Annotated in this window: 47 protein-coding genes; 19 read left to right on the top strand and 28 right to left on the bottom strand. The window is 69.6% G+C overall.

What is annotated here, in order from left to right; translation table 11 throughout:
• Positions 1-318 precede the first annotated feature (318 nt).
• The 3 genes from AC0699_RS16115 to thyX all read right to left on the bottom strand — a co-directional run bounded on the left by AC0699_RS16115 (position 319) and on the right by thyX (position 3,956).
• Positions 319-2,004: a ribonuclease J gene (locus AC0699_RS16115; protein WP_469770280.1), complete on the bottom strand. Its 1,686-nt coding sequence runs from the start codon at positions 2,002-2,004 to the stop codon at positions 319-321.
• Positions 2,005-2,129: 125 nt separating this feature from the next.
• A complete protein-coding gene (dapA, locus tag AC0699_RS16110; protein WP_478660295.1) occupies positions 2,130-3,029 on the bottom strand; it encodes a 4-hydroxy-tetrahydrodipicolinate synthase in 900 nt (299 codons plus the stop codon).
• Positions 3,030-3,218: 189 nt separating this feature from the next.
• Positions 3,219-3,956: an FAD-dependent thymidylate synthase gene (gene thyX, locus AC0699_RS16105; RefSeq protein ID WP_478660293.1), complete on the bottom strand. Its 738-nt coding sequence runs from the start codon at positions 3,954-3,956 to the stop codon at positions 3,219-3,221.
• Between the two features lie 186 nt (positions 3,957-4,142).
• Between thyX and AC0699_RS16100 the strand changes: the two genes are divergently transcribed.
• Both AC0699_RS16100 and AC0699_RS16095 read left to right on the top strand, forming a co-directional pair.
• A complete protein-coding gene (locus tag AC0699_RS16100) occupies positions 4,143-4,391 on the top strand; it encodes a hypothetical protein (RefSeq protein ID WP_478660291.1) in 249 nt (82 codons plus the stop codon).
• A 124-nt stretch (positions 4,392-4,515) separates the two neighbouring features.
• Complete coding sequence (locus AC0699_RS16095; protein WP_478660289.1) at positions 4,516-5,073, top strand: hypothetical protein; 558 nt, start codon at positions 4,516-4,518, stop codon at positions 5,071-5,073.
• Positions 5,074-5,135: 62 nt separating this feature from the next.
• Here AC0699_RS16095 and AC0699_RS16090 read toward each other — a convergent pair whose 3' ends face one another.
• The 6 genes from AC0699_RS16090 to eccD form a co-directional block, all read right to left on the bottom strand.
• The gene (locus tag AC0699_RS16090) at positions 5,136-5,588 is read right to left on the bottom strand and encodes a hypothetical protein (protein WP_478660287.1); all 453 of its coding nucleotides are present in this window, start codon (positions 5,586-5,588) and stop codon (positions 5,136-5,138) included.
• A gap of 8 nt (positions 5,589-5,596) precedes the next feature.
• Entirely contained in the window at positions 5,597-6,349 is a 753-nt protein-coding gene (dapB, locus tag AC0699_RS16085; RefSeq protein WP_478660285.1) for a 4-hydroxy-tetrahydrodipicolinate reductase, read from the bottom strand.
• A gap of 39 nt (positions 6,350-6,388) precedes the next feature.
• Positions 6,389-7,768: a M16 family metallopeptidase gene (locus AC0699_RS16080; RefSeq protein WP_478660283.1), complete on the bottom strand. Its 1,380-nt coding sequence runs from the start codon at positions 7,766-7,768 to the stop codon at positions 6,389-6,391.
• Entirely contained in the window at positions 7,765-9,993 is a 2,229-nt protein-coding gene (locus AC0699_RS16075; RefSeq protein ID WP_478660281.1) for a polyribonucleotide nucleotidyltransferase, read from the bottom strand. The genes AC0699_RS16080 and AC0699_RS16075 overlap by 4 nt, the downstream gene beginning before the upstream one ends.
• Positions 9,994-10,332: 339 nt before the next feature.
• Positions 10,333-10,620, bottom strand: coding sequence for a 30S ribosomal protein S15 (gene rpsO / locus AC0699_RS16070; protein ID WP_322725099.1), 288 nt, complete (start codon positions 10,618-10,620; stop codon positions 10,333-10,335).
• Positions 10,621-10,962: 342 nt separating this feature from the next.
• Entirely contained in the window at positions 10,963-12,462 is a 1,500-nt protein-coding gene (gene eccD, locus AC0699_RS16065) for a type VII secretion integral membrane protein EccD (protein ID WP_478660279.1), read from the bottom strand.
• A gap of 225 nt (positions 12,463-12,687) precedes the next feature.
• Between eccD and eccCa the strand changes: the two genes are divergently transcribed.
• From eccCa to AC0699_RS16040, 5 genes are all read left to right on the top strand, one after another.
• Complete coding sequence (gene eccCa / locus AC0699_RS16060) at positions 12,688-16,671, top strand: type VII secretion protein EccCa (protein ID WP_478660277.1); 3,984 nt, start codon at positions 12,688-12,690, stop codon at positions 16,669-16,671.
• A gap of 492 nt (positions 16,672-17,163) precedes the next feature.
• Complete coding sequence (locus tag AC0699_RS16055) at positions 17,164-17,748, top strand: hypothetical protein (protein WP_478660275.1); 585 nt, start codon at positions 17,164-17,166, stop codon at positions 17,746-17,748.
• Positions 17,749-17,810: 62 nt separating this feature from the next.
• A complete protein-coding gene (locus tag AC0699_RS16050) occupies positions 17,811-18,317 on the top strand; it encodes a hypothetical protein (RefSeq protein ID WP_478660273.1) in 507 nt (168 codons plus the stop codon).
• 2 nt (positions 18,318-18,319) lie between these two features.
• Complete coding sequence (locus AC0699_RS16045) at positions 18,320-20,608, top strand: hypothetical protein (RefSeq protein WP_478660271.1); 2,289 nt, start codon at positions 18,320-18,322, stop codon at positions 20,606-20,608.
• Entirely contained in the window at positions 20,605-21,219 is a 615-nt protein-coding gene (locus AC0699_RS16040) for a hypothetical protein (RefSeq protein ID WP_478660269.1), read from the top strand. Before AC0699_RS16045 ends, AC0699_RS16040 begins: the two co-directional genes overlap by 4 nt.
• 161 nt (positions 21,220-21,380) lie before the next feature.
• Here the strand turns inward: AC0699_RS16040 and AC0699_RS16035 are convergent, their stop codons facing one another.
• From AC0699_RS16035 to eccB, 7 genes are all read right to left on the bottom strand, one after another.
• A complete protein-coding gene (locus tag AC0699_RS16035; RefSeq protein WP_478660267.1) occupies positions 21,381-21,683 on the bottom strand; it encodes a WXG100 family type VII secretion target in 303 nt (100 codons plus the stop codon).
• Between the two features lie 67 nt (positions 21,684-21,750).
• Positions 21,751-22,104 (bottom strand): WXG100 family type VII secretion target, encoded by a 354-nt coding sequence (locus tag AC0699_RS16030; protein ID WP_478660265.1) that lies wholly within the window; start codon positions 22,102-22,104, stop codon positions 21,751-21,753.
• 119 nt (positions 22,105-22,223) lie between these two features.
• Positions 22,224-23,468: a S8 family serine peptidase gene (locus tag AC0699_RS16025; RefSeq protein ID WP_478660263.1), complete on the bottom strand. Its 1,245-nt coding sequence runs from the start codon at positions 23,466-23,468 to the stop codon at positions 22,224-22,226.
• Between the two features lie 24 nt (positions 23,469-23,492).
• Positions 23,493-25,211, bottom strand: coding sequence for a hypothetical protein (locus tag AC0699_RS16020; protein WP_478660260.1), 1,719 nt, complete (start codon positions 25,209-25,211; stop codon positions 23,493-23,495).
• A gap of 6 nt (positions 25,212-25,217) precedes the next feature.
• Positions 25,218-25,604 (bottom strand): hypothetical protein, encoded by a 387-nt coding sequence (locus tag AC0699_RS16015; protein WP_478660258.1) that lies wholly within the window; start codon positions 25,602-25,604, stop codon positions 25,218-25,220.
• Positions 25,605-25,951: 347 nt separating this feature from the next.
• Positions 25,952-27,172 carry a type VII secretion-associated serine protease mycosin gene (gene mycP / locus AC0699_RS16010; protein WP_478660256.1) on the bottom strand — a complete coding sequence of 407 codons (1,221 nt, stop codon included), beginning with the start codon at positions 27,170-27,172 and terminating at the stop codon, positions 25,952-25,954.
• Positions 27,173-27,186: 14 nt separating this feature from the next.
• On the bottom strand, positions 27,187-28,704 hold the full coding sequence (eccB, locus tag AC0699_RS16005) for a type VII secretion protein EccB (RefSeq protein WP_478660254.1): 1,518 nt from the start codon (positions 28,702-28,704) through the stop codon (positions 27,187-27,189).
• Positions 28,705-28,884: 180 nt separating this feature from the next.
• Between eccB and eccE the strand changes: the two genes are divergently transcribed.
• The 9 genes from eccE (at position 28,885) to AC0699_RS15960 (ending at position 41,078) form a co-directional block, all read left to right on the top strand.
• Positions 28,885-30,219 carry a type VII secretion protein EccE gene (eccE, locus tag AC0699_RS16000; RefSeq protein WP_478660252.1) on the top strand — a complete coding sequence of 445 codons (1,335 nt, stop codon included), beginning with the start codon at positions 28,885-28,887 and terminating at the stop codon, positions 30,217-30,219.
• Positions 30,216-30,938, top strand: a complete 723-nt coding sequence (locus tag AC0699_RS15995; protein ID WP_478660250.1) for a hypothetical protein — start codon at positions 30,216-30,218, stop codon at positions 30,936-30,938. Before eccE ends, AC0699_RS15995 begins: the two co-directional genes overlap by 4 nt.
• Before the next feature lie 372 nt (positions 30,939-31,310).
• A complete protein-coding gene (locus AC0699_RS15990; protein ID WP_478660248.1) occupies positions 31,311-31,544 on the top strand; it encodes a DUF397 domain-containing protein in 234 nt (77 codons plus the stop codon).
• 386 nt (positions 31,545-31,930) lie between these two features.
• Positions 31,931-35,080 (top strand): SCO5717 family growth-regulating ATPase, encoded by a 3,150-nt coding sequence (locus tag AC0699_RS15985; RefSeq protein WP_478660246.1) that lies wholly within the window; start codon positions 31,931-31,933, stop codon positions 35,078-35,080.
• A 208-nt stretch (positions 35,081-35,288) separates the two neighbouring features.
• Positions 35,289-37,151 carry an ABC transporter substrate-binding protein gene (locus tag AC0699_RS15980; RefSeq protein WP_478660244.1) on the top strand — a complete coding sequence of 621 codons (1,863 nt, stop codon included), beginning with the start codon at positions 35,289-35,291 and terminating at the stop codon, positions 37,149-37,151.
• Between the two features lie 3 nt (positions 37,152-37,154).
• A complete protein-coding gene (locus tag AC0699_RS15975; RefSeq protein ID WP_478660242.1) occupies positions 37,155-38,228 on the top strand; it encodes an ABC transporter permease in 1,074 nt (357 codons plus the stop codon).
• Positions 38,225-39,112, top strand: a complete 888-nt coding sequence (locus tag AC0699_RS15970; protein ID WP_478660240.1) for an ABC transporter permease — start codon at positions 38,225-38,227, stop codon at positions 39,110-39,112. The genes AC0699_RS15975 and AC0699_RS15970 overlap by 4 nt, the downstream gene beginning before the upstream one ends.
• Positions 39,109-40,080, top strand: a complete 972-nt coding sequence (locus AC0699_RS15965; RefSeq protein ID WP_478660238.1) for an ABC transporter ATP-binding protein — start codon at positions 39,109-39,111, stop codon at positions 40,078-40,080. Before AC0699_RS15970 ends, AC0699_RS15965 begins: the two co-directional genes overlap by 4 nt.
• Positions 40,081-40,100: 20 nt before the next feature.
• Positions 40,101-41,078 (top strand): oligopeptide/dipeptide ABC transporter ATP-binding protein, encoded by a 978-nt coding sequence (locus tag AC0699_RS15960; protein WP_478660236.1) that lies wholly within the window; start codon positions 40,101-40,103, stop codon positions 41,076-41,078.
• 44 nt (positions 41,079-41,122) lie between these two features.
• Here the strand turns inward: AC0699_RS15960 and AC0699_RS15955 are convergent, their stop codons facing one another.
• The 8 genes from AC0699_RS15955 to rimP all read right to left on the bottom strand — a co-directional run bounded on the left by AC0699_RS15955 (position 41,123) and on the right by rimP (position 49,574).
• On the bottom strand, positions 41,123-42,073 hold the full coding sequence (locus AC0699_RS15955) for a bifunctional riboflavin kinase/FAD synthetase (RefSeq protein ID WP_478660234.1): 951 nt from the start codon (positions 42,071-42,073) through the stop codon (positions 41,123-41,125).
• Positions 42,074-42,486: 413 nt separating this feature from the next.
• Positions 42,487-43,389, bottom strand: coding sequence for a tRNA pseudouridine(55) synthase TruB (truB, locus tag AC0699_RS15950; RefSeq protein ID WP_478660233.1), 903 nt, complete (start codon positions 43,387-43,389; stop codon positions 42,487-42,489).
• Positions 43,386-43,844: a 30S ribosome-binding factor RbfA gene (gene rbfA / locus AC0699_RS15945; RefSeq protein ID WP_478660231.1), complete on the bottom strand. Its 459-nt coding sequence runs from the start codon at positions 43,842-43,844 to the stop codon at positions 43,386-43,388. Before rbfA ends, truB begins: the two co-directional genes overlap by 4 nt.
• A gap of 102 nt (positions 43,845-43,946) precedes the next feature.
• Entirely contained in the window at positions 43,947-44,240 is a 294-nt protein-coding gene (locus AC0699_RS15940) for a DUF503 domain-containing protein (RefSeq protein WP_469770311.1), read from the bottom strand.
• 138 nt (positions 44,241-44,378) lie between these two features.
• A complete protein-coding gene (infB, locus tag AC0699_RS15935) occupies positions 44,379-47,456 on the bottom strand; it encodes a translation initiation factor IF-2 (protein WP_478660229.1) in 3,078 nt (1,025 codons plus the stop codon).
• A 149-nt stretch (positions 47,457-47,605) separates the two neighbouring features.
• Positions 47,606-47,896, bottom strand: a complete 291-nt coding sequence (locus AC0699_RS15930; RefSeq protein WP_469770313.1) for a YlxR family protein — start codon at positions 47,894-47,896, stop codon at positions 47,606-47,608.
• A 161-nt stretch (positions 47,897-48,057) separates the two neighbouring features.
• Positions 48,058-49,062 (bottom strand): transcription termination factor NusA, encoded by a 1,005-nt coding sequence (gene nusA, locus AC0699_RS15925; protein WP_453658884.1) that lies wholly within the window; start codon positions 49,060-49,062, stop codon positions 48,058-48,060.
• A 2-nt stretch (positions 49,063-49,064) separates the two neighbouring features.
• Complete coding sequence (gene rimP / locus AC0699_RS15920) at positions 49,065-49,574, bottom strand: ribosome maturation factor RimP (protein ID WP_478660226.1); 510 nt, start codon at positions 49,572-49,574, stop codon at positions 49,065-49,067.
• 164 nt (positions 49,575-49,738) lie between these two features.
• Between rimP and AC0699_RS15915 the strand changes: the two genes are divergently transcribed.
• The 3 genes from AC0699_RS15915 to AC0699_RS15905 are packed head-to-tail and all read left to right on the top strand — an operon-like array spanning position 49,739 to position 51,626.
• A complete protein-coding gene (locus AC0699_RS15915; protein ID WP_478660224.1) occupies positions 49,739-50,314 on the top strand; it encodes a hypothetical protein in 576 nt (191 codons plus the stop codon).
• On the top strand, positions 50,311-50,736 hold the full coding sequence (locus AC0699_RS15910) for a ferritin-like domain-containing protein (protein ID WP_478660222.1): 426 nt from the start codon (positions 50,311-50,313) through the stop codon (positions 50,734-50,736). Before AC0699_RS15915 ends, AC0699_RS15910 begins: the two co-directional genes overlap by 4 nt.
• 17 nt (positions 50,737-50,753) lie before the next feature.
• A complete protein-coding gene (locus AC0699_RS15905) occupies positions 50,754-51,626 on the top strand; it encodes an aminoglycoside phosphotransferase family protein (RefSeq protein WP_478660220.1) in 873 nt (290 codons plus the stop codon).
• A gap of 584 nt (positions 51,627-52,210) precedes the next feature.
• Here AC0699_RS15905 and AC0699_RS15900 read toward each other — a convergent pair.
• The 4 genes from AC0699_RS15900 to ispG all read right to left on the bottom strand — a co-directional run bounded on the left by AC0699_RS15900 (position 52,211) and on the right by ispG (position 56,908).
• The gene (locus tag AC0699_RS15900) at positions 52,211-53,905 is read right to left on the bottom strand and encodes a proline--tRNA ligase (RefSeq protein ID WP_478660218.1); all 1,695 of its coding nucleotides are present in this window, start codon (positions 53,903-53,905) and stop codon (positions 52,211-52,213) included.
• A gap of 243 nt (positions 53,906-54,148) precedes the next feature.
• Positions 54,149-54,688, bottom strand: coding sequence for a GNAT family N-acetyltransferase (locus tag AC0699_RS15895; protein WP_478660216.1), 540 nt, complete (start codon positions 54,686-54,688; stop codon positions 54,149-54,151).
• A 29-nt stretch (positions 54,689-54,717) separates the two neighbouring features.
• Positions 54,718-55,563, bottom strand: coding sequence for a GNAT family N-acetyltransferase (locus AC0699_RS15890; RefSeq protein WP_478660309.1), 846 nt, complete (start codon positions 55,561-55,563; stop codon positions 54,718-54,720).
• 190 nt (positions 55,564-55,753) lie between these two features.
• Entirely contained in the window at positions 55,754-56,908 is a 1,155-nt protein-coding gene (ispG, locus tag AC0699_RS15885) for a flavodoxin-dependent (E)-4-hydroxy-3-methylbut-2-enyl-diphosphate synthase (RefSeq protein WP_469770321.1), read from the bottom strand.
• Between the last annotated feature and the right edge of the window lie 175 nt (positions 56,909-57,083).

Genomic DNA, 57,083 nt, shown 5'->3' with positions numbered 1-57,083 from the left:
TTCCTCCGGGCGCTTCCCTTCGGTGTTTCCAACCTTACCAGATTCTTTTTCCGTTCCGTTTCCGGTTCGGATTTCGTTTCCGGTGGCCGTTGGAGGGCCTTTTGCCTTTCGGCTGATCCGACTTTATCAGAGATTCTGAGTCGGAATTTCCGCCCCGTTGAGCGAACGTTCCGAGCGCACACCAGTGCGCCGGGTTTCCCTCAGGCGGAGCCGTAAACGTACTGGAGCGGGGCGGCCGATGCAAATCGAGAGCGCCCCGCTCCAAGATCACTTCACCAGGCGTCAGTTCTGGTGTCAGTTCTGCCACCAGATCCGGTGTCAGACCTCCACGACGACCGGGAGGATCATCGGGCGCCGGCGGTAGGTGTCGGAGACCCACTTGCCGACCGACCGGCGGATGAGTTGCTGCAGCTGGTGAGGCTCGGAGACGCCATCGGCAGCGGACTTGTTGATGGCTTCGTCGATCTTCGGGATCACCGCGTCGAAGGCGGAGTCCTCGATGCCGGAGCCACGGGCGTGAATGTTCGGGCCGCCCACGATCTTGCCGGTCGTCGAGTCGACCACGACGAACACCGAGATGATGCCCTCGTCGCCGAGGATGCGGCGGTCCTTCAGGTGGACCTCGGTGACATCGCCGACCGAAAGGCCGTCGACGTACACATACCCCGCCTGGACCTTGCCGGTGATCTTGGCCTTGCCGTCGATCAGGTCGACGACCACGCCGTCCTCGGCGATGACGATGCGGTCCTTGGGGACGCCCGTCATGGCGCCGAGCTCGGCGTTGGCGCGCAGGTGTCGCCATTCGCCGTGGACCGGCATCAGGTTCTTCGGCTTGCAGATGTTGTAGAAGTACAGCAGCTCGCCGGCCGAGGCGTGGCCCGAGACATGAACCTTGGCGTTGCCCTTGTGGACGACGTTGGCACCCCAACGGGTGAGACCGTTGATCACCCGGTAGACGGCGTTCTCGTTACCCGGGATGAGGGACGAGGCCAGGATGACCGTGTCGCCCTGGACGATGCGGATCTGGTGGTCCCGGTTGGCCATACGGGAGAGGGCCGCCATCGGCTCGCCCTGGGAGCCCGTGCAGACCAGCACGACCTCGTCGTCCGGAAGATCGTCGAGGGTCTTCACGTCCACGACCAGACCCGCCGGGACCCTGAGGTAGCCCAGGTCACGGGCGATGCCCATGTTGCGGACCATGGAACGGCCGACGAAGGCGACCCTGCGACCGTATTCGTGGGCCGCGTCGAGGATCTGCTGGATGCGGTGGACGTGACTGGCGAAGCTGGCCACGATGATGCGCTTCTGGGCGCCCGCGAAGACCCCGCGCAGCACGTTCGAGATGTCGCGCTCGGCGGGGACGAAGCCGGGGACCTCGGCGTTGGTCGAGTCGACCAGCAGGAGGTCGATGCCTTCCTCACTCAGGCGCGCGAAGGCGTGCAGGTCCGTGAGGCGGCCGTCCATGGGGAGCTGGTCCATCTTGAAGTCGCCCGTGTGGACGGCCATGCCCGCAGGCGTGCGGATGGCGACGGCCAGGGCATCCGGGATGGAGTGGTTGACCGCGATGAACTCGCAGTCGAAGGGGCCGATGCGCTCGCGGTTTCCCTCGGCGACTTCGAGGGTGTACGGGCGGATGCGGTGCTCCTGGAGCTTGGCCTCGATCAGGGCGAGGGTCAGCTTGGAGCCGATCAGTGGGATGTCCGGCTTCAGCCGGAGCAGGTAGGGGACACCGCCGATGTGGTCCTCGTGGCCGTGCGTGAGCACGATGCCCTCGATGTCGTCGAGGCGGTCCCTGATCGTGGTGAAGTCCGGCAGGATCAGGTCGATGCCGGGCTGCTCCTCCTCGGGGAAGAGGACGCCGCAGTCGACGATCAGGAGTCGGCCGTCGTACTCGAAGACCGTCATGTTCCGGCCGATCTCGCCGAGACCGCCAAGTGGGGTGACACGCAGGCCGCCCTTGGGCAGCTTCGGCGGGGCGCCGAGTTCAGGATGCGGATGACTCAAAAGACTCTCCTCACCACACGCGCCACGTACCGCTTGGGCACGTGGCGCGCATGACATTCGTGCACTTGCTGTTGTCGTCTGTGCGGTTTCTTCGGTTGGTTCGTATTCAGTTGTGAAGTCTGTGGTTACAGCTGTACCCCGCCCGCGGCGAGGTCGATCTTGAGCTGGACGGTCTCGGCCTCGGTGAGCTCGACGAGCGGGAGGCGCAGCGGGCCGGCGGGCAGGCCCTGGAGGGCGAGTGCCGCCTTGGTGGTGATGACGCCCTGAGTCCGGAACATGCCGGTGAAGACCGGGAGCAGCTTCTGGTGGATCTCGGTGGCCTTCTGCACGTCGCCCGCGGTGTACGCATCGACAAGGGCGCGCAGCTCGGGGGTGACGACATGACCGACCACGGAGACGAAGCCGACGGCGCCGACCGAGAGGAGCGGAAGGTTGAGCATGTCGTCGCCCGAGTACCAGGCGAGGCCGCTCTGGGCGATGGCCCAGCTGGCGCGGCCGAGGTCGCCCTTGGCGTCCTTGTTGGCGACGATGCGCGGGTGCTCCGCGAGGCGGACGATCGTCGCGGTGTCGATCGGGACGCCGCTGCGGCCCGGGATGTCGTACAGCATCACGGGGAGGCCGGTGCTGTCGGCGATGGCCGAGAAGTGCCGGTACAGGCCCTCCTGAGGGGGCTTGTTGTAGTACGGCGTGACAGCCAGCAGGCCGTGCGCGCCGGCGCGCTCGGCGGCGCGGGCGAGCTCGATGCTGTGGTGGGTGTCGTTGGTACCGATCCCGGCGACGACATGGGCGCGATCGCCCACGGCATCGAGGACGGCTCGTACGAGCTGGTCTTTCTCCGCGTCACTCGTGGTCGGCGACTCGCCGGTGGTGCCGTTGATGATCAGGCCGTCGTTGCCTGCGTCCACCAGGTGGGTGGCGAGCCGCTGCGCGCCGTCGAGGTCGAGTGCGCCGTCCGCCGTGAACGGCGTGACCATGGCGGTGAGGACCCGCCCGAAGGGGGTCTGCGGAGTGGAGATCGGAGCCATGGGTAACACGCTACTCGCTGCTCAGCGCGTGGGGTCCCCTTGGGGGACGTGACGTATGCCGTGGTCAGTGGAGCCCGGCACTGCCTGCTCGGGGGTTCAAGCAGTGCCGGGTCCGTTTGATCAGCCTAGATGAACTTCTCGAAACGCCGCAATACGGACACCGAGTAAGGCTGACCGTACATCTGTGCTCTACGGAGCGACGCGCCCGTTGGCATTGAAGGCGGCGTAGGTGAGCGGCATGAGCTTCGCCCAGTGGTCCTCCATCTTCTCGCCGACCATCTCGATCTCCCGCTGCGGGAAGGACGGCACCTTCGCCAGGTCGTGCTGGGTACGAAGGCCGAGGAAGTGCATGAGCGAGCGTGCGTTGCAGGTCGCGTACATGGACGAGTAGAGCCCGACGGGCAGGACCGCGCGGGCGACCTCGCGTGCGACACCGGCCGCGAGCATCTCCTGGTACGCCTCGTACGACTGGCGGTACGAGTCCTCCATCACCCGGCCGGTGAGCTCCTGCTGCGCCTGGGTGCCCTCGACGAAGACGTACTTTCCGGGGCGGCCCTCCTGGACGAGCTTGCGCGACTCGTCCGGGACGTAGAAGACGGGCTGAAGCTCCCGGTAGCGCCCGGACTCCTCGTTGTACGACCAGCCCACGCGGTGCCGCATGAACTCGCGGAAGACGAAGATCGGGGCGTTGATGAAGAAGGTCATCGAGTTGTGCTCGAAGGGGCTGCCGTGACGGTCCCGCATCAGGTAGTTGATGAGCCCCTTGGAGCGCTCCGGGTCCTTGGAGATCTCTTCCAGGGACTGCTCGCCCGCGGTGGAGACCCGGGCCGCCCACAGCACGTCGGAGTCGCCGGCGGTGTGCTTCACCAGCTCGACGGTGACATCGCTGCGGAAGCTGGGCTTGATGTCGGCGGGGATCTCGGTCACCGGCGGGGTCCTTCCAGTTGCATCGCTCGGGCGGCGCCCACTCTACGGCTCGCCACTGACAACGACGGCCGGGGCGGGCCGTCCGGATGTTCCTCGGTCAATTCACCGGAATCGGGCACCGAATGCCGGTTCTGCTCGTCTGTACCAGTAACCACGTTCCGCCACCAGATGAGGAGACCTGCGCCCATGTTCCGCCGGCGAGAGGCCGTTCCGTTCGCATTCGTCGCCGAGGCCGACCGCTTCCGCAGCAATGTCACTCCCCCGCCCAGGCAGCGGCCCAGCGGCTCCCAGCTCGTGGGCCGTACGCTGATCGGCCTGACCGTTGTGGCCGGGCTGGCCGGGTCGCTGCTCTTCGGTATGCCGGCGCTGAGCTCCCCGGCAGCTCCCAAGGCGCCTTCCCAAGCGCAGCAGCCCGAGTCCGCCGACGGCCGCTGACGCGCCACGCTGCCCTGACAGGCGTGGGAGGCACCCCCATGGACCCCCGGGGGTGGTCGGGGGTTGACCGCCTCGGTAGCCTCACCGGGCACAACCCCATCGTGGTGACGAGTGAGGATCAGCCGTGCCCCTGCCCTTCCTGACGGCGGACCGCGCCTTTGACGCTGCGGACGAAGGCGTCGCGCTGCCGTTCGACGACCATGATCAGTGGCGACGGCCGTACCGTCCGGGCCCGTGGCGGGTCGGAGCGGCGGCCCTGACCCTGCTGCTCGCGTCGTTCGTGCTGCTGGCCGCGATGGTCATCCTGTTCGCCGGTGCGCTGCCGGGTGCGGGAGTGTGCTTCGGTATCGCGACGCTGATGATCGGCGCGGCGCTTCGGCTGCTGCGCATCGGCACCTGGGTGAGCAGGCACGGACTGCGGCGGGTGGGCTTCTTCTCGACCACCACCGTGCCGTGGGTAAAGGTCACGGCGCTGCGTACGGTGCAGCAGCCGGTGCGCTGGCTGGGGCTGCCCCGCACGGTGCAGGGGCAGGCGCTCATGCTCGTACGCGAAGGCGGTGAGCAGCTTCCGCTGCTCACCGACCACAACGCCGACTTCCTGTCGCGTATCGAGGCGTTCGACCGGGCGGCCGACACGGTCGAGGCGTGGGGCGCGGAGTACCGGCCCACGCATTCCGCCTGATTCCGCTCGCCCCCCAGGCCCCCAGGCCCACGAGCCCCCGAACCACCTGAGCCACGCACCCGTCAGGGCATGACGGGCTTCCCCTCGTGAAGCGCGATCGCGCGCTGCATCGCCTTGCGGGCTCGCGGGGTGTCCCGGGCGTCGTGGTACGCGACGGCCAGCCGGAACCAGCAGCGCCAGTCGTCGGGCGAGTCCTCGGTCTCCGCGCGGCGCTTGGCGAAGACGGCGTCCGCCGAGTCGCGGTCGATACGGCCGCCGGGGGTACGGACCAGCTCGTCGACCGGCAGTCCGCCCTCGGCGTCCAGTTCGGCGGCGAGGGCGTTCGCCTTCTTGACGAACTGGGTGTTCTTCCAGAGGAACCAGACACCGATCACCGGCAGGATCAGCACCGCGGCACCGAAAGCGACGGTGAGCGCGGTGCCGTGCTGGATCAGCATCACGCCGCGGCTGCCGACCAGGACGAAGTAGACGACCAGGACGGCAGCCGTGACGAAGTACGAGAGTTTCGCGCGCATACGGGCACTCAGCCGAGGTCGAGGAAGTGTTCGAGGCCGAGAGTGAGCCCGGGGGTCGTCACCACGCGGCGCACGCCGAGCAGGATGCCCGGCATGAAGCTGCTGTGGTGCAGGGAGTCGTGGCGGATGGTGAGGGTCTCGCCCTCGCCGCCGAGCAGGACCTCCTGGTGGGCGAGGAGGCCCCGGAGCCGTACGGCGTGCACCGGCACCCCGTCGACGTCCGCGCCGCGCGCGCCGTCCAGGGCCGTGACGGTCGCGTCCGGCTGCGGGGCGCAGCCGGCCTCGGCGCGGGCCTCCGCGATCAGCTGGGCGGTGCGGGTGGCGGTGCCGGACGGGGCGTCCGCCTTGTTCGGGTGGTGCAGCTCGACGACCTCGACCGACTCGAAGTAGCGCGCGGCCTGGGCGGCGAACTTCATGGTGAGCACGGCGCCGATGGAGAAGTTGGGCGCGATCAGCACGCCCGTCTCCGGGGACGCGTCGAGCGAGGTACGCAGATGCGCGAGGCGCTCGTCGGTCCAGCCGGTGGTGCCGACGACGGCATGGATGCCGTGACGCACGCAGAAGTCGAGGTTGCCCATCACCGAGGCGGGGGTGGTCAGTTCGACCACGACCTGGACGCCGGTCTCGGCCAGGGTCTCCAGCTTGTCGCCCCGGCCCAGCGCGGCGACCAGTTCCATGTCGTCGGCGGCTTCGACGGCTCGTACCGCCTCGGAGCCGATACGGCCCTTGGCGCCGAGGACGGCCACGCGCAGCTTGCTCATTGCTCTGCTCTCCCTGGGAGACGGATCTACGAGACGGATCTACGAGACGGATTCGTGCAGGCGGTCCGCCTGCTTGTCCTTCAGCGGGCCGATCACCGACAGCGAGGGGCGCTGTCCCAGTACGTCACGGGCGACCGTGCGGACGTCGTCGGGAGTGACCGCGGCTATGTTCGCCAGCATGTCGTCGACCGACATCTGGGAGCCCCAGCACAGCTCGCTCTTGCCGATGCGGTTCATCAGCGCGCCGGTGTCCTCGAGCCCAAGGACGGTCGATCCGGCGAGCTGGCCGATGGCGCGGCCGATCTCGTCGTCCGACAGTCCCTCGTTCGCGACCCGGTCGAGCTCGCCGCGGCAGATCTTCAGCACGTCGTGGACCTGGCTGGGCCGGCAGCCCGCGTAGACGCCGAAGAGGCCGCAGTCGGCGAAGCCCGAGGTGTACGAGTACACGCTGTAGGCCAGGCCGCGCTTCTCGCGGACCTCCTGGAAGAGACGGGACGACATGCCGCCGCCGAGGGCCGTGTTCAGTACGCCGAGCGCCCACCGGCGGTCGTCGGTCCGGGCCAGGCCCGGCATGCCGAGGACGACATGGGCCTGCTCGGTCCTGCGGCCCATCACCTCGACCCGGCCCGCCGTCCTGACTGTTCGCCGGCCGTCGCGCGGGGCGACCGGTGCGGCGTCCGTACGGGACAGCGCACCGGCCTTGTCGAAGGCCTTGCGGACCTGGCGTACGACCGTGGCGTGGTCGATGTTGCCCGCGGCCGCGACGACCAGGTGCGTCGGGTCGTAGTGCTTCTTGTAGAAGCGGGCGATCTGCGAGCGGTTCAGCGCGTTGATGGTGTCGACGGTGCCGAGGACCGGGCGGCCGAGCGGAGTGTCGCCGAACATGGTGTGCGCGAAGAGGTCGTGGACGACATCGCCCGGGTCGTCCTCGGTCATCGCGATCTCTTCGAGGATGACGCCGCGCTCGGCGTCGACGTCCTCTTCGAGGATCAGCGAGCCGGTGAGCATGTCGCAGACGACGTCGATCGCGAGCGGCAGATCGGTGTCGAGGACGCGCGCGTAGTAGCAGGTGTACTCCTTCGCCGTGAAGGCGTTCATCTCGCCGCCGACCGCGTCGATCGCGGCGGAGATGTCGAGGGCGGAGCGCTTGTGCGTGCCCTTGAAGAGGAGGTGCTCCAGATAGTGCGTCGCGCCGTTCAGCGACGGGGTCTCGTCACGGGAGCCGACGTGCGCCCAGATGCCGAAGGTGGCGGAGCGTACGGACGGCAGGGTCTCGGTGACGATGCGCAGGCCCCCGGGGAGGACCGTGCGGCGGACCGTGCCGATGCCGTGCTCGCCCTGGAGAAGCGTTTGGGTACGGGCGACGGCCCGCGCCTCCGAGGAGGTGCGGGCCGTCGTCCTGGAACTACGGGACGTCACTTGTCGGTGTCGTCCTTCTTCTCGGCGTCGTCGCCGGCAGCGTCCTCGTCCGCGATCACGGGGATGAGGGAGAGCTTGCCGCGCTGGTCGATCTCGGCGATCTCGACCTGCACCTTGGAGCCGACCGCGAGCACGTCCTCGACGTTCTCCACGCGCTTGCCACCGGCGAGCTTGCGGATCTGCGAGATGTGCAGCAGGCCGTCCTTGCCCGGGAGCAGGGAGACGAACGCACCGAAGGTGGTGGTCTTGACGACCGTACCCAGGTAGCGCTCGCCGACCTCCGGCATGGTCGGGTTGGCGATGCCGTTGATCGTGGCGCGGGCGGCCTCGGCGGCCGGGCCGTCGGCGGCACCGATGTAGATGGTGCCGTCGTCCTCGATCGTGATCTCGGCGCCGGTGTCCTCCTGGATCTGGTTGATCATCTTGCCCTTGGGGCCGATGACCTCACCGATCTTGTCCACGGGGATCTTGACGGTGATGATCCGCGGGGCGTTCGGGGACATCTCGTCCGGGGTGTCGATCGCTTCCATCATCACGTCGAGGATGTGGAGGCGGGCGTCGCGGGCCTGCTTGAGGGCCGCGGCCAGGACGGAGGCCGGGATGCCGTCCAGCTTGGTGTCGAGCTGGAGGGCGGTGACGAACTCCTTGGTACCGGCGACCTTGAAGTCCATGTCACCGAAGGCGTCCTCCGCACCGAGGATGTCGGTGAGGGCGACGTAGTGCGTCTGGCCGTCGATCTCCTGGGAGATCAGACCCATGGCGATACCGGCGACGGGGGCCTTCAGCGGCACACCGGCGTTCAGCAGCGACATGGTGGAGGCGCAGACCGAGCCCATGGACGTCGAGCCGTTGGAGCCGAGGGCCTCGGACACCTGACGGATCGCGTACGGGAACTCCTCGCGCGTCGGCAGCACCGGCACGATGGCCCGCTCGGCGAGGGCGCCGTGGCCGATCTCGCGGCGCTTCGGCGAACCGACGCGGCCGGTCTCACCGACGGAGTACGGCGGGAAGTTGTAGTTGTGCATGTAGCGCTTGCGGGTCACCGGGGAAAGGGTGTCCAGCTGCTGCTCCATGCGGAGCATGTTGAGGGTGGTGACGCCCAGGATCTGGGTCTCGCCACGCTCGAACAGGGCCGAGCCGTGCACGCGCGGGATGGCCTCGACCTCGGCGGCGAGCGTACGGATGTCCGTGACGCCACGGCCGTCGATGCGCTTCTTCTCCTTGATGACGCGCTCACGGACCAGGGACTTGGTCAGCGAGCGGTACGCGGCGGAGATCTCCTTCTCGCGGCCCTCGAACTGCGGGAGCAGCTTCTCGGCGGCCAGACCCTTGACGCGGTCCAGCTCGGCCTCGCGCTCCTGCTTGCCCGCGATGGTCAGTGCCTGCGTGAGCTCGTCCTTGACCGAGGCGGTGAGAGCCTCCAGGACGTCGTCCTGGTACTCGAGGTAGACCGGGAACTCGCCGGTCGGCTTGGCGGCCTTCGCGGCGAGGTCGGCCTGGGCCTTGCACAGGACCTTGATGAAGGGCTTCGCGGCCTCGAGACCGGCGGCGACGACCTCCTCGGTCGGCGCCTCGGCGCCGCCCTTGACCAGCTCGATGGTCTTCTCGGTGGCCTCGGCCTCGACCATCATGATCGCGACGTCGCCGTCCTCCAGGACGCGGCCCGCGACCACCATGTCGAAGACGGCGTCCTCGAGCTCGGTGTGGGTCGGGAAGGCCACCCACTGGCCGTTGATCAGCGCGACACGGGTGCCGCCGATCGGGCCGGAGAAGGGCAGGCCGGCCAGCTGCGTGGAGCAGGAGGCGGCGTTGATCGCGACCACGTCGTACAGGTGGTCGGGGTTGAGCGCCATGATCGTCTCGACGATCTGGATCTCGTTGCGCAGACCCTTCTTGAAGGACGGGCGCAGCGGGCGGTCGATCAGGCGGCAGGTGAGGACCGCGTCCTCGGACGGGCGGCCCTCACGGCGGAAGAAGGAACCGGGGATCTTGCCCGCGGCGTACATCCGCTCCTCGACGTCGACCGTCAGAGGGAAGAAGTCCAGCTGGTCCTTGGGGTTCTTGGACGCGGTGGTGGCCGACAGCACCATGGTGTCGTCGTCCAGGTACGCCACGGCGGAACCGGCGGCCTGCTTGGCCAGGCGGCCCGTCTCGAAGCGGATGGTACGGGTGCCGAAGGAGCCGTTGTCGATGACGGCCTCGGCGTAGTGGGTCTCGTTCTCCACTAGCGATATCTCCTCGTCTGCGTCTCCCGGCCCGTGTGGCGGGGGGACGGTGGCGGAGAAGCGCGCCTTGTGTGCGGGCCGGTCTTCGATCGAAGCACCCGGGTGATGGGTTCCGGGGGCCACTACCGAGGACCGGCGGCGGAGGGGCGCTCCTCCTCGTTCGGTATTGCGTTCTCGGGTACTGCGTACTTCAGGGGTAATGCGTTACTTCGGGTACTGCGTACTTCAGGTACTGCGATATTGCGTTGTGCGACCAGATTACTGAGGTTTGCCGCAGGACCGCACGTACAGCAAAGGGAGCGGCCCCCTCAGAGTGGGAACCGCTCCCTTCACGGCGTCTTACTTCGCGCCCGCCGCACCGCGGCGGATACCGAGACGGTCGACCAGCGTACGGAAGCGCTGGATGTCCTTCTTGGCCAGGTACTGCAGCAGACGGCGACGCTGGCCGACCAGGATCAGCAGACCACGGCGGGAGTGGTGGTCGTGCTTGTGGGTCTTGAGGTGCTCGGTCAGGTCCGAGATGCGGCGGGAGAGCATCGCAACCTGGACCTCGGGGGAGCCGGTGTCGCCCTCCTTGGTGCCGAACTCGGCCATGATCTGCTTCTTCGTAGCGGCGTCGAGAGACACTCGGTACTCCTCTGGTGATTCGATGCGCCCACGAGTGCCCCTGGTCTTGGTCTCAGGGGAGCTTCCGTGACTCGGAGGCGAAGGCACGATGGGCGCTGCACTCCAGAATTTCGACGTTCCGGGGTACGCGTACACAAACGGCCGTCACACAGCGTACCAGTCCCGCCGCCCGGCCCGGGACAGGCCCCGGAGTGGCCGAAGGCCGGGGCCGGGGCCGGTCCGCCGGGCGCTCGTCCCACGCTGGCCCCGGGGGCCGCCGGGAGCCCGATCGCCCCCCTCGGGAGGCTTGGCCGCCCCCTCGGGAGGCCGGATCGGTGCGCTCGCGGAGCGCGCCGATCCGTTTCAGGAGGTCAGCGCCCGGATCGAGTGGTAGACGTCGAAGACCGCGAGACACAGGGGCACGAGTGTCAGCAGGACGAACGTCTCCGCGATCTCCAGGAACCGGCCCCAGAAGGGGGTGACGCCCTTGCGCGGAACGATCAGCCCGATGGCGATGATCAGCGCGGCGACGCCGGCGACAGCGGCGGACAGCCAGACCGTGCGGATGTCGAGTCCGGTGCCGTCTCCCTTCAGGGCGGCGCGCATCAGCTCGGTGGGCGGGTTCAGGCACAGCCCGAGGCCGAGCAGCACCAGGGCGCCGAGGCCCGCCGCGAGGGCGCAGCCGACCTGCGCCGTGTAGCGGAAGAGGTGGGCGCGCATCAGCATGGCGATGCCGGTGGCGAGAGCGAGCAGCTGGCCCCACACGTCGTCGGAGAACCCGAGCACCGCAGCCGACCCGACGGCCAGCAGGGCACAGCCGCCGACGAGGCCCACGAGCAGCTCATGGCCGCGGCGGGCCTGGGCAGCGATGCGCTCCGCGTCGACCGGGCCCTGCGGTGCGGGGTCGGCCCCGTAGCCGCCGACCGCGGTGCGCGGCGCCTCGAATCCGACGGGGAGGCGGGCGAACCGCGTGGAGAGGCCCGGCAGGAAGGCCAGGGCCCCGACAGCGAGCGGGGAGCACACCGCGGCAGTCTCGGACGGCTCCATCCCGGTCAGGATCGCGACGAAGGTGACGAGCAGGCCCATGGCGGCGGCGAAGGCGAACGCGACGAAGGGGCCGTCCCCGCCCGGGGCGACCATCATCAGGATCACCGAGACGATCAGTACGGCAGAGCAGGCCAGCAGGAACTGCAGTCGTCCGATGCCCTGTCCCGCCGCCACCGGGAGCAGTCCGGCTCCGGCGACGGCGGCGTTGGCCATCGCGCCGATACCCAGGGCGACGGCCGAGCCACGGTCGCCGTACACCCGTGCGCGTACACATGCGAGCGCCAGCAGCAGTACGCCGGTGACGGCGGCCAGGACGCCCGGCAGGCCGTGCATGTCGTGCCGCGGGTCCGCCGACCACAGGACGAACGCGAGCAGCACCAGCAGCACCGAGCCGCCGAAGAGCCCCGCGCCGCGCATCAGGCCGTCGGTCCACAGCGTGCGGTCGCGGGCGACCGCGGAGGCGACTGCGTCCGAGACGTCGTCGAACACGGCCGGGGGCAGCGACTCGGCGAACGGCCGCAGCGACAGCAGCTCGCCGTCGAGGATGCGCTGGGCGATGAGGGAACCCGCGCTGTCGAGCACGCTGCCGTCACGGCGGACGAGGTGGTATCCGACCGGCGCGCCTTCCGCGGGGCTCTGTCCGGACAGCCGGAGGATCTCCGGGTAGAGGTCGGCGACGGGGATGTCCTCGGGCAACGCCACGTCGACGCGACCGTCCGGCGCGACGACCGTGACCCGGCAGAAACCGGTTCCGCCGCCGGACGGGGTCACGGGACCCTGGTGACCGGTTCCGGTGGCCGCCGCTGGGGCCGTCATACTCACCTGCTGCATCCCCTCGTGAATCGCGTGGACCGTTGGGCCGGCACTGCGTTCCGAATGACCCATTTTTTTGCGGTAGTTCATGCGTGCGCAAACACGTCGCGCCACCCTACCGCCCACCCCGTGGCCCCTGCGCAAGTAGGATCCCTCCCCGCGGATGGAACCCGTCGCCACGGGGGCGCCGATAGGAACATTTCCGTCCGGCAAGGGAATTGGTGAGCTGTGAGTCAGATCGTCGTCAAGCGCCCACCACGGGCCCTGCCGTCCGAGGTACCCGGCGAGCAAGTGCAGCTGCAACCACCGCCCGAGCTGCCGAGGGGCCAGCAGGAGGGCGCCCTGATGCAGCTGCTGCCGATGCTCGGCATGGGCGGCTCCGTCGTCTTCTTCTTCATGACGCCGAATCCCATCATGCGGATCATGGGCATGGTGATGATCGCGTCGACGGTCGCCATGGCCATCGCCATGCTGGTTCGCTACCGGCGCGGCACCCAGGGACAGCTCGCCGATCTGCGCCGGGACTACCTCAAGTACCTGACGCAGACCAGGCGTACGGTCCTGAGCACCGCCCGGCTGCAGCGCGACGCACAGTTCTATCTGCATCCGTCCCCCGAGCAGCTGTGGGCGCTGGTCGCCGAGGGCAGCCGGGTGTGGGAGCGCCGCATCGGTGACGACGACTTCGCACAGGTGCGCATCGGTCTCGGCAGCCAGCAGCTGGCAACGCCACTCCTGGCGCCCGACACCGCACCCGTGGACGAGCTGGAGCCGCTCACCGCCGGCGCGATGCAGAAGTTCCTCTCCACCCACGGCACTCTCGACGGTCTGCCGATGGCCGTCTCCCTGCGCGCCTTCTATCACCTGACGGTGAGCGGAGAGCCTGAGTCCGTACGGTCCGCCGCGCGCGCGATGGTCGGCTCGCTGGCCTCCCTGCACTCCCCCGAGGACCTGGTCGTCGCGATCGCGGCCGGTTCCACGGCGGCCCCGCACTGGGAGTGGGCGAAGTGGCTCCCGCACGTCCAGGCGCCGGGTGCCGCTGACGGCGCGGGCAGCCGCCGCCTCATCACCTCCGACGCGCGGGAACTGCAGGACATGCTCGCGTCGCGGCTGGAGGGTCGTCCCCGGTTCCACGGCGGCGGCCAGCCGCTGCTGGACCAGCCGCACATCGTCGTCGTGCTCGACGGCCAGTCCGTACCCCCGATGTCGGCGTTCGCAGCCGCTGAGGGTCTGCAGGGTGTGACCATCATCGAGGTCGTGCCCGGTGACATGGCCGCCGCACGCGGCGGCCTCTCCGTCGTCGTGCACCCCGAGTCCCTGCAGTTGGAGTCGGGACACGGCCTGGTCTACGACGGCACGCCCGACCGGCTGAGCCTCGCGGCGGCCGAGGCGCTCGCCCGGCAGCTCGCCCCGCTACGCGTCGCCACCGGCGGGGACGACGACGAACCGCTGCTCGCGAACCTCGAGTTCACGGATCTCCTGAATCTCGGCGACGCCGCCTCCGTCGACGTCAGCCGCACCTGGCGGCCGCGCTCGCAGTCCGAGCGGCTGCGCGTCCCGATCGGTGTGGGCGAGGACGGCTCCCCCGTCATGCTGGACCTCAAGGAGGCGGCGCAGGAAGGCATGGGCCCGCACGGGCTGTGCGTGGGCGCGACCGGTTCCGGAAAGTCCGAGTTGCTCCGTACGCTCGTACTCGGCCTCGCCGTGACGCACTCGTCGGAAACGCTGAACTTCGTCCTCGCGGACTTCAAGGGTGGCGCCACCTTCGCCGGCATGTCGCAGATGCCGCACGTGGCCGCGGTGATCACCAACCTCGCGGACGACCTGACGCTGGTCGACCGCATGGGCGACTCGATCCGCGGTGAGCTGAACCGCCGGCAGGAGCTGCTGCGCGACGCGGGCAACTACGCCAACATCCACGACTACGAGAAGGCGCGCGCGGCCGGCGCCGCGCTGCAGCCCATTCCGTCGCTCGTGCTCGTCATCGACGAGTTCAGCGAACTCCTCACCGCCAAGCCGGACTTCATCGAGATGTTCGTGCAGATCGGCCGTATCGGCCGGTCGCTCGGTGTCCATCTGCTGCTGGCCTCACAGCGTCTGGAGGAGGGCCGGCTGCGCGGCCTGGAGACGTACCTGTCGTACCGGGTCGGTCTGCGTACGTTCTCCGCGGCGGAATCGCGTGCGGCGATCGGCGTTCCCGACGCCTACCATCTGCCGAACGTCCCCGGCTCCGGCTACCTGAAATACGGCACGGACGAGATGGTGCGGTTCAAGGCCGCGTACGTCTCCGGGGTGTACCGGTCGAATGCGCACCAGGCGGCGGTGCCCGGAGGCCCGCTGCCCGTGGACCGCCGGCCCGTGCCGTTCACGGCCGCGCCGGTACCCGTCCGGTACCTCCAGCCGACCGCCCAGGCCCCCGTACCGGAGGCACGGACGGCGGAGGACGACGCTCTCGCCGACTCCGTGCTCGACGTGATCGTGCGACGGCTCGAGGGCCGCGGCGCGGAGGCCCACCAGGTGTGGCTGCCGCCGCTGGACAACCCGCCGCCACTGGACGAACTGCTGCCCGGCCTTGCGGCCGTGCAGGGCCGCGGGCTGACGCAGCCCGGTTTCGAGGGCGCGGGGCAGCTCGTCGTACCGCTGGGCGTCGTCGACAAGCCGTACGAGCAGCGCCGTGACGTGCTCTACCGGGACTTCTCCGGTGCGGCAGGCCACATGCAGATCATCGGTGGCCCGCAGTCCGGCAAGTCGACGCTGCTGAGGACCCTCATCTCGGCCTTCGCGCTGACACACACCCCGCACGAGGTGCAGTTCTACGGGCTGGACTTCGGTGGTGGCGGCCTGTCGTCGGTCGCCGGTCTGCCGCACGTCGGCGGGGTCGCGTCGCGCTTGGACCCCGAGCGCGTCCGTCGCACCGTGGCCGAGGTCTACGGCATCCTCTCCCGGCGCGAGGAGTACTTCCGCAGCGCCGGGATCGACTCGATCGCCACGTACCGCAGGCTCCGCAGCCGCGGTGAGATCGCTGTGACGGACCAGCCGTGGGGCGACGTCTTCCTGGTCATCGACGGCTGGGGCAACTTCCGCACCGACTACGAGGGCCTGGAATCCGCGGTCGTCGACATGGCGGTTCGCGGGCTGGGCTACGGGATCCACGTGATCCTGACGGCGTCCCGGTCGATGGATGTGCGCTCCAACATCAAGGACCACCTGATGAACCGCCTGGAACTCCGTCTGGGCGACCCCATGGACTCCGAGGTGGACCGCAAGATCGCCATGAACGTGCCGCAGGGAGTACCCGGCCGCGGTCTGGTTCCCGAGAAGCTGCACTTCATGGCCGCGATGCCGCGCATCGACGGCATCAACTCCGACAGCGATCTGTCCGAGGCGACCACCGCGATGGTGCAGGAGGTCAGCCGCCACTGGCCTGGCTCCTCCGCCCCGAAGGTGCGTCTGCTCCCGCGCGAGCTGCCCGCGAACCAGCTTCCCGCAGGGTTCGCCGAGCCCCGGCGCGGAGTGTCGTTCGCGATCGACGAGAACAACCTGGAGCCCGTGTTCGCCGACTTCGGCCGTGATCCGTTCTTCCTGGTGTTCGGCGAGAGCGAGTCCGGCAAGTCGAACCTGCTGCGCCTGCTCATCAAGCAGTTGACGGAACGGTACGACGGCAACGCCGCCAAGTTCTTCGTGATCGACAACCGGCGCGCCCTGCTCGACGTCACCCCCGCCACGCACTTGGCCGAGTACGTGCCGATGTCCAACAACATGGACCACCACGTCGACGCGCTGGCGGACCTGATGCAGCGCCGTGCACCGTCCGCCGAGGTCACGGCACAGCAGCTCCGCGACCGGAGCTGGTGGCAGGGCCCGGACGTCTTCGTGGTCGTCGACGACTACGACCTCGTGTCCACGTCGAGCGGCAATCCGCTGGCCAAGCTCACTGAGCAGCTGCCCTTCGCGCGTGACGTCGGTGTCCGCTTCATCATCGCGCGCAATTCGGCGGGCGCGAGCCGCGCGGCGTACGAGCCGTTCCTGCAACGGATGATGGAACTCGGCGCACAGGGCCTCCTGCTCTCCGGCGACCCGCAGGAGGGCGAGGTGCTCGGCGTCCGCATGCGGCCGATGCCTGCGGGACGTGGCTTCTTCGTGTCCCGCCAGCGGGGAAAGCCGCTCGTGCAGACGGGGCTCCTGCCGGAGCTGCACGGAGAGTCGCAGCGGTGACAGTACTCGCGGTCGCCGCGGGGCTGTTCGCGGTGGCCTGCTTCGCCTTCGCATTCGTGGACCTCCGGAGGGTGGACCGGTTCCACCAGGCCAGGGGCAGCGGGAATCCGGAGGCGCGCGGGCCTTCGGCACAAACGTCCGTGAGGACGCGCGGGGGAAGGGATCCACGAGATGGCGTGGGACGAGTGGGAACAACTGAAGGCGTCGGCAGCAGAAAAGCGCTCGACGCACATGCAGATCAACCGACTGCCCCCGAGGACAGACCTGACGATGGGAGTCAGGCTTCACTGACGCCCAGGCCAACCTCGGCGTACCCACCCTGGGTGGCGCCGCTCAACTCCTAGTCGTAGTAGCCCGCGGCCTTCTTGTCGCCAGTCTCGTACGCCGGGGCCGCCTCGCGAACCCGCCAGCCCTGCGCATGCCCCTACAAGCCACTGAAGGCCATCGGCCGTCGTGCCGCGCTGGGGCCGCCCAAAGAGAAGGAACAGGAACATGACCGGCTTTGCGATCTTCATGGCGATCTTCGGCCTGGGGTTCATCGCGCTCGGTCTCGCCAATCACCGGGCGATCTGGTGGCGGTTCCAGGCGCACCGGCACACCGAACCTGCGTCTGCCGAGCCTTCCGATGCAGGGTTCTTCGTCCAGCGGCTGCTGTGTTTCGCCGTGGCCGGCCTCGCGTTCTGGGGTTCTTGGTCCAGCTTTCAGCTCAGCGCGTACGGCCGACCCGACCGTGCGGATCAGGCGGAAGTGCTGGAACGAACCCACGCCGTGGCCGAGTGGATGGACGGATCGACGAGGATCTCGGTGCTGACCTCGGATGACGGCTCCTGGATCGAGCTCATGGATCCACAGCTCAGGGGACCGGAGAGGGACGACCCGACGGCCCTGCTGGTGTGGCGTTCGGGCGAGCTGAATCCGAATGGCAACGTGGAGCACTACGAGGTGAGCAGTTCGGACGGCACCACGTGCCTGAAGGTGACGGCCAAGCCGTCGCCCGAGCAGCCCGGTCCGGAAGGCATGGATCCGAGCTACTTCGACCTGCGCGCCGACGCCTCGGAGGGCCCCTGCACGAAGTGAGCACAGGAACCGCAAACGCTTCCTCTTGAAGTGCCAGGTGAAGAACCGGAAAGGTGTGGCAGATGGCGTGGGACGAGTGGGAACAGCTCAAGACGCAGGCGGCCGGCCGTCAATCGGAGCAGATGCAGCTGAACCAGGTGCCCGCCGAGGGCGGGGGAGGCGGCGGCACCTACGGCGACCTCACGGCTTCCGAGACCGATCTCGCGAAGATCGGCAACAACGCGTTCAAGCTGTTCAACCGGTTGTGGGACGAGGCGCGTGTGGCCGGCCCCAGCAGCTCCAAGGCCGCTGAGGATCTCAAGACCCAGGGCTTCGAACTCGGGGCAGGGCTTGCCCACGTGGCCAAGCGCTGGGACGAGCAGCTCGGCTCCCTCCGGGACGCCTGCTCCCACATCTCGAACCACATGCGGGTGACCAAGAAGATCCACAAGGACGACGAGCACTACATCACCGGGCAGCTGAGCAGCATCGCCACGCTGGACAGCGGCTTCGACGAACGCGTCGGGGAGCCAGGCGCGAAGAACCCGATCTACGGCGAGAAGAAGAAGGACGAGAAGGACAAGGACTAGTCATGGATCTTGAAACCCTTCGCTTCGCGAAGTTCGGCCTTCTCGACGAAGCCATCACCGACTGGACGACCCTGATCAGCAAGCTGGCAAGCCTGAAGGAGGACGCCAACGACGGTCTCCGCGTACAGGCGAACAACGCGAACTGGAGCGGCGAGAACCAGAAGATCTCCAAGCAGTTCATCGGCAGAACGGCCGGTGAGTTCGCCGACGCGCACACCCAGGCCACGTCGATACGCAACATCCTGAGGGACACCTGCAGCGAGCTGAAGGACTACCAGACCAAGCTCATCGACGCGATCGAGCGCGGGCTCAAGAAGAACCTGACCGTCGTCTCCACGGCCGGCGGCGGCTTCACGGTCACCATGAACATCCATCCCGACCGCGCCGCGAAGGGAACGAGCGTCCCCAGTCACACGGAGACGGACGTGACGGCCCTGCGGGACGAGGTACAGAAGCTCCTGGACGGCGCGACCCAGAGCGACAGCTCCGCGACCAAGGTCCTCAAGGCGCTCGTCGACCAGAGCAAGCTCGGCTTCTCCGACGCCAACTACGCGAACCGCGACGCGGCCGCTGACGCGCTCAAGGAGGCCGACGACCTGGCGAAGCTCGCGAAGAAGAAGCCCGAGGACCTCACCGTCAAGGAATTCGACCGACTGAGCGCCGGTCTCAAGAAGTACGCCAACGACGACCTCTTCGCCGAGCGGTTCGCCACGAACCTGGGCGGCAAGGGAACGCTGGATTTCTGGGCCGACCTCAACAAGCCCATGGTCAATCCGGAGCTCATGCACGAACGGCGTGAGCAGATGGACGACCTCCAGAAGAGTCTGAGCCTGACACTGGCAACCGCCAGCCAGAGCGACACGGCCGCCATGGAGACGTGGAAGCGAGACGTCGTCGCGTTCGCCGACAAGCCGCTGGAGAAGAACGGCGGAATGCCTTTCGGCGGTCAGGTCATGAGCAACCTGATGCGGTGGGGCGACTACGACGACAAGTTCCTGAACGAGTACGGCAACAAGCTCGTCGCGGCGGAGAAGAAGCTCACCAACAACGGCGCCCATGTCGCCTGGCAGCCCCTCGGCATGGATCCGCAGCTGAACCACACGGGAACCGACTCCGGCTGGGACCCGATGACCGGCTACTTCAAGGCTCTCGCCAACAGCCCGGCCGCGGCCACCGAGTTCTTCGGCGACACGTTCGTCACGAAGGACGAGGACCACGACTTCAAGGTGGAAGACAAGGACGAGAAGCGGTCTCTCAGCAACTTCGAGTACTTCTTCGAAGAGCGTGACTGGCCCCAGGACTACGACAAGGACCGCGAGGAGAGCATCGCGGGGCGGAACAACTTGGCGATGGCGCTGGAGGCCGCGACCACCGGTCACCCAGCGGGCGAGATGCCGACGGACGACCTGCCGCCGCACTCGGAAGCGCAGGCCAAGCTGATGTCGGAGATCGTCAACTCGGTCGAGGACGACCCCAAGCGGCTCACTGACCACGCCCACATGTCCGACAGCATGGGGCAGATCGCCTCGGAGTACCTGCCCGACATCAACCGTGCGCTCGCGGACGACCCGCACGGGAATACCGACCTGCTCTTCCCTCTGGCGGGCGCCCAAGCCGAACTCGAACACAAGGACGTCTCGGCCTTCCTCGTCACCGTGGGGCAGAGTCCCGATGGATACGCGGCCATCGAAGTAGGTCAGAAGGCTTACATGGCCGATCTCATGGACTACCACCTCAACCCGGACCTGCCGACCGACCAGCGCTACCCACACTCAGCTCAGGAGACGATCGAGGCAATCACCCGCCGTTCCGGAGAGGTGAGCGGAACGCTGTCCATCGGCATGCAGGAAGCCGTCCTGGGTCCGGCCGCCAAGGAGGCGAAGGAGTTCTCCGACTCGGTCGCGCAGCAGAAGAACGCGTGGTCCGGGGCTATCGGAACCGGCATCGGCGTCGGCGTGAGCTACATCGCCACACCGATAGGCGGTGCTGTCGCCAGCGGTGTCGCAAGTACCGTCAGCGGCATGGTCCTCGAGCACATCTTCCAGCAGTCCGAGACCGATGTGCTGACCGAGGCCAGCAAGGAGGCAGGCGGTCTGTGGGAGAAGGGCAAGGAGCTGAGCGCGGATCACGGCCAGATGGCAGCCATCAACGCGGCCAAGGCCCATGGGCTTCCCGATCCGGACAAGGCGGCGGACTGGGCTCTGAAGGGGCGCGACGACGGTTTCTCGGACGCCGCCGCGAACGTCAGGCACATGGCAGACCACCTGACCACGGAGGTTCCCGCAGAATGACACCTGCCAGCACACCCAACGCCCCCGGCCAGGTGGCGGCATATGCGGACCCGGCTCCGAGGCGGAGATCAGCGCGGCGGCTCTCTGCACTCGTTGTGGCCGCCCAGCTCGCACTGGTTCTCACCGCCTGCTCGGAAACGGAGGAGAAGCGGTCCTTCGCCGTGCCGGCGGACCTCTGCGGAACACCGATGCCGACCGCCTCGCTGGACGCGGTACTGCCCAAGAGTGGCAAGACCCTGAAGGCGGACGCGCGAACGCGGGAGGTGGGCCGCACCCACTGCGAGGTTGTCATCGACGACAAGCTCGTTCTCAGTGCCTTCTCGGAGTGGAAGCGAGATGCCTCCGTGACGACGGTGGCCCGCAGCAACCCGTACATCGACCTCGACGAGCACACCAGCGAGGACGGGACGTACGCATGGAGCAACCAGGGCGGGGTCCGTCTCATCCAGTGCCCGGTAGCGGCCAAAGACCATCCCGACATGAACCAACTCTTCGTCAGAGTCCTCATCTACGACAAGAAGTTCTCGGACGCCGACGCGGCCAGGGAGCTGCTACTCGCCTACGCGAAGTCCGTCACCGACTCGACGGACTGCAAAGGGCCCGCGTCATGAGACTGGCCCGCGACCTTCGCAACTGAGTGAACAGCAGAGACCCCGGGAGCCGCCTGTGCGGCTCCCGGGGTCAGTCGCATCGGGACGGACGAAGGGTGGGCACCCCTCGCGCGTGCCCACCCCTGATCGGTGCCCCGAGTCGCCGCCCGCAGCCGGAAGGCTCAGGCGAAGTAGCTGGCGGCCTTCTTGTCGCCACCCATGTAGTCGCCGCCCGCGTTCGCAACGACCTGGCCGATCTGCATGAGGGCGCGGTGGATGTCCGCAGCTTCCTTGTCCCACTTCAGCTGCTCCTGGACGTAGGCGCTGTGCGCCTCGCCCTCCCAGCCGGCGGCAACAGTGGCCATGGCCGTCTTGATCTCCCGCAGGTCCTCCTCGAGCCTCTTGGCCTGGTTGCCGAGCGTGGTCGCCGCAATGTCAAGGCCGTCGTACTTGACGACGAGGTCGTCTCCCGAGTTCATGCCCATGATTCCCTCATCTCACCTGTAGTTGTCACTCGGCTTCCGCAGCCGAGATCGAGTGCGCCCAGTGGTTCTAGAGGCCGGCAATGCCCGACTTGGGAGCGGCGTTCGTGCCGACACCGAGGTCGACGTTGATGGCCTGCACGGCAGCGCGGACGTCGTCCTCCGTACCGTCCTTGATCTTCCTCGAGGCGCTCAGCGCTTCGAGGAACTTCGCAAGGATCGTACCGAGACCCCTCATGGAGGTGTTGATCTCCTGCTGCTTCGCGTTGAAGGCCCCGGCACCGATGCCCTTCCACTGGCCCTCGAGGCTGTCGATCGTGCCCTGAATCTGCTGGAGCTGACCCTTGATCGAGTTGAACTTCTCGAAGAGCTGCTTCTCGAGCTGGATGACTTGCTGGTCTGAAAGCCGCTGGCCCTGTGACACGGTTGCGTTTCCTTTCTGGACTACTGTTGTGACTGGATGCGTTGTGTCTCACCAGATAGCGAGGTGAAGCACAATGAGACGGGAAGGCCTGAACGTGCTTCTGCAGCCCGGCCGTTCGGTCAGGCGGTTCGCCGCCGACGGAGTACGGCGAAGGCCGCTCCGGCGAGTACCACGACGACTGCGGCTCCGCCGAGGATCAGGCCCAACTGGCTGTCGTCCTCGCTCTTCTTGCTGGAGCCTGCCACGACTGCGTCGGAGCCGGGCTTGCCCTTGGAGGGCTGTGACGAAGCTGGTGCAGACGGGGCGGGTGAGGCGGCGGAGCCGCCCCCTGTCTTCTCGTTGGTCAGGGGGCTGATGTCGGGAGCGCCCGGCTTGCCGAGGCCACGGGTTATGTGGGCGTTGGGACGGACGACTCCGTGGCCGTAGTACTCACTAAGAGTGGTCTTGTTGCCGTCCGTTCCGCGACCCGCGCTCTCGAACATGACACGGAGGACCTGGTTTGCGGTCCAGTCCGGGTGCGCGGACCAGATCAAGGCGGCGGAGGCGGAGGCGAGGGCGGTGGCTGCGCTGGTGCCATTGCCACCGTCGCAGTAGCGAGTGAAGTTGGAGTCGCACCAGTACGGGATATCGCTACCCGGAGCCGCAAGGTCCACGAAGTCTCCGTGCTGGGAGTAGTCAGCGACCTGTCCCTCACGGTCAGTGGCACCGACACCGACAACTTCGTTGTATTTGGCGGGATATGTAGGCACGTTGCCCTTCTTGGCAGTGTTACCTACAGACGCGAAGACCAGTTTTCCCTTGCTCTGCGCGTACTTCACGGCCTCCCGCAGCCGCGGATCCCCAAACTCGTTACCGATGGCAACGCTGATGATACGTGCGTCACTGTCCGCAGCGGCCCTCATTGCAACCGAATCATCCCACTCGTTCACCTTCAAATCTTTGGGGAACGACTTAGTCGCGACGCGCATAGGAATGATCTTGGCGCCGGGCGCCAACCCACGCAGGCCGCCGCCCTGCCCCGTACCAGCGATCAATTCGGCCATGGTCGTGCCATGACCCTCGTAGTCGTCAGTAGCCTCACCGGGTGCATCCGTGGCATCAAGTCCCTTGAGAACCTGACCCTTCAGGGACGGCGTGGATGGATTCACACCTGTGTCAATGACAGCGACCTTGATGCCCTCGCCGGTGGCCCTCTTCCAGGTGTCCTCGGCATGCATGGCGTCCAGGTACCACTGCTTCGACTGCACGTCTGCCGCAGTGGCGGTTGGCGCCGCGCCGATAGTCCACGCACCGACCAGGGCCAGCGCGCATGCGAGACCGCGCCAAGCGGGCCTCCTCCATGCACGGCTCGTTCCTGCTGTCATCCCGACTTCCGAACCTTCCCTGTGCTAGTCGATCACTGGCGGTACAGCACCGCGTCGTCGCGCGGTCCACGTCTCCTCGTCCTCGGTCAGGTAGTCGGGACGCGTAGAACCGTTGCGCTCCTCCTCCTGTTCACGGGACTGCTGCTTGCCGGCTCTGGAGCCGGGAGCACTTCCGGTGGTCAGCCGCGCAGTCTGAGCCCCGTTGCGAGGGGTGCCGACAACTCCGTTGACGCTCGGCGTGCCCCTCCCGGCGGGGCGTTGCGCCGCGTTGCCCGCGTTTGCCCCGATCACTCCAGACTGACTGGGTCTCGCTACAGAGGCGCGCCCCTGAGTGCCCCCTTCAGCGCCGATCACAGTTCCGCGAGGGATTCGCGACCCCGTGGAGCCCGTTGTGGAACGCTGCGGCGTGCCTCCGACGATGGGCTCCGTACGACCGGCACGCGGTCCACCTGTTGTACTCGGAGGCGTACGTCCGAATGCCTGCTGGCCCGGCGTGCCGGGCCGACCGACCATAGGGCTCTGACTGGTCGGACCTCCAGCTCGCCCTGTGGCAGGGCCGGACGTCATGGGTCCCGAGGGCCTGCCTACCGGGCTCTGCCTGCCGGACGCGGTGGAGTCGCCCCCGAAGCGTCCCGCCCCGGTGGTGCGTCCAGTTGCCGTCGGGTTATTGGGACCGCCGCCTCTGGGAACGCCCTTGGTGCCTATTGCCCGGGGCGATTCCCCGCGCACGCGGCTCGGCAGCCCCGGCATGGGCGGAACCAAGGGGTTCGTAGGGCCGGATGGGCCAGTGGTTGGCGGGGCCGTCGGTGCAGGGCCGGGCGCTGTGGGGGGAGCAGGCGGTGCCTTGACGCTGTCGATCTCCATCGACGTGTTGCGGTCCGGCACAAGCGGGTTGCCAAGGGATTCCGCCCCAGGAGTACCCTTCGCGGCAATCGCCTCTGCCTGCTGACGCCCCGCGGGACCGACAGCGACCCCTGCAGCATCAGACCTCGAAGCGCTTGTGCCGGACTCCCCGTCTCGTGTCGAGTCTCCCCTCGGCGGCGGCACCCCCGCTTCCAGCGCCTTGGGAAACTGCGGTGGCTCCTGCGCAGCCAGGGACTCCTGCGACACCGCGTAGAACGACGCCAGACGGTTCATCTGGTTGATCGCCTCTTGGCGGTGCTCCTCCGCTTTCACCGCTTGGGCGTACTCGGGATTGTCGTCCCGGCGCTCCGGCAGCGGGAAGTCCTCCACCTTCTTCTGGACCAGTCGGCCGTCCCGTGGAGGCTTCGAGTTACGCACAGAGGTAAGGCCCTCGCTGGCGACCTTCATCTGCTGACCGACGGCGTTTGCGAAGGTGCCGAGTCCGAAGGCGTAACTGACGAGTTCGCTGCCGTACCGCGAGAACTCGGTGGCCGATTCGCCCTTCCACTCGGTGTCTCGGATGTGCTGGGCGAGCTCCTCCGCTGCCTTGTTGAGAGAATCCTTCGCGCCGACGAGCGCAGTACCCGCGTTCTCCAGATCCGACGGGTTCGAGTTCTCCAGAAGGTCGAGCATGGCGTTGAGCTGAGCGCCCTCGAAGCTTGTCTTGCCGAAGAGGCTTCCCGAGCTGCCGAAACCGATGTCGTCCATCATCGCCGAGACGCGCTGGTAGGCGTCGGTGGCGCTGAACCTCGTCTCGATCAGCGCTGAATCAGCCGTTTGCCGCTTCGTTGCCTCGGCCGCCAACTGGTCCGGGGTCAGCGGCTTCTTCTCTTCACTCATCGACAATCACCCCATGTCCTGCGGAGTGGCAGTGTCCTGATCCTTGGGCTGACCATGCTTCTCGCCATGCCCCTTCTCGCGCTTCTCCCACGCCTCGCGCTCCTCGTCCAAACGAGACTGGATCTGGTGGAAGCGGGCCCGCTTGTCCTCTTCCAGGTTGTCGAAGCCGACATCCGCCGCGTGCACGCCAATGGTCAGCAGCTCGATTTGATCGCCCAGCGACTTCGAGAGATTGACGAGCGCCGTGTGGACCCGGTTGTACTGGCTGAAGAAGCCGTCCGCCTCCGCGAAGGGCATGTTGGCGCCGCTGAAGGAGCCGCGCGAAATCCTCTGCTCGGCGACCGTCTTACTGCCACCGGCTCCGCCCTCCAGCTCGCCCAGAAGTTCGTTCACACGCTTCTGGAAAGTCTTCAGTGCGCCTACGCCGCGAACGAGGTCACCAGAACCCCTCGCGCCGCCCCCGCCACCGTCCGCTGGCAGCATTACGACCGATCCTCCCCGTTTGCAGCCATCACAGAAAATTCACACACTGCGACCATGGGTCATGATGACTCATCATTTACTCATACCCACAGGCCACTGTAGCCACAGGGTCTGACAGGCCCAAGTGAGTTGCCTGTCACCCGACTTCCAGAAATGGACGACTGGTCCGACCACTCGTTCGACAACTGGTCGACGATCAGCTGAACCTATGCGGTTGCAATCACCGCCGCATCCGTACATCTACTCATCTCCCCCGCTCAGACCCTCCGCCCCCGCCGCCGCGCATCCCGTACCGTCACCGCGCCGCCGGCGATCGCGGCGACCAGGACCGCGCCGCCCACCACGACGTACGTCGCGAGGCGGGCGTTGCGTTCATCCGCGGTTTCGCCGAGGTGGAGCTTGGCCGGGGTCGGGGCCTCGGCGCGGGTGACGCCCTCGTGGGCGACGGGCTTCTCGAGCGGCTTGTCGTCCTCGGTCAGGGCACGGACCGGGTCGACGACTCCCCAGCCCACGAGCCGGTCGTGGCCCGCGATGGAGCGTTCCGCGGTCTGCTGGATCTGGGCGACGATCTGCTCCTGCGTCCAGTCCTTGTGCTTGCTCTTGATGAGCGCGGCGATGGCCGCGACGTACGGGGCCGAGAAGCTGGTGCCGTTGTCGGCGCAGTGGCCGCCGCCGGGGACCGTGGAGATCATGTCCACGCCCGGGGCCGCGATGCCGACGAAGTCGCCGGACTGGGAGAACGCCGCGCGTTCGTTGTTGCGGTCGGAGGAGGCAACGGCCAGGACGCCTTCGTACGAAGCCGGGTAGGTCTTCTTGACATTGCCGCCCAGGCCGTCGTTGCCCGCGGAGGCGACAACGACGATGTTTTGGTCCAGGGCCTTGTCGATGGCCTGCTTCAGCAGAGGAGTGGGCACCACGGCGTTGGCCGTGTCCTGGGAGATGTTGATGACACCGGCTTTCTCCGCCACCGCATGGTTGATGGCGTCGGCCAGGGTCTCCGCCGTGCCGTGGCCCTCGGCGTCGTTCTGTTTGACGGGGATGATCGTGGCATCGGGGGCGAGGCCGACGAACCCGGTGCCCTTGGCGGGGCGGGCGGCGATGATGCCGGCGACCTTGGTGCCGTGGCCCACGGTGTCCGTGGTGCCGCTCTCGTTGCCGCGCTCGATCTCCTGGCCCTTCTTGTCCTTCTTGGGCAGGAGGTTCTTGCCGCTCTTCACGTCCACGGCAGCAGTCAGCTGCGGATTCTTGACATCCACGCCCGTGTCGATGACGGCGACCCGCACCCCCTTGCCGGTGGACTGCTTCCACAACTCGTCCAGCAGCACGCGCTGCAGCGCCCAGGGGCGGCCCTCGTACTTCTTGCTGGGGAAGGTGCACTGCGTGGTCGTGTCCGCCACCGCAGGGGCGGCCGGCACGCCGAGGAAGGCGAGCGTGAGGGCCGCCATGGCGGCCGGCATGCGCCGGTGCGTGTAGGTCATGTCAGGCTCAGTCCTCACGAACCCTGCGGCAGGCTCGCGGCGCTGGTGGACAGGCGGGGGCCGGTGGGCAGGAGGGTGGACCAGGCGGCGGGCACCGGTACGGGTTCGACGTCCTTGTATCCGAGCCTGTTCTGGGCCTGCCGCGCCTCCTGCACCCGGGCCTCCTTCTCCTTCTTCGAGCCGGAGGAGCCGATGCCGGATTCGTCCGTCGCGCTGTCGCCGTTGGACTGCATGGCGTAGCGCAGTCCGGTGTCGGTGACCAGGAAGAGAAAGCCCGTGTCGGTCCGGGAGCCCTTGAACTGACGGAACAACTGTCCGGACCCCGGAGTGACGTAGGCACTGCTCGATCCGGTGGGCAGGGTCGCGGGGAAGTCGGTGCCCGCCCAGGTGCTGAGGGTGGTCGAGCCGTCCTCGTCCACCTCGCGCAGGACGTTGCACACGGTGTTGCGGCTTCCCTCCCCCGTGCCCGCCGAGTTGACGGGCGTCGGGGCGTGCACCGGCCACTTCTTGTCCTGGCCGAACGCCTCACCGGGCTGAAAGGTCGCGGCGCTGACGGCCTTCGCACGTCCGTCCTGGCCCAGGTCGATCAGGTCCCGGCTGTTGAGGAGGAGCTTCGCCGTGAAGTCGGTAATGGGGGCGACCCGGCCGCGCAGGACGACGTACTGCTGGTTCTTCATGCCGTCGGTGGCGGTGAGGACCATGCCCACCTTGTTCACGTCGTCCGGCAGCTTGCCGGGGACACCGGCGTCCTGGCCCGCGCCGGGAATCGTGGGGAACGCAATCTTGTCGCCCTTGTGGAGGGTGTCGAGCCACGCGGGGGACACGCGCTGGGCCGCCCGGCCGAGGCCCACGATCTGGCGCAGCAGCAGTTCGTCGTTCTCGACGGGGTATGCGGTGCCGTCGGCGTCGACGACGTAGCGGGTCTTGTCGGCCTCCACGTACATCAGCTCGCCGCCGCGCAGCCGGTTCGCTCCCTCGGTCTTCTTCTCCTCACGCTCGGCGAGGACGAAGGCGGCTTTCTGGATGGCCCTGCCGCCCTCACCCGGCCGTTCACAGACGGCCCAGCGCTTGGCGACTCCGGCGTCCTTGGCATCGGGCAGCCGGTCGGGGGCGTACGGGATGCCGAGGGTGGCACCGTGCGGGATCTTGCCGCTGTCGAGCACGGACTCGTCGACGTTGATGACCTTGCCCTTGTCGGCGTTGAGCAGGAGCTTCGCCGACGACATGTTGAGGACCGGGTGGAGCTGTGTCTTGTTGCCGGTCTTCAACACGACATAGCGAGTGGTCGACTTGCTGGCGATGATGACGTTCTCACCGGGCCTGTCCCAGTCCCGCGGAGCCACCGGTTTGAACATGCCCCACGCGCCGAAGACCGCGAGGACCACCACGGCGACGATGGCTCCGGGCACCACCGCACGCAGCGGACGAGGCGCCCCCTCCTCCGAGCCGGTCGTGTTCGGCTGTACGAACTGCGCGACCAGTCTCCGCTTCGCGAAGGTGTATGCGTTGAGTTCGTCCCGACGTGATGCCATCTGTCCGCTGTCCCTCTCCCCGCTGAGCGACCAGGTTGCCACACCCTCGTCATGGGACCCGTCGCCGTGCCGCCCCTACTATGCCTGGTGACGCCTGCTCCCCACTGCTCAGGTAGGGTGATCGCCCGGTCAACGCCCATGGGAATTCGGCAAATACGGACACGAGGGGGCAACGCGGCGATGGGTACGGCGACGCGCGCGCGCAATGGGCGGACTTCCGGACGCGCCCCTGACAGTTCCCGGCGGCAACGCAGCAACGCAGCGGCGAGCAGCGCGCCCCGGGCGGTCCCCGCCTCGACGACTCTGCGGCCCCTGTCGCGTACCAGCCGGATCGGTCCCTTCCAGCTGCGGCAGTTGGTGCTCGTCGAGCTGGCGCTCGCGCTGGTCGTGGTCGGTGCCGCGCTCGGCGGCCTCTGGCTGATACCCGCGATGGTCGTCGCCTCGGTCCTGGTACTCCTCGCGGTGGTGCGTCGGCGCGGTCATGCCGTACAGGACTGGCTGTCGACGGCGCTCGGCCTCCGTGCGCGCCGACGCGCTGCCATGCCCTCCTCCGCCGATCTCGATCCCTCACTGGCACCGGTCGCCGAAGCGATGCCGGGAGTCCGGCCGTTCACCTACGTGGACCGTGACCGGCGCACGGTGGGAATGCTCGGCGACGGCACTTTCCTCACGGCCGTCGTACGGGTCGAGGCGAGCGGTTCCGCGCTGCGTCCCGCCTTCGGCGCGCGGGCTCTGCCCCTGTCGCTGCTCGGCGGGGCGCTCAAGGTCGACGACATCACGCTGGAGTCGGTGCAGCTGGTGCAGCAGGTGCGGTCGGCGCCCGCGCCCCATCTGCCGCAGCAGTCGGTGGCGCGGCTCTCGTACGCACCGCTCCAGGAGCGCACCGGCGCACCGGCGCTGAGGATGACATGGGTGGCGGTGAAGCTGGACCCGGAGCTCTGCCGCGAGGCGGTCGAGGCCCGCGGCGGCGGGGTGGAAGGCGCTCAGCGCTGTCTCGTACGCGTCGCGGACCATGTGGCGAGCCGTCTCGCCGGAGCCGGGTTCCAGGCCCTGGTCCTGGACCAGGAGGAACTCAACTCGGCGATGGCGACTGCTGCCTGCTCGAGTCCGAAGGCCACGGCCCTCGCAGGCCAGCCCGGAGTCGCGCCCCAGCGCCGGACGGCCGAGACTTCGCGGGTCTGGCGCTGCGACGACCGCTGGCACACGACGTACGCCGTGGGCCGCTGGCCCGAGTTGGGACGCGGAGCACAGCCGCTGCCGAAGTTGGTGTCGACCCTCACCTCGACCCCGGCCTATGCGACCACCTTCAGCCTCACCCTGCGGCGGGGCGCGCACAAGGGAGCCATGACCGTGGGCGGCCATGTCCGGATCACCGGCGGCTCGGACACCGAACTGGTGGGAGTGCGAAGGGCGCTGGAGCGGGCCGCCCGGTCGGCGAAGGTCGGCCTGCAACGGCTGGACCGCGAGCAGCTGCCCGGCGCACTGGCGACGATGCCTCTGGGAGGTGCCCGATGACGGGTGTGACGACCGGATCAGTGCGTGGGCTGCGGGGGCTGTTCGGCCCGCGCCACGCGGGGCACACGGTGCCGGCGGACGATCTCGGGACGCTGTCCCTGCCGGTCGGGGACGACGGCGTCGTCATCGGTGACGACGCCGAAGGCCGCCCTCAGATGGTCGGCTTTCACCGCTCGACACCGTACGACGTACTGCTGATCGGCGGGCTCTGGACCGCCCAGATAATGGCGCTCCGCGCGGCCGGCACGGGTGCCCGGGTGGCGGTCGAAACCGGGCGCGCCCAGGCCTGGACCACGCTGGCGCAGGCGGCGGGCGCGGGCCTGGAGTGCATCACGCTCCACGATGTGGGGCGCGTGCCGCCCATGGGCGCCACGGTCGGCAGCCCCGTGGTCGTTGTCCGGGACTGCGGCATGCGGCCGCCCCGGGGGCGGGTGGTGTCGTCGCCCTGGCAGTCGGTGCTGACGCTGCTGCCGTATCTGAGCCCGGTCGCACCGCGGCTGCTGCGCGACTCGACGCTGGTGGGGGTGCAACGGGTCTCGCCGCAGGAGGCGGAGCAGATGGGCCGGATCCTCGGGCTGGCCCGGGCCGAGAGCGACGCGCTTCCGACGCTGGCGGACGGTGTCACGCTCTGGGTCTCGGGACGTGAGCGGCACTGGGTGATGACGACCGCGACGGACGCCGAGACCGGGCTGCTGGGCGTGGCCCGCCGGATGGACTGAGGAAGCGTCCTCGGCGTCGGCGTCGGCGTCGGCGTCGGTGGGGGCGTCGGCGTCGGCGTCGGTGGGGGCGTCGGCGTCGGCGTCGGTGGGGGCGTCGGCGTCGGCGTCGGTGGGGGCGTCGGCGTCGATGCTTGGCGCTGGGCGTCGAGCAGCAGCCGCGAGGGGCGTCGGAGGGGCGGGCGCACGACGCGACCGGCCGGGCTCAGCCCCGAACGTCCGCAGCCCGTCCGGGAACGGGAGTGGCCCCCCGCTGGATAGGATGCCGGTGTGACCCTGGCAACATCCAACTGTGCGCAATCTCCTGGGGAATGCGGCACGTCCGGTCGGTCCAGGGCACGTTCGACGCGGCACCACCGAAAGGAAGCGTGGCTCATGGGGAGCGCACAAGAGAAGGACGAGCTGTACGCACTCGACATCTCCGGCGTCGGGTGGCACGGCGCTCCCGGCACCAGCCCGGACGAGGAGCGGGTCGAGATCGCCTACCTGCCTGGCGGTGCCGTCGCAATGCGCTCGTCGACGGAACCGGACACTGTGCTGCGGTACACCGAGGCCGAGTGGCGGGCGTTCGTCCTCGGCGCGCGCGACGGGGAGTTCGACCTGCGCTGAGCTCCTGCGCCCGGGCAATCCCCGACATGTCGGGACCACATCCGGAAGTTGGCAGCCTGCCTTGCGGAGGGGTGCTGGGCAGCGCTGCCACTTGCCGGTTCCGTGATGCCTCGACCGGCCGCGGTCCGTACGGGTTTGACCGCTTCGACCCTCACGCTCCGGCGTACCCATGTCACTCGGGGGCAGGGGTGATGTACGGGACAGTCGATGGCGGGCGGTCCGCCCTGCCGTACTGACACCGTTGACGATTAGGGTGGGTCAGGGCGCGGCAAGAACCTGCCGGCAGGTGCGCGGCGTCCCAAAGGGGGAGAGCCGGGCGGACCGGACGACGGTAGCGGTCGCCCCCACCCACCACGGCACGAGGGTGCTCGACCACAGGAGGCAAAGTGAACGGCGATCGGGACGAGATCCGCGGGGGTTGGAACATGCCCGTCGATGATCAGTCCGACGCGGAGCCCGCAGAGATGACGGGTGAGTTCACCATCGACTACACCCCGCCGGCCTGGTACACGCAGAACGCGTCGGGGGAACCGGCGGCCGGCTCGGGTGCGCAGGGAGCGACGCCTCCGCCGCCGCCCGGGGCGCCGATAGCGATGCCGGGACTGCCCCAGGGCAGCGGCTTCGAGCCGAACTGGGCGCCCGCGCCGACGCCCGGGCCCGCCGCACCGGCGCCTGCGCCTGCTGCCCCCGCACCCGGGGCAACCCCCGTGTCCACGCCTGCGCCCGCGGCAACCCCTGTGCCCGAGCCTGTTGCCCCGGCCCCTGCGCCCGTTCCTCCGGCTCCTGCTGTTCCTGTGGCTCCCGCCCCGGTTGTCGCTTCTGCCGACTCGGGGCCCGGCGCGCCGCAGCCGTTCGGCGGTGGGGATGTGGAGAGCGGGGCGACGATGCGCTTCTCCCCCGCCGCGCTGAAGCGTGAGATCGCGGAGCGGGAGGCTGCTGCCGCGGCTGCGGCCGGGGGCACCGGCGGCGTCGGCGGCAACGACGTCGAGCCCGAGGCTCCCGCGAGCACGGGTCCGGGTACGGAAGGCACCGTGGACGGCGGGGCCGTTGACGGTCCCGAGACCGCGGCGGACGAGACACCGCGCACCGACACCAGCACCGATGCCGGCTCCGGAGCACCCGAAGACGCAGCCGAGGTTCAGGACGCGGGCACCGACGCGGACTCCGCCCCGGCTCATGGTTCTGCCGACGACTCGGCTCAGGACTCCGCCACCGAGGGGCCGGCCGACGCCGCGCCAGCTGACGCCGCACCCGCCGATTCCGTTCCTCAGGACTCCGCTCCACAGGGCTCCATCCCCCAGGGCTCCGCTCCGCAGGACGCTGCTCCCGTGGACGGCCCGCAGGGCGTCGCGCCCGGTCCGGCCGCCGCCCAGCCCTGGTCTCCCGCACCGGCCGCGCAGGGCGGGGCCCTGCCCCCGCTGCCGCCCGCGTTCCCGCCCGCCGCGCCGAGTGCCGCGCCCCAGTGGCCCGCACAGCAGCCTCCGGTGCAGCATCAGCCGACCCCTGCACCCGCACCCGCCGCGGACGCCGGTCCGCAGCAGGGCGGCTACGGCTTCCCGCAGCCGGGGACCGGAACCGGGACCCCGAACCTGCCCGCGCAGCAAGGCGGTTACGGGTTCCCTCTGCCGCCGCCGCAGCAGCAGCAGCAGCCCCAGGCCGACGCGCCCGCCCCGCAGGCACCCCACGCGCCCCACGCCCAGGCACCGGCCCCGCACGCACCGCAGGCACTGCAGGGGACAGCCCCCGTGCCGCCCGCTGTCCCCGGGCCGAACCCGCAGGTTCCGCAAGGCGGTTACGGCTTCCCCCAGGCCGCCCAGCCGCAGCCCGCCGCCCCCGGGCTGAACCCCCAGGTTCCGCAAGCTCCGCAGGTCCCACAGGTTCCGCAAGGCGGATACGGCTTCCCCCAGGCCGCCCAGCCGCAGCCCGGCGTGCCCGCCCAGCTGCCGCCTCAGGCACCGCACGCACCCCAGGCGCCGAACCTCCCCGCGCCCGCCACGCCCCACGCGCCCCACGCACCCGCGCAGCAGACACCGGGCCAGGGCCAGGGCCAGCCGCAGCCTCCCGCCGCGGCCCCCGTCGACCCGCGGTCCGGTGGCGCCTGGCCGACGCCCGTCACGCACGACCAGCGTGAGCGTTCCGTGCCGGGCGCACCGCTCGGCTACACGGCGGCGGTGGAGCTCTCCTCCGACCGCCTCATGCGCAACAACAAGCAGAAGGCCAAGTCGAGCCGTAACCCCTCCGGCGCCGCCGCCCGTTTCAAGCTCGGCGGCAAGAAGGAGGAGGCCGAGCGCCAGCGCAAGCTCGAACTGATCCGTACGCCGGTGCTGTCCTGCTACCGGATCGCGGTCATCAGCCTCAAGGGCGGCGTCGGCAAGACCACGACGACCACCGCGCTCGGTTCGACGCTCGCCACCGAGCGGCAGGACAAGATCCTGGCGATCGACGCCAACCCGGACGCCGGCACGCTGGGCCGCCGGGTGCGCCGCGAGACCGGGGCGACCATCCGCGACCTGGTCCAGGCGATCCCGTACCTGAACTCGTACATGGACATCCGCCGGTTCACCTCACAGGCGCCTTCCGGTCTGGAGATCATCGCCAACGACGTGGACCCGGCCGTCTCGACGACGTTCAACGACGAGGACTACCGGCGCGCGATCGAGGTGCTGGGCAAGCAGTACCCGATCATCCTCACGGACTCCGGCACCGGCCTGCTCTACAGCGCGATGCGCGGGGTGCTGGACCTCGCCGACCAGCTCATCATCATCTCCACGCCGTCGGTGGACGGCGCGAGCAGCGCGAGCACCACGCTCGACTGGCTGTCGGCGCACGGCTACGCGGACCTGGTGCAGCGCTCGATCACCGTGATCTCGGGTGTCCGCGAGACCGGCAAGATGATCAAGGTCGAGGACATCGTGCAGCACTTCGAGACCCGCTGCCGCGGGGTCGTGGTGGTGCCGTTCGACGAGCATCTGTCGGCGGGCGCCGAGGTCGACCTGGACATGATGCGTCCGAAGACCCGTGAGGCGTACTTCAATCTGTCCGCGATGGTCGCCGAGGACTTCGTACGGGCGCAGCAGGTACAGGGGCTGTGGACGTCGGAGGGCCAGGGCCACCAGCCGCCGCACATGGCGCCGCCGATGCCGAACCAGCCGTACGCGGGTCAGCAGCCGGCCCAGCCGTACGCACCGGACCCGCAGCAGCCGCCGTACGGGGGACAGCCTCCGTACGGGGGACAGCAGCCGTATCCGCCGCAGCCGAGTGTGCAGCAGCCGTGGCAGCAGTCGCAGCCGTCCCAGGCGCAGTCCGTGCCGAGCCCTGCCGGACAGCCTCCCGCGCAGCAGCAGCCTCCGCAGCCGCAGCACGGCCGGCCGGCGCTCCCGCCGCAGCCCTTCCCGGGCCAGCAGGGCCAGCACGGTCAGCCGGGCCAGGCACCCGCTCAGCCGGGCCAGCCCGAGCTCCAGGGCCCCGTCCCGCCTGCCGGTTACGGCTACCCGCATCAGCAGCCTCCGCAGGCGCCGCCGGCCCCTCAGCAGTAGGGCGTCAGCGGTTTAGACCTCTGAGGGCTCGCACCGTTCTCCACGGTGCGGGCCCTCTCGCATTCGCCCAGCACACAAGGGGTTTGACGCCATGTCGCCACATCGTTGACACGTCTAGACCACGCTGATAGACCTTCGCTTCACCAGTTGGCGCCCACAAGATCCACGTGCGTCCTCCAAGCGAGTTACGACGCGAGGTCAACGTCCTATGATCACAACGGCTCCGCCCCACACCTCACGCCGGCGTCCGTTCCTCCGGCTGATTCTCGCCACCGGCATCGCGGCCTCGGCGCTCGTGGCCGTGCCGTCGCACGCCGCGGCGACCGACGACAAGGACGGCCAGGACAGCAAGGACGGCAAGGGCCGGGTCCTCACGGTCGCCGTCTCGCAGAGCGTGGACTCCCTCAGCCCGTTCCTGGCGCAGCGGCTGATCTCCACCACCGTCCACCGGCTGATCTACGACTACCTGACGAACTACGACGTCAAGGACGCACATCCGGTCCCTGGCCTCGCCACCGAGTGGTCGTCGTCCCCGGACAAGCTGACGTGGACGTACACCATCCGCAAGGACTCCACCTGGTCCGACGGCGAGAAGGCCACGGCCGAGGACGCCGCCTGGACCTTCAACAGGATGATGACGGACGAGAACGCCGCCACCGCCAACGGCAGCTTCACGGCCAACTTCAGGAAGGTCACCGCCCCCGATCCCGGCACGCTCGTCATCGAACTGAAGAAGCCACAGGCGACGATGACCGCCCTGGACGTCCCGATCGTGCCCAAGCACGTCTGGGAGAAGGTCGGCGACTTCTCGAAGTTCAACAACGACAAGCAGTTCCCCGTCGTCGGCAACGGCCCGTTCGTCCTCACCGACTTCAAGGTCGATCAGTACATCAGGCTCAGGCCCAACAAGAACTTCTGGCGTGGCGCACCGAAGTTCGACGAGCTGGTGTTCAAGTACTACAAGGACGGTGACGCGGCGGTCGCGGCGCTTCGGAAGGGCGAGGTGTCCTTCGTCTCCAACCTCACCCCGGCCCAGGCGGCGTCACTCAGGAACGCCGAGAACATCAAGGTCAACGACGCTCCGGGCCGGCGCTTCTTCGCGCTCGCCACCAACCCCGGCGCCCGGGCCAGGGACGGCGGGACGTTCGGCAGCGGACACCCCGCGCTGCTCGACCCGACGGTGCGCAAGGCGCTGTTCCACGCGGTCGACCGCAGGACCATCGTCGACAAGGTGTTCCAGGGCCATGCGGTGGAGGGCGAGGGGTACATCCCGCCGCGCTTCGGCCCGTACTTCTGGAAGCCGGCCGCGGACCGGAGGATCGGGTACGACCCGGCCAAGGCGGCCGCACTCCTCGACCGGGCCGGATACCGCAAGACCGGCAGCGGCAAGCGCGTGGGCAAGGACGGCAGGGCGCTGGACCTGCGGATCCTCTGCCACGCCACCGATCCGAACGACAAGGCGATCGGCAAGTACCTCCAGGAGTGGTGGGGCGCGCTCGGCGTCGGGCTGAAGGTCGACTGTCTCGACAACGTCTCCGACCCGTGGCTCAAGGGCGACTACGACCTGGCGTTCGACGGCTGGTCCGTCAACCCCGACCCGGACTTCGTCCTCTCCATCCACACCTGCGCGGCCCTGCCCGCCACGCCCAAGGACACGGGCGCCACCGACAACTTCATCTGCGACAAGCAGTTCGACGACCTGTACGCACAACAGGCCGTGGAGTACGACGCGGCCAGGCGCAGCGCCCTGGTCAAGCAGATGCAGGCCCGGCTGTACGACACCGGGTACATGAATGTCATGGCGTACCCGAACGCGGTGGAGGCGTACCGTACGGACCAGATCAAGTCCATCACGACCATGCCGGAGGCCGCCGGCAACCTCTACGGCCAGGACGGCTACTGGAGCTGGTGGTCCGCCGAACCGGCTGCCGGGAGCGGCGCCGCGACGTCGGCCGGCGGGGGTTCCTCCACGGCCGTGGCCATCGGCATCGGGGTGTCCGTCGTCCTGGTCGTCACGATCGGTGTCATCGGCAGCCGGCGCCGCCGTGCCACCGCGGAAGACCGTGAGTAGCCGATGAGCAGCACCACGAGCACCACGACCGGCTCCGTCCCGGCCGAGGCGGCGCGGCCACCCGGATCCCCCGAGGCCCGCGCCGCACGCGGCCGCGGTGCGAGCGCGTATCCGGTATATGTGGCGGGCAAGCTGGGCGGCGCGGCCGTGTCGCTGTTCGCCGTCCTCGTCACCAGCTTCTTCCTCTTCAGGATCGTCCCCGGCGACCCGGTCAAGGCCATGACGCACGGTATGCCGACCAGCGAGGGGCAACTGGCCACGCTGCGCCGTCAGTTCGGTCTCGATCTGCCGCTGTGGCAGCAGTTCACGGAGTACTGCGCGGGCGCGCTCACGGGCGATCTGGGCACGTCGTACCAGTTCCACGCCCCGGTCGGCGAGCTCATCGGACAGAAGCTGCCGGCGACGCTGCTGCTCACCGGGGTCGCCGTGGTGATCTACTCGGCGCTCGGGCTGTGGCTCGGTACGCGCTCCGCGTGGCGGCACGGCGGGCTCGGCGACCGGCTCAGCACGGGGGTGGCACTGACCCTGTGGTCGGTGCCGTCCTTCTGGCTCGGCCTGCTCCTGATCATCACCTTCTCGGTGGGCGTCGGGCCGCTCCCGGGCCTGTTCCCGACCGGCGGCATGGAGTCCGGCGACGCCACGGGCTTCGCGTACGTCCTGGACGTCGCGCACCACATGGTGCTGCCGGTGCTGACGCTGGTCGCCGTCGGGTACGCGCAGACGCTGCTGGTGATGCGTTCCTCGCTGCTGGACGAGATGGGCAGCGACTATCTGACGACGGCCCGGGCGAAGGGGCTGCGGGACGATGCCGTACGGCGCCGGCATGCCGTTCCCAACGCGCTGCTGCCGACCGTCACGATGGTCTTCATCAACCTCGGTCATGTGGCCGCCGGGTCGATCCTCGTCGAGACGGTCTTCTCCTGGCCGGGGCTCGGCGGACTGTTCTACCAGGCGCTGAGCGTGCCCGATCTGCCGCTGGTGCAGGGGCTGTTCGTGGTCTTCGCCGGCGCGATGATCCTGATGAACCTCCTGGCCGATCTGCTGTATCCGCTGCTCGACCCGAGGGTGGGCCGATGACGAGGTCTCTGCTCTGGACACGCCGACGCGACTCGGTGGCCCGGTTCTGGCGCGCGTACCGTACCCACCGGGCGGGGGTCGTCGGCCTCGGCGGACTCGCGCTGCTCGCCCTGGTCGCGCTCGCCGCGCCGGTGCTCGTCGGGAGCGACGTGCAGAGCGTCACCAACGCGCCGGGGACTGCGCTGGAGTCCCCCAGCTCCGCATTCCCGCTCGGGACGGACCAGTTCGGGCGGTCGCTGCTGGGGCTGCTGATCTGGGGCGCGCGGATCTCGCTCACCGTGGGGCTGCTCGCCGCGGCGCTGTCGGTGGGCATCGGCACGCTCGTGGGCATCATCGCCGGGCACTACGGCGGCCGGCTCTCGACGGTCGTCATGCGGATCACCGACTGGTTCCTGGTGATGCCGACGCTGGTACTGGCGATCGTCCTGGCCACGGTGCTGTCGCGGAGTGTCTGGACGGTGATCCTTGCGATCGGCGTCACGACGTGGCCGACGACGGCGCGGCTGGTGCGCGCGCAGACGATCGCGGTCGAGTCGCGCCCGTACATCGAACGGGCGAGGGCGCTCGGCGGCGGGCACGGACACGTCATGGCCCGCCATGTGCTGCCCAATGTGATGCCGCTGGTCCTGGCCCAGACCACGCTCGGCATCTCCACCGCGATCCTGACGGAGGCGACGCTCGCGTTCCTCGGGCTCGGCGATCCGTCGGTGGTGTCGTGGGGCGGCATGCTCCAGGACGCGCGGGAGGCGGGCGCGGTGTCGTCGGGGCACTGGTGGTACCTGGCCCCGCCGGGGATCGCGGTGGCGCTGGTGGCGCTGGCGTTCACGCTGTGCGGGCGGGCGGTCGAGTCGGTGCTCAACCCGAAGCTGGGAGTGGGTCGTTGAGCCTCCTCGAGATCAAGGACCTGAGGGTCACGTACGGGACGGGGGCGGCAGCCGTGCCCGCCGTACGAGGTGTCGACCTGACCGTGGAGACGGGCCGGAAGCTGGGCCTCGCAGGCGAGTCGGGGTGCGGGAAGTCCACGCTGGCACTGGCGCTGCTGCGGCTGCTGCCCGCTTCGGCCCGGCTGACCGGGGAGATCCTGCTGGACGGCGAGGACGTCCTCACCATGAAGTGGGGGCGGCTGCGGGCCGTACGGTGGGCGGGCGCGTCGATCGTCTTCCAGGGCGCCATGCACTCGCTCAACGCCGTGCACCGGATCGGGGAGCAGATCGCCGAGCCCCTGCTCGTGCACCGGCAGTCGACACCGGGCGCGGCGCGCAGGCACGTGGGCGAGCTGCTGGAGCAGGTCGGGCTGCCGGCCGCGCGTGCGGAGGCGTATCCGCACGAGCTGTCCGGCGGGCAGCGGCAGCGCGTGATGATCGCGATGGCACTCGCCTGCGGCCCACGGCTGATCGTCGCGGACGAGCCGACGACCGCGCTGGATGTGATGATCCAGGCGCAGATCCTGCGGCTGATCGAGCAGCTCGTGGCCGAGCAGGACATCAGCCTGCTGATGATCAGCCACGATCTGGCGGTGCTCGCCGACACGTGCGACCGGCTCGCGGTGATGTACGCGGGGCGGGTGGTGGAGGAGGGCCCGGCGCGAGACGTGTACGACGCGGCTGCGCATCCGTACGGGCGGGCGTTGTCGGCGGCGTTCCCGCGCATCGGGGACCCGGCGTCGCGTCGGGCGCCGCGGGGGCTGCCCGGGGACCCGCCGGACCCTTCGGCGCTGCCGGACGGCTGTACGTTCCATCCGCGCTGCCCCGTGGCGCTGGACGCGTGCGCGCGGGACGAGCAGGAGCTGCGCGGGGCGGGGGCGGGACGGCGGGCCGCGTGTGTGCACGCGGGTGCACCGGAGGAAGCATGAGTGCTGTCGAGGAGTCCAGGATGACCGTCGCCCCCCTGCTGTCGGCCGCAGGTCTGCGTGTGGCCTTCCCCGGGCGCCGGGGCGCACCGGCGGCGCGCGCCGTCGACGGGGTCGATCTGGACATCGGCGCCGGGGAGATCGTCGCGCTCGTCGGCGAGTCCGGCTGCGGCAAGACGTCGCTGGCGCGGACGCTGCTCGGCCTCGTGGAGCCCACGGCGGGCCGTATCGCCTTCGGCGGTGCGCCGCTCTCGTACGGCTCCCGGGCGCTGAGGGCGTACCGCAAGCGGGTGCAGCTGGTGCTGCAGGATCCGAGCGGGTCGCTCAATCCGCGGCACACGGTGTACGACGCGGTGGCGGAGGGCCTGCGGATCCACGGGTACGAGGGGGACGAACGCGCCGCGGTCGCGGAGGCCCTCTCGCGCGCGGGTCTGCGGCCGCCCGAACGCTTCTTCCTCCGCTACCCGCACGAGCTGTCGGGCGGCCAGCGCCAGCGCGTGGTCATCGCGGGCGCGCTGGTCCTCCAGCCCGAACTCATCGTCGCCGACGAGCCGGTGGCCTCACTGGACGCCTCGGTGCGGGGCGAGATCCTCGCGCTGCTGCTGCGGCTGCGGGACGAGCTGGGCCTCTCCGCGCTGGTGGTGACCCACGATCTGGGCCTGGCGTGGAACATCGCGGACCGGGTCGCCGTCATGTACCTGGGCCGGATCGTGGAGACGGGCCCGGTGGAAGACGTCCTGACGAACCCTCGACACCCGTACACGCGGGCGCTGCTGTCGGTGCTGCCCGAGTCCACCGAACCGCCGGTGGTCCTCACCGGCGAACCCCCGGACCCCTCCCGCATCCCGGCCGGCTGCCGCTTCCACGCCCGCTGCCAGATCCTCGCCTCGGGCGAAGCGGACGCCGCGGGCATCGCCACCCGATGCCGCACGGACGACCTCCCGATCCTCCCGGGCTCGGGCCCGAAGGCCGTGGCCTGCCACTGGGCGACGGTGCGCTGAGTCAGCCCGAGTCACGTACCGGGCGAGGCCCGCCGCCGGAGGCGCTACGCGTCGTACTCCGTCGTCAGTTCGCGCGCACGCTTCACGTCGTTCGCGATCGCGTCCAGCAGGGCCTCGATGGACTCGAACTTCGCCATGCCGCGCACGTACGCGAGGAAGTCGACGGCCACGTGCAGCCCGTACAGGTCGAGGCCGACGCGGTCGATCGCGTACGCCTCGACCGTGCGGTCCGTGCCGTCGAACTGGGGGTTCGTGCCGACGGAGATCGCGGCCGGCATGCGTTCGCCGTCCGCGGTGAGCCAGCCGGCGTAGACACCGTCCGCGGGGATCGCGGTGTGCGGGAGGGTTTCGACGTTGGCCGTCGGGTAGCCCAGTTCGCGGCCGCGCTGGGCGCCGCGGACGACGACGCCCTCGACGCGGTGCGGGCGGCCGAGGATCTCCGCGGCGCCCTCGACGTCGCCTTCGGCGATCAGGCGGCGCGTCAGCGTGGAGGAGAAGGGCTCGCCGCCGCCCGCCTCACCGCGCACGTACAGGTCGACGACCTCGACCTCGTAGTCGTAGGTACGGCCCAGCTCGGCCAGGAAGTCCACGTTCCCCGCCGCCTTGTGGCCGAAGCGGAAGTTCGGGCCCTCTATCACCGCGCGCGCGTGGAGCTTGTCCACGAGGACCTTCACGATGAAGTCCGCGGGCGACAGCTTCGAGAACTCCGAGGTGAACGGGAGGATCAGCACGGCGTCCACCCCGAGCTCCGCCATCAGTTCCGCACGCCGGTGGTGCGCCGCGAGCAGCGGAGGGTGGCTGCCGGGGCGGACGACCTCACTGGGGTGCGGGTCGAAGGTCACCACGACCGACGGCACGCCCAACTCGCGGGCGCGTTCCACGGCCCGCCCGATGATCAGCTGGTGGCCCCGGTGCACACCGTCGTAGGAACCGATGGTGACGACGCTGCGCCCCCAGTCCTGGGGGATGTCCTCCAAGCCACGCCAGCGCTGCACTGTGACCGCTCCTCGCCCGAACCCGAATCGAACCTGTGTGCGTGAGGACGACCGCTCACGCAGGTCTAAGACTGCCATGCCCGCGGTGCTCCGTTCGCATCGGCACCGGGCTGCCCGGCGCCTCCGCCGGTCGCAGCGGTTTCGCGCCCTCGGGAACGCACATGAGCAGCGGCTCGAGGACGGCGAGCGTGGGAGCGACAGTAGGTCCACGGTGATCGCCGGAAGAAGGTGGCGGGACGAAAGCGCCCCCAGTGCCCCCTCGGATCACTCCGAGCGCCTGCTCGATGGTGTGAATCCGTGCGACGGGGCGGACAGACACCCTCCGAGGGGGATCGTGGAGCGGGCAGCGGCCGTGCCCGCTCCACGATGGGAACCCCTCGGTGTAAAGAGGGAAGGCCTGGGTGAAAGAGGCCTCAGCCGAAGACCGCGAGGCTCTTCGCCTTGCCCTTCTGCTGTTCGACCAGCGCCAGGAACCGGTCCTCCGGACCGAAGACGGCCACCGGCCCCTTCGTGTCGTACGCCGGCATGTCCAGCCGTACGCCGTTGATGAGCAGCCGGGCCCGCTTCTCGTCGACGTCCCAGCGCGGGAACGCCGCGGCGGCGGCCTCGCCGATCGGCATGACCGTCAGCTCCTCCTGGAGCTGGTCGAGCGTCTTCGCCACATCGAGCTTGTACGGCCCGACGCGGGTGCGGCGCAGCGCGGTCAGATGCCCGCCCACGCCCAGTCCCGCGCCCAGGTCACGGGCGAGGGCGCGGATGTACGTACCCGAGGAGCAGACCACCGAGACGACGAGGTCGACGACGGGCGTGCCGTCCTCGGCGACGGCCTCGCGGACGTCGTACACCGTGAACTGCGAAACGGTCACCGGGCGGGCGGGGATGTCGAACTCCTCGCCGCCGCGCACCCGCGCGTACGACCGCTTGCCGTCTATCTTGATGGCGCTGACCTTGGAAGGCACCTGCATGATGTCGCCGGTCAGCGCGGCGACGCCCGCGTCGATGCCGTCCCGGGTGACCTTGGAGGCGTCGGTGGACGAGGTGATCTCGCCCTCGGCGTCGTCCGTGATCGTGTTCTGGCCGAGGCGGATCGTACCGAGGTACTCCTTCTCGGTCAGCGCGAGATGGCCGAGGAGCTTGGTGGCCTTCTCGACGCCGAGGACGAGAACACCGGTCGCCATCGGGTCCAGGGTGCCCGCGTGGCCGACCCTGCGGGTCCTGGCGATGCCGCGCATCTTGGCGACGACATCGTGCGAAGTGAAGCCCGACGGCTTGTCGACGATGACAAGGCCGTCGGGCGTCTTGCTGTGCTGGCTCATTCGGAGGCTGCGTCCTCGCCCTCGTCCTCGTCCTCGTCCTCCGGCTTGCGGTACGGGTCGGCGTCACCGGCGTACGTCTTACCGGTCGAGGCCTCGCGGACCTCGGCGTCCTTGGCGCGCGCCCTGTCGAGCAGATCGTCGATCGTGCGCGCGGTGTCGGGGAGGGCGTCCGGGACGAAGGTCAGGCTCGGTGTGAAGCGGACCCCGGTCTGGCGGCCGACCTCGGAGCGGAGGATGCCCTTGGCGGACTCCAGCGCCGCGGCGGACGCGGCGCGCTCCTCGTCGTCTCCGTAGACCGTGTAGAAGACCGTGGCCTCCCGGAGGTCGCCGGTGACCCGGGCGTCCGTGATCGTGACGAAGCCCAGCCGCGGATCCTTGATTCGCCGGTCCAGGGTCTCCGCGACCACGACCTGGATGCGATCGGCCAGCTTGCGGGCCCGCGCGTTGTCGGCCACCGGTCCTTCTCCTCATTCCTTGATTTCCTACCGGATTCCCCAGGGCCCCGCAGGGCCCCGCGGCGGAACCGCTGTGTCACGGCCCACGGGGAATCCAGTCATTCAGTCTTCATCGCCGTGCAGCCGCCGTCGAACCGACAGCAGCTCCACTTCGGGCCGGGCGGCGACCAGGCGCTCGCAACGGTCCAGTACTTCTGTGAGGTGTCCCGGATCCCCGGACACCGCCGCGAGGCCGATCTCGGCCCTGCGGTGGAGGTTCTGACCGCCTACTTCGGCCGCTGCCACCGCGTACTTGCGCTGGAGCTCGGCCACGATCGGGCGGACCACGGAGCGTTTTTCCTTCAGCGAGTGCACATCGCCGAGAAGCAGGTCGAAGGACAGCGTCCCCACGTACATGTATGTCCGGATGTCCCGCCGGTACGGGGTTGGGTAATGCCCTGCCCGCTCTTGGCAGGGACATCAGGAACCGTACACGCACGGCCGGGGCCGATCGACGGGATTTCGTCCCGCCGACCGGCCCCGACCATTGACGCGTCAGCCGCGCGGCTTCTCGCGCATCTCGTACGTCGCGATGACGTCGTCGACCTTGATGTCGTTGAAGTTTCCGAGGTTGATACCACCCTCGAAGCCTTCGCGGATCTCGGTGACGTCGTCCTTGAAGCGACGCAGACCCTCGATGTTGAGGTTCTCCGCGATGACCTTGCCGTCGCGGATGAGGCGCGCCTTGGTGTTGCGCTTGACCTCGCCGGAGCGGATGAGAACACCCGCGATGTTGCCCAACTTGGACGAGCGGAAGACCTCGCGGATCTCCGCCGTACCGAGCTCGACCTCTTCGTACTCCGGCTTGAGCATGCCCTTGAGGGCCGCCTCGATCTCCTCGATCGCCTGGTAGATGACCGAGTAGTACCGGACGTCGACGCCCTCGCGCTCCGCCATCTGCGCGGCACGGCCGGCCGCACGGACGTTGTAGCCGATGACGATCGCGTCGGAGCCCATCGCCAGGTCGACGTCGGACTCGGTGACCGCACCCACACCGCGGTGCAGGACTCGGATGTCGACCTCTTCACCGACGTCGAGCTGGAGCAGCGAGGACTCGAGAGCCTCCACCGCACCGGACGCGTCGCCCTTGATGATGAGGTTGAGTTCCTGCACCAGACCGGCCTTGAGCACCTTGTCGAGGTCCTCGAGGGACACCCGGCGGGTGCGCTTGGCGAAGTTGGCGTTGCGCTCGCGCGCAGCACGCTTCTCGGCGATCTGGCGGGCCGTACGGTCCTCGTCGACGACGAGGAAGTTGTCGCCGGCGCCGGGGACGTTGGTGAGACCCAGGACCAGGACGGGGGTCGACGGACCCGCTTCCTCGACGTTGTTGCCCTTGTCGTCGAGCATCGCGCGGACTCGGCCGTACGCGTCGCCGACCACCATCGTGTCGCCGATGCGGAGGGTACCGCGCTGGACGAGGACGGTGGAGACGGCACCGCGGCCGCGGTCGAGGTGGGACTCGATCGCAATACCCTGCGCGTCCTGCTCCGGGTTGGCCCGCAGGTCGAGCGAGGCGTCGGCGGTGAGGACGACGGCCTCCAGCAGGGAGTCGATGTGCAGACCCTGCTTGGCGGAGATGTCGACGAACATCGTGTCGCCGCCGTACTCCTCGGCCACCAGGCCGTACTCGGTCAGCTGACCGCGCACCTTGACCGGGTCCGCACCCTCGACGTCGATCTTGTTGACCGCGACCACGATCGGCACGTCGGCCGCCTTGGCGTGGTTCAGCGCCTCGATCGTCTGCGGCATGACACCGTCGTTGGCCGCCACCACGAGGATCGCGATGTCGGTCGACTTGGCACCACGGGCACGCATGGCGGTGAACGCCTCGTGACCCGGGGTGTCGATGAAGGTGATGCGACGCTCTTCGTCGTTGACGTCGGTGGAGACCTGGTACGCACCGATGTGCTGCGTGATGCCGCCGGCCTCGCCCGCGACCACATTGGTCTTGCGGATCGCGTCCAGCAGTCGGGTCTTACCGTGGTCGACGTGACCCATGACGGTCACGACCGGCGGACGGGACACGAGGAGTTCCTCGCCGCCCTCGTCCTCGCCGAACTCGATGTCGAAGGACTCGAGCAGCTCGCGGTCCTCCTCCTCCGGGCTGACGATCTGAACGGTGTAGTTCATCTCGTCGGCGAGGAGCTGCAGCGTCTCGTCGGAGACGGACTGCGTGGCCGTGACCATCTCGCCGAGGTTCATCATCACGGCGACGAGCGACGCCGGGTTGGCGTTGATCTTCTCCGCGAAGTCGGTGAGGGACGCACCGCGCGACAGGCGAACGGTCTCGCCGTTGCCGCGAGGAAGCATCACACCGCCGACCGACGGGGCCTGCATGGCCTCGTACTCCTGGCGCCTCTGCCGCTTCGACTTACGGCCACGACGCGCCGGACCGCCGGGACGGCCGAACGCACCCTGCGTACCACCACGGCCGCCGGGACCACCCGGACGTCCGCCGAAGCCGGGACGGCCACCGCCGCCACCGAAGCCGCCACCGCCACCGGGGCCACCGCCACCGGGACGGCCGGCGAAGCCGCCGCCACCACCGGGACGACCGCCGCCACCGGGACCGGCCGGACGGCCGGCGAAGCCGCCGCCACCGGGACGACCGGCGCCACCGGGACGACCGGCACCACCGGGACCGCGACCGCCGCCACCGGGGCCGCCACCAGGACGCGGGCCGGCAGCGGGACGCTGCGGCATCATGCCCGGGTTCGGACGGTTACCACCCGGACCGCCGCCGGGGCCACCGGCGGAGCGGGGCGCCTGCGGACGGGGCATGCCGCCCGGAGTCGGACGGGGCCCACCGGAACCGGCCTGCGGACGGGGACCGCCCTGACCGGCGCCCTGCGGACGCGGACCACCGGGTGCGCCCTGGCCACCGTGGCCGCCGGGACGCGGGGCGCCGCCCGGACGGGGCGCCTGCGGGCGCGCCATGCCGGTGGAGCCACCAGAGGTGAACGGGTTGTTGCCCGGACGCGGACCCGCGGGACGGGCACCGCCCGGACGCGGGGCACGCTCGCCACCGGGTCGCGGGGCACCCGGACGGGCACCGCCACGCTCGCCCTGGCCCGGACGGGCAGCAGGACGCGGCCCCGGAGTGGCACCGGGCCGGGGACCGGCGGCCGGGGCCGACGGAGGCGCGGTGAACTCGGGCGCGGCCGGAGCGGCCGGAGCCGGCTTCGGCGCGGCCGCGGGCTTCGGGCCCGGGGTGGGACGCGGACCCGGAGTGGGCGCCGCGGGCTTCTCGGCAGCAACCGGCTTGGGCGCCGGGGTGGGCGCGCCAGGCTTCGGGGCAGCCGGACGGGCCGTCTGTGCCGGGGAGACCGGAGACGGCGCGGCAGGCTTGGCTGCGGGGGAAGGCGTCGCCTTGCGCGGCGCCGAAGGCTTTCCGGCGGCGCGGCCGGAGCCGCTGCCCTGCTGGAAAGCGTCAGTCAATTTGCGTACAACCGGCGCCTCGATCGTCGAGGACGCCGAACGGACGAATTCACCGAGTTCTTGGAGCTTGGCCATGACGACCTTGCTCTCCACACCGAACTCCTTGGCGAGTTCGTATACCCGGACCTTAGCCACTTCGCTCCTTTTAGGTCCGGGTTACCGCCGGACCGTCGCTACTTCATGGGCGTACTCATCGCGTACTCATCGAGTGCTCATCGCAATCTCGACCTACTTCCAACTCGCGAGGTACCTGACCGCACGGGGTTCCGTGCCGTACTTCTTTCTTACGGTGCCGGCTGCGCCGTTTCCGCCTCGACGGTCCGGCGTACATCCGCGGTGTCGAGCGGCCCCTGGACCCGGAAGGCCCGTGGGAACGCCCTACGTCGCACCGCCATGTCGAGACAGACCGAGGCGGGGTGCAGATACGCACCCCGGCCGGGCAGCGTACCGCGATGATCGGGGACGCATTCGCCCTCGATCGCCACGATGCGCAGCAGATCGCTCTTGGCCGCTCGCTCCCGGCACCCCACGCAGGTTCGCTCAGGGCATGCGCGGTCTTGCGTCCGGCCAGACACGACTAAGTCTACCTCCCCGTACCGACCTCACCCCTTTGGGGCAAAAATCGAACAGTTGATGGCTCAAAACTCGTGGCGATCTCCCCGTGGTCGAACGGGTACCCGCCGTGATCTGTTCCCGGTCCGGTCGACCGGGGGTCATCCTCGGCCGGAGCCGGACCTCAGCCCTGATCGGCCTGGTCGGGGGCCTGCTCCGTGTCCGGGCGGATGTCGATGCGCCAGCCGGTGAGCCGGGCGGCCAGGCGGGCGTTCTGCCCCTCCTTGCCGATGGCCAGTGACAGCTGGTAGTCGGGCACTGTCACCCGAGCGGACCTGGCGCTGAGATCCACGATCTCGACCTTCGAGACGCGGGCCGGGGACAGCGCGTTGGCGACCATCTCCGCCGGGTCGTCCGACCAGTCGACGATGTCGATCTTCTCGCCGAGCAGCTCGGCCATGACGTTGCGCACACGGCCGCCCATCGGGCCGATGCACGCACCCTTGGCGTTCAGCCCGCTGCGGGTGGAACGTACGGCGATCTTGGTGCGGTGACCGGCCTCACGGGCGATTGCGGCGATCTCCACCGAGCCGTCGGCGATCTCCGGGACCTCCAGGGCGAAGAGCTTCTTCACCAGATTGGGGTGGGTCCTGGACAGGGTGACGGACGGACCGCGCACACCCTTCGCCACCCGGACGACGTACGTGCGCAGCCTCAGGCCGTGCGTGTACTCCTCGCCCGGCACCTGCTCCTGCACCGGCAGGATGGCCTCCAGCTTGTCGTCCAGCTTCACCAGGACGTTCTTGGGGTCCTTGCCCTGCTGGACCTGGCCGGCGACGACATCGCCCTCGCGGCGGGCGTACTCGCCGAAGGTCACATCGTTCTCGGCGTCCCGCAGCCGCTGCTGGATGACCTGACGGGCCGTGGACGCGGCGATCCGGCCGAAGTCGTGCGGGGTGTCGTCGAACTCACGGGGCTCCTGCCCCTCCTCGAGCTCGGAAGGGTCCTCCTTCGCCCACACGGTCACGTGCCCGTTCTCACGGTTGAGCACGACGCGCGCGTGGCGGCGGCTTCCCTCGGTGCGGTGGTAGGCGATGAGGAGGGCCGACTCGATCGCTTCGACCAGCAGGTCGAAGGCAATCTCCTTCTCCTGTGCCAAGCCCCTCAGGAGCTTCACGTCGATGTCCACGGCTACGCCTCCTCTTCTTTCTGAATGTCGTTCTTGTCCTTGCGGCTGAACTCGATCTCGACGCGCGCCTTGGCGATCTCGTCGAAGGTGACACGGCGGGCGGTGGGCTTGCGGCCCTTCACACCCGGCACCTCCAGATCGAGGCCATCGTCATCCACGGTCAGGATCCGCGCGACCAGCTCGCCGCCCTCGAGCAGCTGGAACCTGGCCAGCCGACCGACAGCGCGTACGTAGTGGCGGTGCTCCTTGAGCGGGCGCTCGGCCCCGGGAGAGGTCACTTCGAGCTGGTACTCGCCGTCTCCCATGACGTCGCTCGCGTCGAGCTCGTCGGAGATGACACGACTCAGCTCGGCGCAGGCGTCGAGGTCCACGCCCTCTTCGGAATCCACGACGACCCGGAGCACACGGCGCCGGCCGGCCCGGGACAGCTCGATCTCTTCCAGATCCAGATCCGCGGCGCTGACGAGCGGTTCGAGCAGTCCGCGCAGCCTCTCGCTCTGGGTGGTGCTCATCCGGGTGACTCCTCGGCCGCGTGTGCTGTTGTGGGTTTCGTCGTGTGTCAGCACAAAGGGTATCCGGTCCCGGGGGGTGTTGCCGTCCACCCGCGGCTGACCCGCAGGTACGCTCGCCTGCGGTGATCACGGCAAGGACAGGGCCCTGGCCCGAGGGGAGAAGCGTGGAGCGCACGGGGACGACACGCAGACGTGCGCTCATGGCGACGGGAGCGGCGGCGGCCGCGGCCCTGACCGGGTGTTCGTCGGACGAGCCCCCCGTCCGGCGGACCTCGCCGGCGCCGGTCTCGGCGGAGACCGCGCTGCGCCGGCGCAGTGCGGCAGCGAGCCGTGCGCTGCTCGGGCGATACGACGCGGTCCTCGTCGCCCATCCGGGGCTGGCGTCCCGGCTGGCGCCACTGCGAGCGGCGGTCGCACGCCATGTGGAGGCGCTGTCGCCCACGGGAGTGAGGCCTTCGCCGTCCGCGTCCGCGTCCGCCGGCGCCACCCCCGGTGCGTCCCCGGCCCCGTCCGGCAGCGCCACCCCCGGTGGGTCCCCGACCGCACGCCCCGGCGCGACGCCTGTTGCCGCCGACGCCGATACCGCCGTACGGGAACTGGCTTCGGCCGAGCGGAGTACCGCCGACGCACACACCGCCGCGCTGGCCGAAGCACCGCCGGAATACGCCCGGCTGCTCGCGTCGGTCGCCGCGGCCGGGGCCGTGCACGCGTACCTGCTGACGGAAGGGGCCCGCGCATGAGCACGCTGCAGGCGGCACAGGCCGCGCTGGCCGCCGAGCACGCCGCCGTCTACGGGTACGGAGTCGTCGGCGGCCGGGCCGGTGAGAGCAGGCGGGCCGAGGCCATGGCTGCGCACGCCGCACACCGGGCCCGCCGCGATGCGCTGGAGCGGACCGTGCGCGACCTCGGCGGGACGCCGGTGGCCGCGCAGGCCGCGTACGCCCTGCCGTTCCCGGTGCCGGACGCCGCCGCGGCGGTGCGGCTCGCCGCGGTGCTGGAGGACCGCATCGCGGGCGTCTACTCCGATCTCGTACGGGCTGCCGAGGGCGCGCTGCGCCGGGAGGCCGCGGGTGCGCTCCGCGAAGCGGCGGTGCGGGCCGTGCGGTGGCGGGGCACCGGCGTAGCCTTTCCAGGGCTCGCCGAGCGAGCCACAAGGCAGTGAAAGGGAACAACGCACGCATGGGTTTTGAACCGCCCCCGCGTCTGGTGCGGGCGCTCGGCGACAGCGACTGGCTCGGGCAGCTACCGAAGCTCGCCGAGGAGGCGGTCGCCCGGCACGGTCTCGAGATCGAGCGGGTGATGGCACCCGGCGGCCGGAGCAGCCTCGTCGTCCTCGTACGGCAGCAGGACGGCACTCCCGCCACGCTCAAGCTCGTCCCGCCGTTCGCCGCGCCCGGGCTGGAACGCGCCGCGCTCACGCACTGGAACGGCTTCGGCGCGGTGCGGCTGCTCGGCGGGGCCGAGGGGGTGCTGCTGCTGGAGCGGCTGCACCCCGAGGTGTCCGTGCGTTCTCTGCCGGAGGCGAAGGCACTGCTGGAGGCGGCGGGTACGCTGCGGCGCCTGTGGGTCGACCCTCCGGCGGGCCACGCCTTCGAGACGGTCGCCGACCGTACGGCCCGTCAGGCATCCGCGCTGTCGGCCCGGTCCGAGGCGGCACCGCCGGCGCTGGTGGCCGCGGCCCTGGGTGCCCGCGAGGAGCTGACCGCCCACTCCCCCGAGGTCCTCCTGCTCCACGGCAACTTCCGCCAGGGCAAGATCCTCGCGGGCGACCGCACTCCATGGCTCGCGATCGGTCCCGAGCCGCTGGTCGGCGAACGCGCCTACGACCTCGCCCGGCTGGCCCGCGACCGCGTGGAGGACATGATCGCCACCTCCTCCGGCCCGTCCGCGGCCCGCCGCCGCGTGAACCGTCTCGCGGACTCCCTGGACGTGGACCGCGACCGCCTCCGCGGCTGGACGCTCTTCCGCGCGGTGGAATCGGGCACCCGGGCGGTGGCCGCGGGCCGGCGTGCGGAGGGCGAACTGGCGCTGGAGTTCGCGGGCTGGCTCTAGGGCCTGCGCCCGGCATCCGGGCCGGACCCGCGCCACAGCCGACCCTCCATGACCTGCACCCGACCGACGACCGAAGCCGAACCGGAACCCACCACCCACAACCCGCAGTCGGCGGACGGCCAGGGGCGGGGCCGTGCAGGTCGGCCCCGCAGGGACCGGCGGAAGTACCGGGTGCTCCCGCGGTACCGGCGCCCCGCCGGTCCCGAGGAGCCGAGCCCGGAGGGGCCCCGCACCACCACCCACCGGCAGCAGCCGCACCAAGCCCGTCCGGCAATTGAGGACGGACACACCGGACGCCGCCACGGCACCGGGCATCACCACCACCCCGCACCCCCGCCAGAGGCACACCGCACCACCACCCACCGGCAGCAGCCGCACCAAGCCCGTCCGGCGTTTGAGGACAGACACACCGGCCGCCGCCACGGCACCGGGCACACCGACACGGCACCCGCAGAGGCGCACCGGGCACACCGACACCGCACCCGCAGAGGCGCACCGGGCACACCGACACCTCACCCCCGCCGGAGGCGCACCGCACCACACCCCGGGGGCGACCGGACCGAACCGGTCACCCCCGGCCGGGGTCAGGCCGTGACGCGGGCGATGGCCTCCTCGACCGTCAGTTCCTCGCGCTCGCCCGTCCGGCGATCCTTCAGCTCCAGCACGCCCTCGGCCGAACGACGCCCGGCCACCAGGATCGTCGGCACGCCGATCAGCTCCGCGTCCGTGAACTTCACGCCCGGGGAGACACCCGCACGGTCGTCCACGAGCACCCGCACCCCGGCCGCACCCAGCTTCTCGGCGACGTCGAGCGCCAGCTCGGTCTGGAGCGCCTTGCCCGCCGCGACCACGTGCACGTCCGCCGGGGCGACCTCGCGCGGCCAGCACAGGCCCTGCTCGTCGGCGTGCTGCTCGGCGAGCGCCGCGACCGCGCGGGAGACGCCGACGCCGTACGAGCCCATGGTGACCCGCACCGGCTTGCCGTTCTGGCCCAGCACGTCGAGCTGGAAGGCGTCGGCGTACTTGCGGCCCAGCTGGAAGATGTGACCGATCTCGATCGCACGGTCGAGCTTCAGCCCGGTGCCGCAGGACGGGCACGGGTCGCCGTCCTCGACCACGACGACGTCGAGGTACTCGTCGACCTCGAAGTCACGGCCCGCGACCACATTGCGGGCGTGCGTGTCGGGCTTGTTCGCGCCGGTGATCCACGCGGTGCCCGGTGCCACCCGCGGGTCGGCGATGTAGCGGATCTTCTCCAGGCCCTGCGGCCCGACGTACCCGCGCACCAGGTCCGGGCGGCCCACGAAGTCCTCCGCGGTGACCAGCTCGACGGTCGCCGGAGCGAGGTGGTCGGTGAGCTTGCCGAGGTCGACCTCGCGGTCGCCCGGCACGCCGACCCCGACGATCTCGCCGTCGACCTTCACGAGGAGGTTCTTGAGCGTCGCGGAGGCCGGCACACCCAGGTGCTCGGCGAGCGTCTCGATGGTCGGGGTGTCGGGGGTGTCCAGTTCCTCGACCGCCCCGTGCTCCGCGGTGACCGGCTCCAGCGCGAACGTGACCGCCTCGGTGTTCGCGGCGTAGTCGCAGGAGGGGCAGTACACGAAGGTGTCCTCGCCCGCCGCCGCAGGCGCGAGGAACTCCTCGGACGCCGAGCCGCCCATCGCACCGGAGACCGCGGACACGATCCGGTGCTCCAGGCCGAGCCGCTGGAAGATCTTGATGTACGCCTCGCGGTGCAGCCGGTACGACTCCGCCAGCCCCTCGTCCGAGGTGTCGAAGGAGTACGAGTCCTTCATCTGGAACTCACGGCCGCGCAGGATGCCCGACCGCGGACGCGCCTCATCGCGGTACTTCGTCTGGATCTGGTACAGGATGACCGGAAGGTCCTTGTACGAGGTGCACTGGTCCTTCACCAGCTGGGTGAAGATCTCCTCGTGCGTCGGGCCCAGCAGGTAGTCCGCGCCCTTGCGGTCCTGGAGGCGGAACAGCTCTGCGCCGTACTCCTCCCAGCGCCCGGTCGCCTCGTACGGCTCCTTGGGCAGCAGGGCGGGAAGCAGCACCTCCTGGGCGCCGATGGCGTCCATCTCCTCACGCACGACCCGGGCGACGTTCTCCAGGACCCGCATGCCGAGCGGCAGCCAGCTCCAGATGCCCGCGGCGTTGCGGCGGACGTAGCCCGCGCGGACGAGGAGCTTGTGGCTGAGCGTCTCGGCGTCCGCCGGGTCGTCGCGCAGTGTCTTGACCATCAGACGGGACATGCGCTGGACCTGGGCTGCCATGGGTTAACTCCTGCGTACAAGAAAGGGTGATGTGCAGGAGGTTAGCCGGGCGGTGCCAGCGGGCGGAAATCAGTTCCCCGCACGCGGCGCCCGTATCCATCCGGGGGTGGACCGCCGGACCCCGGCAGAGCCCCGTTCATCGCCGCAGCAACGGCAACGGCGCACCCATCACCGCATACGGCTTCGGCGCACTCGGACTGCACCTCCCGAGGGGCAACCCCCGGACCCCCAGCAGACCCCCACTCACCCCCGCAACAGCGGCAACGGCGCACCCATCACCGCATACGGCTTCGGCGCGCTCGGGAAGAGGACCCGGCGAGCCAGGTCCCGGTAGCCGAGGGTCCGGTAGAGCCCGCGCGCCGGGCTCTCCACGTCGATCGCGGAGAGGATGGACCGGGGCTGGTCCACACCGTCCGTGATGGTGGTGATCAGAGTGCGGCCGATGCCGCGCCCCTGGTAGCCGGGGTGGACATGCAGCTCGGTGATCACGAAGGAGTCGTCCAGCCAGTCGTCGGAGCCGTTGGTGCGCAGGTACGGCTCGACGACGGTGGACCACCAGTGGGTGCGGTCGTTGGGCATGCCGTAGACGAAGCCGACCAGGCGTCCCTCGGGGGTCGTCGCCCCGTACGCGTGGGCGCCGGGATAGAGCAGATGCCGGAGGACGATGTGGCGGCGTACGGCGACCTCGTCCTCGCTGAGTCCGAAGGCGAGGGCCTGCACCGCGAGGGCGTCGTCCACCCGTGCGGCGAGGTTGACCGGTCCGACCTCGACATCCTCTTCCATGCCGGGAACCCTACTTCGCCGTCAGCAAGTCAGAACAGCACGCTCATGAACGCACCGACCTCGCGGAATCCGACGCGTCGGTACGCCGCCCTGGCCGCAGCGTTGTAGTCGTTGACGTACAGGCTGACGACGGGGGCGACGTCGGCGAGGGCGTAGCGGATGACGGCGGCCATGCCGGTCTCGGAGATGCCGCGGCCGCGGAATTCGGGAGCGACCCAGACACCCTGGATCTGGCAGGCCTGCGGGGTGGCCGCGCCGATCTCGGCCTTGAAGACGACCTTGCCGTCGTCGATGCGGGCGAAGGACCGGCCGGAGCCGACGAGCTCCGCCACGCGGGCCTGGTAGAGCAGTCCGCCGTCGCCGGCCATCGGCGAGACGCCGACCTCCTCGGTGAACATGGCCACGCACGCGGGCATGATCACATCCATCTCGTCCTTGCGGATGCGGCGGACGTACGGGTCGGGTTCGATGTCCGGCGGCATCGACTCGGTGATCATGAGCGGCTGGTGGGCACGGACCTCGCGGGCGGGTCCCCAGCTGGGCTCGAGCAGCCGCCACAGCTGGGCGGTGGTCTCGGCCGGTCCGACGATCGAGGAGCAGCGGCGGCCGGTCCTGCGGGCGCGCTCGGCGAAGGCGCGGACGGCCTCGGGGGTGGCGCAGATGGGGACCAGGTTGGCGCCGGAGTAGCAGAGAGAGCGGAGCCGTCCCTCCGCGTACCAGCCCCACATCTCGCCGCCGAGACGCCAGGGGTCAAGACCGGCGACCTGGACGCGAGCGGCGACGAAGGCGTTGGCGACGGGGTCGCTCTCCAGGACGGCGAGGGCGGCGCCGAGATCGGCGGGGTCGAGCACCCGGGTGGTGGTCTGCGTCAGCACGAGGGGGCCCTCCATCACTCCTTGCGGGCAACGACAGGTGCCGCTCGGTCGGCTAGCGTCGGCGCGTACGTATGGCTGCGTACGGCCTGCTGATCTCCGCACTTTACCTGGAGATGCCGAGCCGTACCGCTCACGCGAAAGGACCGGGCCCCGGCTCCGGGGGCCCGGTCCTTCGCGATACGCGGGGTTGTCAGCTGACTGAGACTTCCGGCTCGCCGGAGGCGATGCCGTCCTTCTCCATCTGCTCGGCGATCTTCAAGGCCTCTTCGATCAAAGTCTCGACGATCTTCGACTCGGGGACGGTCTTGATGACCTCGCCCTTGACGAAGATCTGCCCCTTGCCGTTGCCGGACGCGACACCCAGGTCCGCCTCACGGGCCTCGCCCGGCCCGTTGACGACGCAGCCCATGACGGCGACGCGCAGCGGGACCTCCATGCCCTCAAGGCCCGCCGACACCTGGTCGGCCAGCTTGTAGACGTCGACCTGGGCGCGGCCGCAGGACGGGCAGGAGACGATCTCCAGGCGGCGCTGGCGCAGGTTCAGCGACTCCAGGATCTGGATGCCGACCTTGACCTCCTCGGCCGGCGGCGCGGACAGCGAGACGCGGATGGTGTCACCGATGCCTTCGCTGAGCAGTGCGCCGAAGGCGACGGCGGACTTGATGGTGCCCTGGAAGGCCGGACCGGCCTCGGTCACACCGAGGTGCAGCGGGTAGTCGCACTGGGCGGCCAGCTGCCGGTAGGCGTTGACCATGACGACCGGGTCGTTGTGCTTGACCGAGATCTTGATGTCGTGGAAGTCGTGCTCCTCGAAGAGGGACGCCTCCCAGAGCGCCGACTCGACGAGCGCCTCGGGGGTGGCCTTGCCGTACTTCTTCAGGAGCCGTGCGTCGAGGGAGCCCGCGTTGACGCCGATACGGATCGGGGTGCCCGCGTCCTTGGCGGCCCGGGCGATCTCCTTGACCTTGTCGTCGAACTGCTTGATGTTGCCGGGGTTGACGCGGACGGCAGCACAGCCGGCGTCGATGGCGGCGAACACGTACTTCGGCTGGAAGTGGATGTCCGCGATCACCGGGATCTGCGACTTCCGGGCGATGGTGGAGAGCGCGTCGGCGTCGTCCTGCGTGGGGCAGGCGACGCGCACGATCTGGCAGCCCGACGCGGTCAGCTCGGCGATCTGCTGCAGCGTGGCACCGACGTCGGAGGTCCGCGTCGTCGTCATCGACTGCACCGACACGGGCGCGTCGCCGCCGACGGCGACCGAGCCGACCTGGATCTTGCGGCTGACCCTCCGGTCGGCGAGCTTGGTCGGAACGGACGGCATACCGAGAGAAATCGCGGTCATCTGCTGTGCAACCCCAAGGTGTGGATCGAGGCCCCGAGAGGCGGGCTCCAGCCTTGAGATTACGCCACGGGCCTGTGCCCCAGCACACCGCGGCGGCAAACCACCCAAAGGGACGCGGCCGGACACCACACAGTGTCCGCCCGCGTCATTTCCACCGGGGGTCCGGGGGTCGTCC

The sequence above is a fragment of the Streptomyces sp. NPDC043870 genome (assembly GCF_056435785.1).
This window is presented reverse-complemented; position numbering and strand designations above follow the sequence as displayed.

Excerpts from the sequence above, each read along its gene's own strand:
- dapA (WP_478660295.1), bottom strand. The coding sequence starts at position 3,029 with ATGGCTCCGATCTCCACTCCGCAGACCCCCTTCGGGCGGGTCCTCACC.
- AC0699_RS16100 (WP_478660291.1), top strand. The coding sequence starts at position 4,143 with ATGTTCCGCCGGCGAGAGGCCGTTCCGTTCGCATTCGTCGCCGAGGCC.
- AC0699_RS16090 (WP_478660287.1), bottom strand. The coding sequence starts at position 5,588 with ATGCGCGCGAAACTCTCGTACTTCGTCACGGCTGCCGTCCTGGTCGTC.
- dapB (WP_478660285.1), bottom strand. The coding sequence starts at position 6,349 with ATGAGCAAGCTGCGCGTGGCCGTCCTCGGCGCCAAGGGCCGTATCGGC.
- eccD (WP_478660279.1), bottom strand. The coding sequence starts at position 12,462 with ATGACGGCCCCAGCGGCGGCCACCGGAACCGGTCACCAGGGTCCCGTG.
- AC0699_RS16055 (WP_478660275.1), top strand. The coding sequence starts at position 17,164 with ATGACCGGCTTTGCGATCTTCATGGCGATCTTCGGCCTGGGGTTCATC.
- AC0699_RS16050 (WP_478660273.1), top strand. The coding sequence starts at position 17,811 with ATGGCGTGGGACGAGTGGGAACAGCTCAAGACGCAGGCGGCCGGCCGT.
- AC0699_RS16045 (WP_478660271.1), top strand. The coding sequence starts at position 18,320 with ATGGATCTTGAAACCCTTCGCTTCGCGAAGTTCGGCCTTCTCGACGAA.
- AC0699_RS16040 (WP_478660269.1), top strand. The coding sequence starts at position 20,605 with ATGACACCTGCCAGCACACCCAACGCCCCCGGCCAGGTGGCGGCATAT.
- AC0699_RS16035 (WP_478660267.1), bottom strand. The coding sequence starts at position 21,683 with ATGGGCATGAACTCGGGAGACGACCTCGTCGTCAAGTACGACGGCCTT.
- AC0699_RS16025 (WP_478660263.1), bottom strand. The coding sequence starts at position 23,468 with ATGACAGCAGGAACGAGCCGTGCATGGAGGAGGCCCGCTTGGCGCGGT.
- AC0699_RS16020 (WP_478660260.1), bottom strand. The coding sequence starts at position 25,211 with ATGAGTGAAGAGAAGAAGCCGCTGACCCCGGACCAGTTGGCGGCCGAG.
- mycP (WP_478660256.1), bottom strand. The coding sequence starts at position 27,172 with ATGACCTACACGCACCGGCGCATGCCGGCCGCCATGGCGGCCCTCACG.
- eccB (WP_478660254.1), bottom strand. The coding sequence starts at position 28,704 with ATGGCATCACGTCGGGACGAACTCAACGCATACACCTTCGCGAAGCGG.
- eccE (WP_478660252.1), top strand. The coding sequence starts at position 28,885 with ATGGGTACGGCGACGCGCGCGCGCAATGGGCGGACTTCCGGACGCGCC.
- AC0699_RS15995 (WP_478660250.1), top strand. The coding sequence starts at position 30,216 with ATGACGGGTGTGACGACCGGATCAGTGCGTGGGCTGCGGGGGCTGTTC.
- AC0699_RS15990 (WP_478660248.1), top strand. The coding sequence starts at position 31,311 with ATGGGGAGCGCACAAGAGAAGGACGAGCTGTACGCACTCGACATCTCC.
- AC0699_RS15980 (WP_478660244.1), top strand. The coding sequence starts at position 35,289 with ATGATCACAACGGCTCCGCCCCACACCTCACGCCGGCGTCCGTTCCTC.
- AC0699_RS15975 (WP_478660242.1), top strand. The coding sequence starts at position 37,155 with ATGAGCAGCACCACGAGCACCACGACCGGCTCCGTCCCGGCCGAGGCG.
- AC0699_RS15970 (WP_478660240.1), top strand. The coding sequence starts at position 38,225 with ATGACGAGGTCTCTGCTCTGGACACGCCGACGCGACTCGGTGGCCCGG.
- AC0699_RS15960 (WP_478660236.1), top strand. The coding sequence starts at position 40,101 with ATGACCGTCGCCCCCCTGCTGTCGGCCGCAGGTCTGCGTGTGGCCTTC.
- truB (WP_478660233.1), bottom strand. The coding sequence starts at position 43,389 with ATGAGCCAGCACAGCAAGACGCCCGACGGCCTTGTCATCGTCGACAAG.
- AC0699_RS15940 (WP_469770311.1), bottom strand. The coding sequence starts at position 44,240 with ATGTACGTGGGGACGCTGTCCTTCGACCTGCTTCTCGGCGATGTGCAC.
- rimP (WP_478660226.1), bottom strand. The coding sequence starts at position 49,574 with ATGAGCACCACCCAGAGCGAGAGGCTGCGCGGACTGCTCGAACCGCTC.
- AC0699_RS15910 (WP_478660222.1), top strand. The coding sequence starts at position 50,311 with ATGAGCACGCTGCAGGCGGCACAGGCCGCGCTGGCCGCCGAGCACGCC.
- AC0699_RS15905 (WP_478660220.1), top strand. The coding sequence starts at position 50,754 with ATGGGTTTTGAACCGCCCCCGCGTCTGGTGCGGGCGCTCGGCGACAGC.
- AC0699_RS15900 (WP_478660218.1), bottom strand. The coding sequence starts at position 53,905 with ATGGCAGCCCAGGTCCAGCGCATGTCCCGTCTGATGGTCAAGACACTG.
- AC0699_RS15895 (WP_478660216.1), bottom strand. The coding sequence starts at position 54,688 with ATGGAAGAGGATGTCGAGGTCGGACCGGTCAACCTCGCCGCACGGGTG.
- ispG (WP_469770321.1), bottom strand. The coding sequence starts at position 56,908 with ATGACCGCGATTTCTCTCGGTATGCCGTCCGTTCCGACCAAGCTCGCC.